At 30.8% G+C, this 44,586-nt stretch carries 49 protein-coding genes, 1 pseudogene and 1 riboswitch; of the genes and pseudogenes, 15 read left to right on the top strand and 35 right to left on the bottom strand.

Annotation, left to right across the window (positions count from 1 at the left end; translation table 11 throughout):
* Positions 1-32 precede the first annotated feature (32 nt).
* Complete coding sequence (locus tag B3J26_RS07940) at positions 33-884, bottom strand: ATP cone domain-containing protein (protein WP_280045369.1); 852 nt, start codon at positions 882-884, stop codon at positions 33-35.
* Between the two features lie 111 nt (positions 885-995).
* Here B3J26_RS07940 and B3J26_RS07945 point away from each other — a divergent pair, with 111 nt between their 5' ends.
* Entirely contained in the window at positions 996-1,580 is a 585-nt protein-coding gene (locus B3J26_RS07945) for a PhnA domain-containing protein (protein ID WP_291063894.1), read from the top strand.
* A 32-nt stretch (positions 1,581-1,612) separates the two neighbouring features.
* Here the strand turns inward: B3J26_RS07945 and B3J26_RS07950 are convergent, their stop codons facing one another.
* From B3J26_RS07950 to B3J26_RS07965, 4 genes are all read right to left on the bottom strand, one after another.
* Positions 1,613-1,918, bottom strand: a complete 306-nt coding sequence (locus B3J26_RS07950) for a hypothetical protein (RefSeq protein ID WP_280045367.1) — start codon at positions 1,916-1,918, stop codon at positions 1,613-1,615.
* 100 nt (positions 1,919-2,018) lie between these two features.
* Positions 2,019-2,207: a hypothetical protein gene (locus B3J26_RS07955; RefSeq protein WP_280045366.1), complete on the bottom strand. Its 189-nt coding sequence runs from the start codon at positions 2,205-2,207 to the stop codon at positions 2,019-2,021.
* 295 nt (positions 2,208-2,502) lie between these two features.
* A complete protein-coding gene (locus B3J26_RS07960; RefSeq protein ID WP_160279576.1) occupies positions 2,503-3,270 on the bottom strand; it encodes a helix-turn-helix domain-containing protein in 768 nt (255 codons plus the stop codon).
* A gap of 137 nt (positions 3,271-3,407) precedes the next feature.
* Positions 3,408-5,039 carry an ABC-F family ATP-binding cassette domain-containing protein gene (locus B3J26_RS07965; protein ID WP_291074071.1) on the bottom strand — a complete coding sequence of 544 codons (1,632 nt, stop codon included), beginning with the start codon at positions 5,037-5,039 and terminating at the stop codon, positions 3,408-3,410.
* 132 nt (positions 5,040-5,171) lie between these two features.
* Here B3J26_RS07965 and B3J26_RS07970 point away from each other — a divergent pair, with 132 nt between their 5' ends.
* On the top strand, positions 5,172-6,146 hold the full coding sequence (locus tag B3J26_RS07970; RefSeq protein WP_291074073.1) for a tetratricopeptide repeat protein: 975 nt from the start codon (positions 5,172-5,174) through the stop codon (positions 6,144-6,146).
* Between the two features lie 50 nt (positions 6,147-6,196).
* Here B3J26_RS07970 and B3J26_RS07975 read toward each other — a convergent pair whose 3' ends face one another.
* Together B3J26_RS07975 and menA are read right to left on the bottom strand one after the other, a co-directional pair.
* A complete protein-coding gene (locus tag B3J26_RS07975) occupies positions 6,197-6,877 on the bottom strand; it encodes a metal-dependent hydrolase (protein ID WP_291074075.1) in 681 nt (226 codons plus the stop codon).
* Between the two features lie 17 nt (positions 6,878-6,894).
* Positions 6,895-7,821, bottom strand: a complete 927-nt coding sequence (menA, locus tag B3J26_RS07980; RefSeq protein ID WP_291074076.1) for a 1,4-dihydroxy-2-naphthoate octaprenyltransferase — start codon at positions 7,819-7,821, stop codon at positions 6,895-6,897.
* Between the two features lie 88 nt (positions 7,822-7,909).
* On the opposite strand from menA, the gene B3J26_RS07985 reads away from it, so the two are divergent.
* Positions 7,910-8,755: a glycoside hydrolase family 25 protein gene (locus B3J26_RS07985; protein ID WP_291074078.1), complete on the top strand. Its 846-nt coding sequence runs from the start codon at positions 7,910-7,912 to the stop codon at positions 8,753-8,755.
* Here the strand turns inward: B3J26_RS07985 and B3J26_RS07990 are convergent.
* The 4 genes from B3J26_RS07990 to ribB form a co-directional block, all read right to left on the bottom strand.
* Positions 8,752-9,432, bottom strand: coding sequence for a hypothetical protein (locus B3J26_RS07990; RefSeq protein WP_291074080.1), 681 nt, complete (start codon positions 9,430-9,432; stop codon positions 8,752-8,754). The two genes, B3J26_RS07985 and B3J26_RS07990, sit on opposite strands and share 4 nt — an antisense overlap.
* A 55-nt stretch (positions 9,433-9,487) precedes the next feature.
* Entirely contained in the window at positions 9,488-10,261 is a 774-nt protein-coding gene (locus B3J26_RS07995; RefSeq protein ID WP_291058864.1) for a hypothetical protein, read from the bottom strand.
* Between the two features lie 78 nt (positions 10,262-10,339).
* On the bottom strand, positions 10,340-11,593 hold the full coding sequence (locus tag B3J26_RS08000; protein WP_291058866.1) for an MFS transporter: 1,254 nt from the start codon (positions 11,591-11,593) through the stop codon (positions 10,340-10,342).
* Between the two features lie 153 nt (positions 11,594-11,746).
* A complete protein-coding gene (ribB, locus tag B3J26_RS08005; protein ID WP_114999705.1) occupies positions 11,747-12,409 on the bottom strand; it encodes a 3,4-dihydroxy-2-butanone-4-phosphate synthase in 663 nt (220 codons plus the stop codon).
* Positions 12,410-12,540: 131 nt separating this feature from the next.
* Positions 12,541-12,668, bottom strand: a riboswitch (FMN riboswitch).
* Positions 12,669-12,816: 148 nt separating this feature from the next.
* Between ribB and B3J26_RS08010 the strand changes: the two genes are divergently transcribed.
* On the top strand, positions 12,817-13,020 hold the full coding sequence (locus B3J26_RS08010) for a hypothetical protein (protein ID WP_291074082.1): 204 nt from the start codon (positions 12,817-12,819) through the stop codon (positions 13,018-13,020).
* 3 nt (positions 13,021-13,023) lie between these two features.
* On the opposite strand, the gene B3J26_RS08015 is transcribed toward B3J26_RS08010, so the two are convergent.
* The 11 genes from B3J26_RS08015 to B3J26_RS08065 all read right to left on the bottom strand — a co-directional run bounded on the left by B3J26_RS08015 (position 13,024) and on the right by B3J26_RS08065 (position 21,607).
* The gene (locus B3J26_RS08015; protein ID WP_291074084.1) at positions 13,024-13,644 is read right to left on the bottom strand and encodes an SGNH/GDSL hydrolase family protein; all 621 of its coding nucleotides are present in this window, start codon (positions 13,642-13,644) and stop codon (positions 13,024-13,026) included.
* A 6-nt stretch (positions 13,645-13,650) separates the two neighbouring features.
* Positions 13,651-15,060, bottom strand: coding sequence for a radical SAM protein (locus tag B3J26_RS08020; protein ID WP_291074085.1), 1,410 nt, complete (start codon positions 15,058-15,060; stop codon positions 13,651-13,653).
* Positions 15,061-15,078: 18 nt separating this feature from the next.
* A complete protein-coding gene (locus tag B3J26_RS08025; protein ID WP_221854865.1) occupies positions 15,079-15,309 on the bottom strand; it encodes a hypothetical protein in 231 nt (76 codons plus the stop codon).
* Positions 15,310-15,319: 10 nt separating this feature from the next.
* A complete protein-coding gene (locus B3J26_RS08030) occupies positions 15,320-15,553 on the bottom strand; it encodes a hypothetical protein (RefSeq protein ID WP_225539258.1) in 234 nt (77 codons plus the stop codon).
* Positions 15,550-16,305: a prolipoprotein diacylglyceryl transferase gene (locus B3J26_RS08035; protein WP_312149366.1), complete on the bottom strand. Its 756-nt coding sequence runs from the start codon at positions 16,303-16,305 to the stop codon at positions 15,550-15,552. The genes B3J26_RS08030 and B3J26_RS08035 overlap by 4 nt, the downstream gene beginning before the upstream one ends.
* Before the next feature lie 94 nt (positions 16,306-16,399).
* Entirely contained in the window at positions 16,400-17,233 is an 834-nt protein-coding gene (locus B3J26_RS08040; RefSeq protein WP_114999699.1) for a 1,4-dihydroxy-2-naphthoyl-CoA synthase, read from the bottom strand.
* Between the two features lie 94 nt (positions 17,234-17,327).
* Positions 17,328-18,350 carry an isochorismate synthase gene (locus B3J26_RS08045; RefSeq protein ID WP_291074088.1) on the bottom strand — a complete coding sequence of 341 codons (1,023 nt, stop codon included), beginning with the start codon at positions 18,348-18,350 and terminating at the stop codon, positions 17,328-17,330.
* Positions 18,343-18,765, bottom strand: coding sequence for a PaaI family thioesterase (locus B3J26_RS08050; protein ID WP_125350361.1), 423 nt, complete (start codon positions 18,763-18,765; stop codon positions 18,343-18,345). The genes B3J26_RS08045 and B3J26_RS08050 overlap by 8 nt, the downstream gene beginning before the upstream one ends.
* A gap of 3 nt (positions 18,766-18,768) precedes the next feature.
* On the bottom strand, positions 18,769-19,329 hold the full coding sequence (locus B3J26_RS08055; RefSeq protein ID WP_280049834.1) for a 1-acyl-sn-glycerol-3-phosphate acyltransferase: 561 nt from the start codon (positions 19,327-19,329) through the stop codon (positions 18,769-18,771).
* Between the two features lie 147 nt (positions 19,330-19,476).
* On the bottom strand, positions 19,477-21,273 hold the full coding sequence (locus tag B3J26_RS08060; protein WP_291074091.1) for a PspC domain-containing protein: 1,797 nt from the start codon (positions 21,271-21,273) through the stop codon (positions 19,477-19,479).
* The gene (locus tag B3J26_RS08065; protein ID WP_125350363.1) at positions 21,266-21,607 is read right to left on the bottom strand and encodes a PadR family transcriptional regulator; all 342 of its coding nucleotides are present in this window, start codon (positions 21,605-21,607) and stop codon (positions 21,266-21,268) included. The genes B3J26_RS08060 and B3J26_RS08065 overlap by 8 nt, the downstream gene beginning before the upstream one ends.
* 236 nt (positions 21,608-21,843) lie before the next feature.
* Between B3J26_RS08065 and B3J26_RS08070 the strand changes: the two genes are divergently transcribed.
* The 5 genes from B3J26_RS08070 to B3J26_RS08090 all read left to right on the top strand — a co-directional run bounded on the left by B3J26_RS08070 (position 21,844) and on the right by B3J26_RS08090 (position 26,943).
* Positions 21,844-22,500, top strand: coding sequence for a hypothetical protein (locus tag B3J26_RS08070; RefSeq protein WP_291074093.1), 657 nt, complete (start codon positions 21,844-21,846; stop codon positions 22,498-22,500).
* A gap of 65 nt (positions 22,501-22,565) precedes the next feature.
* A complete protein-coding gene (locus B3J26_RS08075) occupies positions 22,566-23,357 on the top strand; it encodes a S1/P1 nuclease (RefSeq protein WP_125350365.1) in 792 nt (263 codons plus the stop codon).
* A gap of 197 nt (positions 23,358-23,554) precedes the next feature.
* A complete protein-coding gene (locus B3J26_RS08080; protein WP_257468096.1) occupies positions 23,555-23,980 on the top strand; it encodes an Hsp20/alpha crystallin family protein in 426 nt (141 codons plus the stop codon).
* Positions 23,981-24,901: 921 nt separating this feature from the next.
* Positions 24,902-25,252 carry a hypothetical protein gene (locus tag B3J26_RS08085; RefSeq protein WP_291074096.1) on the top strand — a complete coding sequence of 117 codons (351 nt, stop codon included), beginning with the start codon at positions 24,902-24,904 and terminating at the stop codon, positions 25,250-25,252.
* 128 nt (positions 25,253-25,380) lie between these two features.
* The gene (locus tag B3J26_RS08090; protein WP_291074097.1) at positions 25,381-26,943 is read left to right on the top strand and encodes a M20/M25/M40 family metallo-hydrolase; all 1,563 of its coding nucleotides are present in this window, start codon (positions 25,381-25,383) and stop codon (positions 26,941-26,943) included.
* A gap of 211 nt (positions 26,944-27,154) precedes the next feature.
* On the opposite strand, the gene rplS is transcribed toward B3J26_RS08090, so the two are convergent.
* From rplS to ppk2 (B3J26_RS08110), 4 genes are all read right to left on the bottom strand, one after another.
* Positions 27,155-27,505 (bottom strand): 50S ribosomal protein L19, encoded by a 351-nt coding sequence (rplS, locus tag B3J26_RS08095; RefSeq protein ID WP_019975296.1) that lies wholly within the window; start codon positions 27,503-27,505, stop codon positions 27,155-27,157.
* 115 nt (positions 27,506-27,620) lie between these two features.
* Complete coding sequence (ppk2, locus tag B3J26_RS08100; protein ID WP_291074099.1) at positions 27,621-28,424, bottom strand: polyphosphate kinase 2; 804 nt, start codon at positions 28,422-28,424, stop codon at positions 27,621-27,623.
* Between the two features lie 17 nt (positions 28,425-28,441).
* The gene (ppk2, locus tag B3J26_RS08105) at positions 28,442-29,260 is read right to left on the bottom strand and encodes a polyphosphate kinase 2 (protein WP_125348818.1); all 819 of its coding nucleotides are present in this window, start codon (positions 29,258-29,260) and stop codon (positions 28,442-28,444) included.
* 17 nt (positions 29,261-29,277) lie between these two features.
* The gene (gene ppk2, locus B3J26_RS08110) at positions 29,278-30,084 is read right to left on the bottom strand and encodes a polyphosphate kinase 2 (protein WP_312150877.1); all 807 of its coding nucleotides are present in this window, start codon (positions 30,082-30,084) and stop codon (positions 29,278-29,280) included.
* Positions 30,085-30,338: 254 nt separating this feature from the next.
* On the opposite strand from ppk2 (B3J26_RS08110), the gene B3J26_RS08115 reads away from it, so the two are divergent.
* The 5 genes and pseudogenes from B3J26_RS08115 to B3J26_RS08135 form a co-directional block, all read left to right on the top strand.
* Positions 30,339-30,644, top strand: coding sequence for a hypothetical protein (locus B3J26_RS08115; protein WP_125348816.1), 306 nt, complete (start codon positions 30,339-30,341; stop codon positions 30,642-30,644).
* A 68-nt stretch (positions 30,645-30,712) separates the two neighbouring features.
* Positions 30,713-31,009, top strand: a complete 297-nt coding sequence (locus B3J26_RS08120; RefSeq protein ID WP_038332307.1) for a YHS domain-containing protein — start codon at positions 30,713-30,715, stop codon at positions 31,007-31,009.
* A complete protein-coding gene (locus B3J26_RS08125) occupies positions 31,002-31,658 on the top strand; it encodes an SCO family protein (protein WP_291074101.1) in 657 nt (218 codons plus the stop codon). Before B3J26_RS08120 ends, B3J26_RS08125 begins: the two co-directional genes overlap by 8 nt.
* 90 nt (positions 31,659-31,748) lie before the next feature.
* Positions 31,749-31,883: a hypothetical protein gene (locus tag B3J26_RS08130; RefSeq protein WP_257468223.1), complete on the top strand. Its 135-nt coding sequence runs from the start codon at positions 31,749-31,751 to the stop codon at positions 31,881-31,883.
* A gap of 15 nt (positions 31,884-31,898) precedes the next feature.
* Positions 31,899-32,432 (top strand): annotated as a pseudogene (locus B3J26_RS08135) (LysR family transcriptional regulator); the annotation flags it as partial.
* Here B3J26_RS08135 and B3J26_RS08140 read toward each other — a convergent pair.
* The 3 genes from B3J26_RS08140 to B3J26_RS08150 form a co-directional block, all read right to left on the bottom strand.
* Positions 32,429-33,094, bottom strand: a complete 666-nt coding sequence (locus B3J26_RS08140; RefSeq protein ID WP_219035053.1) for a response regulator — start codon at positions 33,092-33,094, stop codon at positions 32,429-32,431. The pseudogene B3J26_RS08135 and the gene B3J26_RS08140 overlap by 4 nt on opposite strands.
* 14 nt (positions 33,095-33,108) lie before the next feature.
* Positions 33,109-34,809, bottom strand: a complete 1,701-nt coding sequence (locus B3J26_RS08145) for a tetratricopeptide repeat-containing sensor histidine kinase (protein WP_280051456.1) — start codon at positions 34,807-34,809, stop codon at positions 33,109-33,111.
* A gap of 63 nt (positions 34,810-34,872) precedes the next feature.
* Positions 34,873-35,028, bottom strand: a complete 156-nt coding sequence (locus B3J26_RS08150; RefSeq protein WP_291046670.1) for a hypothetical protein — start codon at positions 35,026-35,028, stop codon at positions 34,873-34,875.
* Between the two features lie 589 nt (positions 35,029-35,617).
* Here B3J26_RS08150 and B3J26_RS08155 point away from each other — a divergent pair.
* Positions 35,618-36,142 carry a hypothetical protein gene (locus tag B3J26_RS08155; RefSeq protein WP_291074103.1) on the top strand — a complete coding sequence of 175 codons (525 nt, stop codon included), beginning with the start codon at positions 35,618-35,620 and terminating at the stop codon, positions 36,140-36,142.
* Positions 36,143-36,226: 84 nt separating this feature from the next.
* Here the strand turns inward: B3J26_RS08155 and B3J26_RS08160 are convergent, their stop codons facing one another.
* The 6 genes from B3J26_RS08160 to cysD all read right to left on the bottom strand — a co-directional run bounded on the left by B3J26_RS08160 (position 36,227) and on the right by cysD (position 44,224).
* On the bottom strand, positions 36,227-37,669 hold the full coding sequence (locus B3J26_RS08160) for a TSUP family transporter (protein WP_291074105.1): 1,443 nt from the start codon (positions 37,667-37,669) through the stop codon (positions 36,227-36,229).
* A gap of 19 nt (positions 37,670-37,688) precedes the next feature.
* Positions 37,689-39,341 carry an NADPH-dependent assimilatory sulfite reductase hemoprotein subunit gene (locus B3J26_RS08165; protein WP_291074107.1) on the bottom strand — a complete coding sequence of 551 codons (1,653 nt, stop codon included), beginning with the start codon at positions 39,339-39,341 and terminating at the stop codon, positions 37,689-37,691.
* Positions 39,342-39,358: 17 nt separating this feature from the next.
* On the bottom strand, positions 39,359-41,017 hold the full coding sequence (locus tag B3J26_RS08170) for a diflavin oxidoreductase (RefSeq protein ID WP_291074109.1): 1,659 nt from the start codon (positions 41,015-41,017) through the stop codon (positions 39,359-39,361).
* Positions 41,007-41,819 (bottom strand): uroporphyrinogen-III C-methyltransferase, encoded by an 813-nt coding sequence (cobA, locus tag B3J26_RS08175; RefSeq protein ID WP_038332326.1) that lies wholly within the window; start codon positions 41,817-41,819, stop codon positions 41,007-41,009. Before cobA ends, B3J26_RS08170 begins: the two co-directional genes overlap by 11 nt.
* A 209-nt stretch (positions 41,820-42,028) precedes the next feature.
* Positions 42,029-43,264, bottom strand: coding sequence for a sulfate adenylyltransferase subunit 1 (locus tag B3J26_RS08180; RefSeq protein ID WP_291074112.1), 1,236 nt, complete (start codon positions 43,262-43,264; stop codon positions 42,029-42,031).
* A 51-nt stretch (positions 43,265-43,315) separates the two neighbouring features.
* Positions 43,316-44,224 (bottom strand): sulfate adenylyltransferase subunit CysD, encoded by a 909-nt coding sequence (gene cysD, locus B3J26_RS08185; protein WP_291074114.1) that lies wholly within the window; start codon positions 44,222-44,224, stop codon positions 43,316-43,318.
* Positions 44,225-44,586: the final 362 nt, after the last annotated feature.

Below are 44,586 nucleotides of genomic sequence, written 5' to 3' on the forward strand. Positions count from 1 at the left end.
ACAGTTTTTGGGATACTGCCTTTTATTTCAATTTAAGCAATCTCGCAGGTGAAATTCTCGATTTCTAATAATTCATTCGTTTCTTCCAAAACTTCGTTTCGTTGTTCATTGGATAAGTTTAATGAATCTAAAAACTTATTATTTTGTTGTAAATCTTTCACCAAAATACATTCTTTCGACAAAAGAACTTTTTCTTGCTCTGGTGTCAAAGTCGTTAAACATGTAATTGGATACAAAGCCGCATTATCAACCAAATATTTGATACTATTTGTTTCAGGATAATCCCAAGAAATCAATCCAATTCCATAATAATTTGCAAAATCTATACTATCCGTCGTTAAATACGCATTCGTTACCAAGAAACCTTTTGTTGGTTTCATATCTCGTCCAAAAAAATGATACGTATGGCTTTCTACATCTTTCATTCGTGATAAAAAATACATAGGCGTTGTCACCGAAATTTTGGCATCTTCGTCATTTCTAAATTTACATTCACAGAAAAGCAATTGATCTCCTTTAGAAGCCACCACATCAATTTCGTGCGTCACCGCATTTCCTTGTACAATTTCCGAATGCAACGATTGATATCCTGCTGCTTGCATCACTCTTCCAATCCATTTTTCGAAATAATATCCTTCTGGTCCCAAATCTCTCAAAGCTCGTTTTAGGCTATAACGCGCCGCATACGAATTTCTATAATTTTTAAGATGAGCAAAAGCTATACGATACAATTCTCTGGTCGGAATTCCGTCGTAAAGATCTTTCGAAACTAATTCGAAAACTTCTTCAACTTCCTCTTTTTTTGCACCAGATTTCGTTAACGAACGTTTTAAAGCTTTTGGATCATATGGGATTAACTCGCCCGAGTTTTTCTTTACTAACATATTTTAAGGTTGAATTTTATTCTTAACGAATTTAAATAATTCTGATTAAAATACCTTAAAAGTTTAAATTCTAAATAAAGGTTATCTTTGCAAAAGTTTTAAAATCAATACATGAAATTAGATACATTTTTACAAGAAAGAAGTGGTAACCAATGCGAATTGACGGGAGTTACAGAAAATTTGGCTATTTATGAAGTGAATCCTGATGCGAGTAGTAATCCTGATCGAAATGTCTACATTACACAAAAATGTATTAACCAAATTGAAAAGAAAGAGGAATTAGATGTTTCATTTTGGGAATCATTTTTACTTTCTTCTATGTGGAGCGAAGTTCCTGCCGTACAAGTGCTTTCTTGGCGAATGCTAAATCGTTTTAGAAACGAATCTTGGGCTGCTGATGCTTTGGATATGATGTATTTGGATGACGAAAACATGGAGTGGGCAAAAGCTTCTGGAGATCATGAAGGTGACGGAAGTGTGGATTTGCACAAGGATAGCAACGGAAATATTTTGGTGAATGGAGATACCGTAACATTGATTAAAGATTTGGATGTAAAAGGTTCTTCTATCAATGCAAAAATTGGAACTGCTGTACGAAATATTCGTTTGGTTCATGATAATACCGAACAAATTGAAGGAAAAGTAGACGGACAATTAATCGTTATTTTAACGAAGTTCGTGAAAAAACAAGCATAAAAAATCCACTCAGTTGAGTGGATTTTTTATTTTTATCTAATTCTTTTATAGGTTTCAACTCCTTTAGCAGTCTCTATTTTCAATACATTATTATGGATATTAAACTTTCCTTTAAGAATAATTTCAGGGTTTTTGTTTCCTTCTTGAATTACTTTTAAATAAATTGAATCTTTTTCAAAATCATACATTCCTGAATTAATTGGTTTAAATGTAGAATTATTCACTTTTTGAAATGTATTAGCAGATTCAAAATAAATTCTTTCATTATTTTCTACATTTTCCCAAGCTCCAAAAAATTGATTTTGACTTAAAAATTTATCTTTTAACGTTATAATCAAAACAAAGAATCCTATGAAAACAAGAGGTATATAAATAAATTTCAGTTTACTTATTTTATTGATTTTAGCAGTTCTTTGCTCCTCAAATAAAGGAGGCGTTTTAAGAATAATATTTAATTAATTCTTTATAATCAGAGAAAAAAACGAATATTGCCAATATGGTTAAAACTACAGCCATTCCTTTTGCTCCATCAATATCATAAGCAAAATCCATCAGCAAAATATTAACCATAAACGTTAAGAAAATGATGATACCAATTCTTGTTGTTTGTCTAAAAAATAGAAGCAAAGAACTGATAATTTGCGTTGAGGCAAAGATTAAACCATACCAATATGAATAACCATAATAAAACCACTTAAGTTCAAACCCTGAAAGATTTCAATTGGCTTGTCATAAACACATGGTTGCGATATAAATTGAGTTTCAAAAATTTTTGCAAAAGCGTAAGAAATAATCATGGTTGCTAAAAAATAGCGACAAAATGTATAAGTAAAATAGTGAATCTTTTTCCTATTGATCATGTAAAAATAATTTATTGGCTAAAATATTTTAATAAAAAGATTCAAAATTGTAAGAATGTAAACTAATCAAAAAATTTCAAAAGTGTGTCCTTTTCTAAATCAACTTCCTTAAAAAATTGATTTGGTTTTAGTTTTGTGATTGATTTGAAATCTTTGATAAAATGTGATTGATCGTAATAATCATTCGATGACAATTCAGTTAAATTTTTACTTTCTTTTTTATTGAGTAAAGAATTTCTGAATCGATATACTTTTCTATATTCAGAAGGAGATTTCCCTAAATGTTTCTTGAAAATTCGATTCAAATATTGCCTTGAAATTGAATATTTAGTTGAAATATCTTCGATTTTAATTTCATTTTCAACATCTCTAATTATATTTTCCATAAAAGATAAATCAACTTCTATCAACTTTGAAATCAAATATTTTTCTAATCCAATTGCCTTTTCATTCATCGTTAAATCAAATAATTTGGCAGAAAACTCTGTTATATCTTCAAACAAATTATAATCAATTAATGTCTTTTTACTTTCTGAATTAAAATCAGTTACATCAAAATGAAATATTCCTAATGGTTTAAAACAAATCGTGATTTCGTCGAACAAATGTGTATAAAAAATTCTCATCGGCTTCGAATAACTCAAAACCAAAGAACCAATAATTGTATTATCGTTAGATGAACTAAGAAAAATATTCTCTTTTTCCTCTTTCACAATGGTATTTTTATTGATTGTATAAAAGATATTATTATTCGGAAATGTCTCATATTCTACACTTCCAGATTGTTTATCCTCTTGTATAAAATAATACCCATCTACATATTTCTGCAAAATTTTATTTTTCGGCTTGTAATATTCAATATTCATAATAGAAAGTCCGTAATCTCTTTAAATGTAAAGGTAATTTGAAACATTAAAAAAATCCTTAAAACTCATTTAAAGGATTTTTTGTATATCTAAAATTGAATTTATTTTTCTATTTCTTTCAAGTTTTCCATTTTCTTTGTTGCAAGAAAACCTTTGATATCTTCGAAATGTTCTTTGACACGTTTGTTCCCAAATTCGAAAACTTTTTCTGCCAACCCATCTAAGAAATCACGATCGTGGGAAACTAAAATTACCGTTCCTTCAAATTCTTTCAATGCATCTTTTATAATATCTTTTGTTTTCATGTCCAAGTGATTTGTTGGCTCATCTAAAATCAAGACATTATAAGGCTCCAACAGTAATTTTACCATTGCCAAACGTGTTTTTTCTCCACCAGAAAGCACTTTTACTTTCTTATCGATATCATCACCTTTGAACATAAATGCGCCTAAAATACTTTTGATTTGCGTTCTGATATCACCTTCAGCAATTCGGTCTACAGTTTCGAAAATAGTTAAATCTTCATCTAGTAAAGCGGCTTGATTTTGAGCGAAATATCCGATTTGGGCATTATGACCGATTTCTAATTTTCCATCGAAATCAATTTCATTCATAATTGCTTTAATCATTGTTGATTTTCCTTCACCATTTTTTCCAACCAACGCTACTTTTTGTCCTCGCTCGATGACCATATTCGCATCTTTAAACACAATATGATCGCCATATGATTTATCTAAATTTTCGACTACAACAGGATATTGTCCAGAACGTGCTGCTGCTGGAAACTTCAATTTCAAAGCTGAAGTATCAACTTCATCAACTTCGATAATATCTAACTTTTCTAACATTCGAACGCGCGATTGAACTTGTTCAGTTTTAGAGAAAGTTCCACGAAAACGTTCGATAAATAATTTATTTTCAGCAATGAATTTTTGTTGCTCATCATAAGCTTTTTGCTGATGAATTCTACGATCTTGACGCAACACTAAATAATCAGAATATTTTGCTTTGTAATCATAAATTCGTCCCATTGTCACTTCAATAGTGCGATTTGTAATATTATCGACAAACGTGCGGTCGTGCGAAATCACCATAACAGCTTTGGCTTGATTTTTCAAGAAATCCTCTAACCATTGAATTGATTCGATATCCAAGTGGTTTGTAGGCTCATCTAATAAAATCAAATCTGGTTTACGCAAAAGAATTTTAGCCAATTCGATTCGCATACGCCAACCTCCCGAAAACTCAGAAGTTGATCGATCCAAATCTTCTTGCGCAAATCCCATTCCTTTCAAAACCTTTTCCACTTCGGCTTCGTAATTTACTTCTTCTATCGAATAAAATTTTTCACTGACTTCCGAAACGCGCTCGATTAGCTTCATATAATCATCACTTTCGTAATCAGTTCGTACAGTTAATTGCTCATTTAATTTATCAATTTCATTCTTCATTGATAAATATTCGGCAAAAGCTTTTGACGTTTCTTCGCGAACAGAACAATTATCTTCGGTTAACAAATGTTGTGGCAAATATGCAATTACCGCATCTTTTGGTGCTGAAATATTTCCCAAAGAAGGTTTATTGATTCCTGCAACAATCTTAAGTAAAGTAGATTTTCCTGCACCATTTTTACCCATTAAGGCAATTTTGTCATTTTCGTTTATCACAAAACTAACTCCACTAAACAACGTTGAAGAACCGAATTGAACGGCAATATCATTAACTGTAATCATATATTTTATCGAATAATTGCAGCAAAGATAATCGAATGAGAAAGATTAATTATTATCAATAGGATTTAGAATCGTATTATTTTACCACTGAATCGATTAAATTGTATATTTATCTAAACATTAATACTCATTATGAATAAATTTTACATTTTAATTATAAGTTTAATCTCTGCAAGCAATGCTATTGCACAAGAAAAAAAATCGGATTTTGATAAATTTAAAGCAAATGCTGTTAAAAATAGTTGTGAATGTTTTCATAAAATAGAACAAAATCAATTATATAATCGAAAAGAGCTTTATGACAAAATCAAATCTTGTATTGATGAAGAAGTGCTGGCTTTTCAGATGATTGATAAATTAAGTGCTATTTCAATTGAAACAAACGGTAAAAAGAAAAAGGATAAAAAAGATATCAAAATTAATATTGATACAAACGAAAAAAGTGGAGAATATCTAAAATATTACAGAGCAATCGAGTCAGATTTATTCGATAATTGCGATAATTTTAGAGATATTATCGCTTCAAGTGAAATTGGATTAGAAAATGAAATTCCTTCTGAAAATAGAAAAGCTTTGGATTATTATTCTGAAGGTTTGAAAGCTGTAAAGGAAAGTAATTGGAAATCTGCAGCAGAATTTTTTGCAAATGCGGTTAAAGAAGATCCGAAGTTTTATTATGCGTGGGATAATCTTGGGGTAAATTTGAGAAGATTGGAACGATATGATGAGGCAATAGAAGCTTATCAAAAATCTTTGCAAATCAATCCTTATGGCGCTATGCCATTACAAAATATTGCAGTGGCTTATATACATCAAAAAAATTATACTGCGGCAATAGAAGCCTATGAAAAGTTTGCAGATATTTATCCAAACAATCCTGAAACTTTTTACGGTTTAGGTCATTTGTATATCGTTGATCTTAAAGAATATGAAAAAGGTTTAGATTACATGTGCAAAGCCTATAATAAATACATTGAAAATAATTCGCCATACAGATCGGATGCAGAAACGGTAATTTCGGTTGCATATCAAGCAATGAAAAAGAATAATCAAGAAGAAAAATTTATGGAAATTTTGAAAAAAAATAATATTCACATTGGAGAATAATAAAAAAAGCTCGAGATAATCTCGAGCTTTAATATGTTGTAAAGAATTTCTTAAACTGTTAAATCTTCACCAATTTCTAATAAAATCAATTGAATATGGCGCGAAAAGAAAATAGATTTTGCTTCTGCTTTATCAATTTTAATTGGTGGAAATGTATCGTAATGATAACCCAAAACCTTAGTTGCTTGTACATATTCTGCCGCAATAGAAGCACTTTTTGCACCCATCGTAAAGTTATCTCCGATTGGTAAAATTGCTAAATCAAGTTGTCCAATTGTATCTGGAATCAACTTCATTTCGTACGTCAAAGCTGTATCACCAGCGATGTAAACACGCTTTCCTTCACTTTCGATAATGTAGCCATTTGGATCTCCTCCATACGTTCCATCAGCAAATGAACTCGAATGAAATGCAATCGTCGATTGAATCGAACCAAAGTCAAAACTAAATTTACCGCCCGTATTCATTCCGTGTGCTTTCAAACCTCTTTCCGAATAATAAGAAGCAATTTCTGCATTCGAAATAATCAAAGCGCCTGTTCGTTTTGCCAATTCTTCCACATCATACACATGATCTTGATGCGCATGCGTAATGACAATATAATCCGCTTTTAAACTTTTGAAATCGATGTTTTTTGCTAATTCATTTGGTGTAATAAATGGATCAACAACAATGTGTTTGCCGTTTGCTTCAATCGCAAGCGAGGCATGTCCTAAGTATTGAATTTTCATTATATATTTTTTTGTGATTAACGAATTAAAGTATCAATAAAATCGAAACCGATTAAGCTATATCCTAATAATACAGCGAAAAATAAAGCTAACATTGCTACTTGTTTCAAGAATGGATCGAAATCTTTTGGGTCTTTTACTGCGAAAATTTGACGACGAATGGCGTTCGCAAAAAAGATTAAAATTAAAAATACAAAACCAGATAATTTACCTTGTTTAAGTGGTGACATCGTTACATATAATGCGCTTAATGCAAAAGGAATCGTCATTAAAGCCATTTGGTAATATTTACTTTTTTGAAAACCTAATTTTGATGCAACGGTAATTTTATTGTTTTTGACATCATTTTTCACATCTCGCATATTGTTCAAATTTAGCACTGCCACACTCCAACATCCCATCGAAGCTGCAGGTAATAAAATTTGCCATTGAAAAACTTTAGAATATAAAAATTCTCCACCAGCAACTGCTAAAATTCCAAAGAATAAGAACACAAAAACATCACCTAAACCAATATATCCGTATGGTTTTTTTCCCATTGTATAAGCCATTGCTGCAAAAATAGATGCAACGCCCAAACCAAGAAAAATGTAAATATATTTCATATCATTTGGATAAAAAGATACATACAACAATGCTGCAACGCAAAGTAAAGAAATCGCAATCATAATTCCGATAGCAACTTTCATTTGGTTTTGTGTAATCAGTCCAGATGCTACAGCACGCTGTTCTCCTACTCTATTTGCATCTGTTCCTTTTACCGCATCGCCATAATCGTTCGCGAAATTTGATAAAATTTGGAAAGCCAAAGTTGTTAAAAGTGATAAGAAAAATATATCATTTCGAAAGATTCCTTCTGATTTTGCAATAAATCCAGCCAATAATAATCCACTCAAAGAAAGTGGTAATGTGCGAAGCCTTGCGGCTAATATCCATTTTTTCATACTGAACAAAGATAATGAAGATTTTACTTTTTTTATCATCGAAAATTGAAGTAATATTGCATAGAATTTATCTATTTCAACTACTAAAATGCCTCGTAAAAAGAAAACACAACAATCTATTTTTAATACATTAAAAAAAATCAAACTTTCGACTTATGTGATTAGTTTGCTGATTTTGTGCGTTGTTTATTTTGCATATCGTTATCGCCATGGTATTCATTACTATTTCTCGGTTGTAGAAAAATCGCTGAAAGGTGAAAAATTGGTTGATCATAAAGTTACAAAATTTGATATCCGAAATATTGAGGTGATGGATAAATATTATCTCAAAACTTTTGGTGTTGATGTTTCGCATTATCAAGGAAAAATTGATTGGACGAAAATGCATACGATTTACAATTTGTATCCGATAAATTTTGCTTTTATCCGTTCTACAATGGGAACTTCGTCTATCGATGAGACTTTTGAAGATAATTGGGAAGGTGCAAAAGAAAATAATATTTTGCGTGGTGCTTATCATTTTTATCGTCCAGACGAAAATTCGACTTTACAAGCACAAAATTTTATCGCAAAAGTAAAATTAGAAAATGGTGATTTGCCTCCAGTTTTGGATATTGAAACCTTACCGAAAACACAATCCATGGATCGTTTGGTGGAAGGAATCAAGAATTGGTGCAAAATTGTTGAGGAGCATTACGATATCAAACCGATTATTTATACGTCGGATAAATATTTCGAAGATTATTTACAAGATCATTTTGATGGTTACATTATTTGGATCGCCAATTACAATTTTTGGGTGCAAGAAATGAAAGGTCATTGGGATTTTTGGCAATTTACCGAAAAAGCAACCATAGATGGCGTAAAACGCTATAAAGTTGATGTGAACATCTACAACGGAACCATTGATGATTTGGAAGGATTGACGCTTTAGTTTTCTGGATAAAATTTCTTATAATCCTCGTGATAAGCACTATCCCAATTTATTTTAGAAAAATCTTCGGAAGTATTATTGAATTTCGCATCGGCTACCAAACGTTCGCGCGTTGAAAGCGGACGATATTGATATCCGAAATCTGTGTTAACTAAATATTCTCTTAATTTTTGAAGTTCTTTATTTTTAATTGAATCTTTATTTACGCCTAAAACAATTGTTACTCTTTTATCAGATTTTACAATATCATTTTCTAAATTCTTTACCAAATCTAATATTGATTTATCATTTAATTTTACCAAATCTTTCTTAGGCACTTTAAATAACTCCGTTATTTTTTTATCATTAGAATCCTGTAACGCTTCAGTTCCACAGATTTTATCGTAAGGAAACTTATTATAATAAAAATATGTAACTGAATCGTTGTAAAAAATAAATTGATAATCAGAAAAAGGGATAAAGATCAACTCAGGTTTTACAGAATCATCTTCAAATTTTTTTTCTAAATCTTTCTCGTACTTTCTATAAGAAAACGAAGAATCTGCATTCATTCCCATTGCTAAAATCTTTTGATTAATCGAATCTTGATGCAATTTATCGCGTTCTTCTCGAGATAATTCTCGCTTACAACTCAACAAACCAAATCCTAAAAGTAAAAAGTAAACAATACATTTCATTGATAATTATTTTCTTAAAGATAACAAAAAAGCGAATCAATTGATTCGCTTTGTGTTATTTCGTTAAGTCAACTTTTCCATTCTTATTATACTTGAAATTGCTGTCATATTCGATGGAACTTAATTCATTATCATCTTTATCAAAAACTTTTATTATTTTCTTCGTATAATTATTAAACGATAAATGTCTATAATTTATATCATCAAAAATTCCTAATCGAATAAATGGATTTTGGTAATCATCATAATCAAATTTTGTTACAGTTTTTATCAAATTGTCATCGTCAATTATATCAGTTCTTACAATACCATCCAAATTTGTTACATGTGGATATTTATTATTTCTGTCCCATGTATAAGTTTCATTAGCAACTAATCTATTATCTTTAAATTCTTGAACCGAAGTCAAAACTGTATCACCATCAATTGGTTGATAATCATATTTCGTTACAATGCCATTTTTTTCAGATGTAAGTTTTTGAATAATTTTATGCTTAAAAAATGATTTTAATTGATATGTTCCACTTTCTATTAATTGACCATTCTCTGTAATTTCATACTCAGAATCATTAATATAATTTACTTTTTGATCACTTAGCAAATAATAAGATTTAACTTTTTTCTCTATTGGACGATCTTGCTCATCATAAATAATTTGAATACTATCACTATAATAAATAGAATATAAATCATCTACAAAATAGCGATTAGAGAAATAACCAGTTGGAAACAAATTTTCATTCGATTCAATTAAATCTTCTTCAAAAGTATCTGTCGAACAAGAAATTATGAATAAGCTACAAAAAGCAATTAATAAATATTTAAACATTTTCTGAACAGTTTATTGCAAAAATAGACTTTAAAAATTAACAAAAGCCTTATTGTCTATTTTTTTAAGTAAAATATTTTATTCTAAGGTTACTTTTCGAATAGGTTTGATGAAAAATGCAATTAAAATTACGGTTAAAATTGTCATCGTTCCTCCAAAAATAATTCCAGGAACTAATCCTAAAAATGTTGCGGCAATTCCACTTTCTAAAGCTCCTAATTCGTTAGAAGAGCTCACAAATATTGAATTGACAGATGAAACACGACCTTTCAAATTTTCGGGCGTTTTGATTTGTAAAATACTTTGACGAATTACCATCGAAATTGCATCAAAAGCACCTCCAAACATCAAAATAACAAAACATAAATACAGATTTTGACTAAATCCGAAAGAGATAATACAAACACCAAACATTGCGACTGCTCCCAATAATTTTGGCCCAACATTTCCTTTCAATAAACTTGGAATCATTGACAAGAAAAACATCATGATAATCGATCCAATTCCATGTGCTGAACGTAATAAACCAAAAGCTTCAGAACCTTGATTCAATACTTTTTCAACGAAAGCTGGCAACAACGATTCTGCTCCACCAAAGAAAACCGCGAACATATCCAAACTCAAAACAGCTAAGATAATCGGTGTTCCCCATATAAATCTCAACCCTTCTTTGATACGTATCATTGGCGATTCTGTCGATTCTGATTCTGATATTTCTGCTGGTTTTTTAGAAATTAATAATATCATCACCATCGAAATACACATAATTGTAAAAGCGGTTATCAAAGCGGCTTCAATACCAAATTTTGCTAAAATAACTCCTCCTGCCAAAGGTCCTAAAACTGATCCAATCATAAATGCAGAAGACGAAAGCGGAATTGCTTTTGTGTAGTTTTCTTTACGGACAACTAAGGCTAAAAGTGCAAATAAAGCTGGTCCGCTAAAGGATCTTGTCAATCCTAAAATGAAAAATGCAAAATAACAGATTCCCAAATAAACAGGAATTCCGATTGCTTGGCGAACTGACGGAAAGTTAACAATCATCAAGACAAAAGAAGCGGTCATAAAACAACCAATACTTCGTACCAAGATCATCTGTTTATCCAATTTATCGACCAATTGTCCCGCATAAAAAGCAGTTAAAAGAATTGGTAAAAACTCGGCTAAACCAATTAATCCAAGAAAAATTTCTTTCTGAGTGACTTTAAAAATTTCGTACGCAACAGACGTACTCTGAATGAATAAAGCAAAGATTAAGGAAAACCTTAAAAATATGAATGGAATAAATTCTTTATTTTTCCAAACGGACGGAACTTTCTCCTCTGATGTCATTTTGTAATTTGAATTTTAAGTTTTTAAATGTACATTGATTTTATTCAAAACTACCTTGATTTTGGATAATAAATTTGTATAAAATCAAAAAAAATCTTCGTGTATTTCTACCCGAAGATTTTTGAAAGTTTATGATATATTTTATTGTTTAATTTAAGCGAATTCTAATTGTTTTTTCTCCTCTAATTGAAGACGATATTCGTAAATATCCTCAATTGTCAAAACAGTCATTTCATGTTTTTCGGCAAAATCTATAATTTGCGGAACTTTCGCCATTGTACCATCAACATTTGTCAATTCGCACAAAACTGCTTCATTTCCTAAACCTGCTAATTTCACAATATCAATACTTCCTTCTGTATGTCCTCGACGTTCCATAACGCCTTTTGGACGAGCAATTAAAGGAAAAACATGTCCAGGTCGATTAAGGTCAGTCGGTTTTGCAATTGGATTAATTGCTGTTTTTATCGTTTGTATACGATCGGCTGCAGAAACACCAGTTGTTACACCTTCTTTTGCTTCAATAGTTACTGTAAATGCAGTATGAAAACGTGAGTTATTGTTTTCGACCATAGGATTTAGCTCCAATTCATCTGCTTTTTCTTGTGTAAGACACAGACAAACAATACCGCTACATTCACGAATCAATAAAGCCATATCAGGCGCAGTAATTGTGGAAGCAGGAAAAATGATATCACCCTCGTTTTCACGATTTTCATCATCAATTAATAAAATTCCTTTTCCGTTTTGTAGATCTTTTATTGCATTTGCAATTCTTTCATTGGCTGTTGAGCCAAATTGTGTGATTGTTTTCATTTGATTTTTGTTTTATCATGAAACATCACTTCAGGGCGAAACACATTATTAAGTAATAAGCTCAAAGTTGTGCGTCATGAGTTTTTTACTCAGAACTTAACACTTATCACTCATGACTTTCAATTGTGTTCAATTTTCTTCTCTCATCCAGACTATACTGTCGGTTTTGGAGTTTCACCAAATCAGTCCCATAACAAAGTTAAAGGAGTCGCGGACTATAACCGCCGGTAAGGAATTTCGCCTTGCCCCGAAGAAAATTTCGTTTGTTAATACTAATTTTTTATTTGAAAAATTACCATAAACTTTCGTGGACAAAGTTACAAAACCAAAATGAGTTATTTATAATGAATAAAGATTATTTTGTTTACTATCAATAAAAACCATATCTTAATTAAAACACTAATAAAATGAAAAACAAAGCATTAAAAATAATTCTGAAAATTGGTTATTACGCTTTATGCGGATATTTAGTTGGATTATTAATTTCTTATATCTCACCAACTGGAACAAGCCAAAACGCTCCATTTACATGTATAGCTGGATCAATGACTTTTTTATTTTTTAAAGATTATATCATTCCTTATTACAGAAGTCAAATTCAACAAAAATAGATTTTACAAATATTTCTCAACAATCGGTTTTATTTGATTTGCGATAAATTGATATCCTTTTTCATTTGGATGAATACCATCTTTTGAAAGAAATTCTTCTTTAGTTGAATTAAAACGTGAGAAAATATCAATAAATTCTATTTGATTTTGAAGTGCTAATTCTTTTAGCTTTTGATTGTATAATTCAATTTTTTGAGTCGTACGAAATTTACGATCTGGAATTTTTATTCCATCTACTTTTTTAGAAATTGGTAAAATACTTATCACATAAATTTCTGTAGCAAATCGTTTTGCCTGAGAGATAACTTGACTCAAATTTTGCTCAAAATCTGTCAACGAAACAATTTCTTTTCCTTCAGATAAAGCCAAATCATTTGCGCCATAAAAAAAGAAAATTAGATTTTCGTCAGGAGAAAAGCGCGCTTTTGTCTCAATTTCAAATCGTTTCATTAAACCTTCTGTTGTCTCTCCTCCTATTCCGAGATTAAAACAATTGACTTCGTTTACATTGTTATTATAAAACTCAGCATGGCAATAACGTTTCAAAATTTCTACATAACCTCCCAAAACCCCGTCATATTCGCCGTAGGTAATACTATCTCCAAAAAATAAGCAATTTGTCATCATCATCTAAAACAACACTTTATCCTCTTTTCTCAATTCTTCTAAATAAGCAGCTTTTTCGTCACGATAAAATAAATTCATTGTTTCGAATGGAATTAATTTCAAATCTTTGTTGACGATATGTACGCAAGACTTTTTAACAGCACGAACATCAAAATCATGTGCATCCATAAAATTCATAATGATTATTCGGAACAAATTATCGTAATCTAAATCCAATTCGGGCGCACAAACTTCTGGTAAACAACAAAGTAATTGATTCACTTTTGGTTGCACTTTATCAACCGAAATTCCTGTACTAAAAATGTCTAATAATTGTACTTTCAATTGTTCATCTTGTTCGTAAACAATTGTATTTTTCGATTCGTTATTCAACAAATCCGCTGGAATTATATAACGTGTAAGCGGAATTATCTCATCATTCAATTTCAGCATATAACCCATCGCCAAAGCAACTGGATTACAAGGAACTGGAATAATATCATCTGAATTAAAAAGTGGATATTGATCAATAATTTCTTGACGAACTTCTGTCAATGTAATTTTTTCGTGAGCCGAATCATCTCTATTTCTTCCCGCAATTTCGACAGGTTGAAACGTCACGCCACGCACACATTTTTGTTTGAGCGCAAATTCTATAATCTTCCCAATTTCATCAATATTTTTATCTTTTTGAAGAACAACAACCAAAGTTGTAGAAAGATTTAATTCATTCAATTTTTCTAAAGCTTTCATTCGAACATCAGTCAAATCTTTTCCTCGAAAATCTTCTAAAACTTCTTTTTTGAATGAATCAAATTGCAGATAAATTTCAAAATCTGGTGCATAAGTCGCTAATTTTTCGGCAAAACCAGGATCATTTGCAATTCTAATTCCGTTTGTATTCAACATCAAATGTTTAATCGGTTTTGACTTGGCTATTTCCATAATCTCGAAAAACTGCGGATGAATCGTCGGTTCGCCACCACTAATTTGCACCACATCTGGTTCGCCTTCATTTTTTACAATTGTGTCAAACATCGCTTCAATCTGCTCCAAACTACGATGAGAACCATAATGTGGAGACGACATGGCATAACAAGTTGGACATGTCAAATTGCATCGATCCGTAACTTCAACAATTGATAAACACGAATGCTGCTCGTGATCTACACACAAACCGCAATCGTACGGACAACCATATTCGACATCCGTCCCAAAATGCAAAGGCATTTCCGAAGCTTTGTTATAATTTCTGATGTTTTTGTAATAATCGACATCAGTTGCAATTTTAGTTTTGAAGAAACCATGATCTGGACAACGTTTTGTCATAAAAACATTTTCGTCTTCAATGATAATTTTTGCACCAACTCGTTTCAAACATTCTGGACAAAGTGAAATTGTATAATCGTAATACGTATAATTTCTAACTGGCATAGTATGAGTTTTAAGTACTTAATATCCATCAAAAATAAGATAGATTAAAACTATAAATAATAAAAACAATCCTATAAGTGATCCAAAAAATAATATCACTAATCGTTGTATATTTATTTTTTTCTGAATTGATTGATAAATTAAACTAATAAGAGAAATAAGACCTGCACCAATAAATGCTACAAGTAATAAAAACAGAACAATATCATCTGTATGAATAAATTGTTGCACAAAAATAACTGCTAACATTGGCTAGGTTTTACATTCCACCACAAACCATTCCCGAAATAACTAGCGTAATCAACGCACATACTCCAAAAACCATGAGATAGTGTTTTGATTCTTTTTTATGTCCAGAAATTGAGTTAATAATTAGTGAAATTAATGTACCAACAGCACCACAAATAATTGCTATCACTAACAAAATCGCAATGATAATATAAATAAAATCACTTCCAAGACCGCCTTCTGCAAAAATAACTGCGTAGATCATTTTATGTATTTAGGTTGAGTTTGTAATAACTTAAAGATATAATAAAAAATAACACCAACACAAGTAATTTGAATAGAACTTAAACCTAAAAAAATTGGATGAATTGGCTTGATAAAATCTAAACAAAGACGAAATAAAAAATAAACCAGCATAAAGACTTGAAAGAGATAACCAGATGGATAAATATATTTTTTCTGAATAATCTTCAAAACTATCCAAAGCAAAAGAAGGTAAACAATTTCGTACAACGCAACGGGATGACGCAACAATCCATCGCCCAAATCCATTCCGAAAATAGATGTTGTTTCTATTCCATATGTTTGTTCATAAATGCCTGTTAAAAAGCAACCAATTCGTCCAATTATCATCGCTAAAATCAAAGGAAAAGTAATCAAATCTCCTGTACTTTCTTTGTGACCAATTATCTTTTTTGTGAGTTCTACACCAATTAAACCAAAGGTTAAACCACCTATGATTGTGTTACTTGTCCAGAAAAAGAGAAAAGGATTTTTTGCATCCAAAAGAGCTTGCGGATTTTCTAATGTTCCAATTATTTTAGATCCCAAAAGTGCACCAATTAAAGCGCCTATAATTATACTAAACGATTGTATTGTCGATAAACTTGATTTATTTCGTTTTCGTAGAAATTCATAATAACGCATCGCAATAAAAATTCCGACCGATTCGAGAATAGGATGAACTAAGACTGAGTGTCCAAAAATTTCAATGGATATAGGAAAATCTATTATCACAAATTAATTAGGTTTTGAGTAAAAGTAATTGATTTTATAGAAATAAAAAAAGCGATGTTAAACATCGCTTTTCGTTTATATTTTGAAAATTTTCTTATCTAAATTTTGAAAAATCTCTTGGACGTTTTTCTAAGAATGCATTACGACCTTCTACAGCCTCTTCTGTACCATATGCAAAACGTGTTGTTTCACCAGCAAAAATTTGTTGTCCAACTAAGCCATCATCTACCAAATTGAATGCATATTTCAACATTTTAATTGCTGTTGGCGATTTTGTTAAAATCTCTTGTGCCCAATCAAAAGCAACTTGTTCTAACTCGTCATGCGGAACAACTAAATTCACCATTCCCATGTCGTAAGCCTCTTGTGCAGAATAATTCAATCCTAAGAAAAAGATTTCACGCGCACGTTTTTGACCAACTTGTTTCGCCAAATAAGCCGAACCATAACCACCATCAAATGAAGCTACATCAGCATCTGTTTGTTTGAAAATTGCGTGCTCTTTAGAAGCCAATGTCATATCACAAACCACGTGCAAAGAATGTCCTCCACCTACTGCCCAACCGTTTACTACAGCCACAACAACTTTAGTCGAAAAACGAATCAAACGCTGAACTTCTAAAATATTCAAACGTCCAACACCATCTTGTCCTTCATAACCTTTTGCACCACGAACACGTTGATCTCCTCCAGAACAGAAAGCCCAACCACCGTCTTTTGCAGATGGTCCTTCTCCTGTCAATAAAATTACACCAACTTCACGGTCTTCTTCTGCTAATTGAAAAGCATCTAATAATTCGAAAACAGTTTTTGGACGAAATGCATTACGAACTTCAGGACGATTAAACGCAATACGCATTACACCATCACATTTCTTGAACGTGATATCTTCGTACTCCTTTACCGTTTGCCAATTGATTGTTGCCATTATATATTTTGTTTTTTGATTAAAAATTTAACTTTTCGAAATTAAGGCTTTTCTATTAATTAAGAATAAAGTTAATAAAACTATAAGTTATTTTTTAATTTGATTTCACCAACAATTCACCTATTGTTTTTGATTTCAGTTCTGTTTCTCGCCATTCATATTCAGGAATAGAATCGGGCATAATACCTCCTCCTACATACAAATTTACTTTATTAGAATAGATTTTTGCACATCTAAGATTAACAAAATACTCCGATTCTGTTTTATTTTGAAAGCCCATAAAACCTGCATAAAAAGTACGATTATAGCCTTCGTTTTCGAGAATAAAATCTTTTGACAGATCCTTTGGCATTCCTCCTACAGCAGGCGTTGGATGCAAAGCTTTCAACAAGTCATACAGCTGAGATTTGTCTTTTAATTGAGCTGAAATAAATGATTTCAAATGTTCAAAAAATCCTGCATTTACCGAAAATGGTCCGTCTACATCAATGTAAGAAGTATAAGGTTCTAAAGTTGACGAAATATAATCAGTTACTACTTGTTGTTCGTGATATTCTTTCTCCGTCCATTCATCTTCTTTTGCTTTTGTTCCAGCCAAAGAAACAGTTTGTATAAATTGATTATTTTCTTTTAATAAAAGCTCTGGCGAAGCTCCAATCCAACAACCTTCTTCTGTATCAAATCGCAAATACACATAGGCATTTGGATAATGTTGATGTAAATTTTTGAAAGTTTCAACTAAATTAATATTCGTTTCTGGAAGTGAATTGATTCGACTAATTACAATTTTTTTAGTTGGTGAATCACTTTGTAATTCTTCAACTGTTTTTTGAATTAAATCAATATAATTTTCATACGAAATTGCTTCATTTTGATCTGATTCTGGTAAAGAAAGTTCAAAATTTGGTAATTCATTTATTCCAATATCTATAACCTCATCATCATTAAATTCAACCAATTTTGTATTATCGAAACTATTACAAATAAACTTGTTATCCGATTCGAAATTTTTATTTTCCCACAACTCCACTTGTGTAGAATTTGGTTTTCTAAAAAGAAGAAAAGGTTCTTGATTCTGAATTAATCTTTCAAGTTTATCTTGAAATTTTTTAAACATGTTTTTTAGAAATAATAGCGTTTGTTAAATGTGTATAACAGATTAATTTATCGTTTTCATCTTTGATTTCAATCTTAATCAAATGCGAAGTACGACCTTGTTTTACGACTGTTGCATGCCCAAAAATTGTTCCTTCCTTTTTTGGACGAAGATGGTTTGCGTCAACATGTTGACCAACCGCCACAAAATCATCCGAATGTAAAATAATATTTGACAATGTACTTCCCAACGTTTCTGCCAAAACGATAGAAGCACCTCCATGCAATAACCCAAATGGTTGATGAACTTTAGGCGTAATAGGCATTTTTCCTGATAAAAAATCTTCTCCAACTGCCGTAAATTCTATATCTAAAGTTTCAAGTAATGTATTTTTCGACATTTCGTTGAACTTCTGTAAAATATCTTGTTCGTTCATGATTTAATGTATTTTTGGGTTATAAAGTGCTGGATGTTTTGCCGTAACATTTTTGTAAAAATCTTGAATTTCATCCATCACATCTTCTAAAGTTCTGTTTTCTGTTTCAACAATTTTTGAAATTCCAGCTCTTTTTTTCTTGAAATCACAATAAGCCAAAACAATCGGAACATCTGCTTTTTGAGCGATATAGAAAAATCCATTTTTCCATTTTTCTGCACGAGAACGTGTTCCTTCTGGTGTATTGATTAAATATAATTTATCTGATTTTTTTAAAATATCTGAAGCAAAATCAACCATATTATGTCGTTGAGAACGATCAATTCCGATTCCGCCCATTTTCTTGATAAAATATCCATACCAAGGCTTTGTCCAAGCATCTTTGATAAACATTTTCATTGGAATTCCCATTTGCCAAAAAGCCAAAATAGTGTAGTAAAAATCCCAATTGGAAGTGTGCGGAGCGCAAACCAAAACGCATTTATCTACTTTTGATAAATCGAGATGATTATCTAATTTCCAACCTCCTAATGAGTACAAAAGTTTACCTAAAAAATTTTTCATAAAATGATGCTTTATGCATTTGCAAACATACAAAACTCGAAACGGATATTAGTCAATGTAACCAAAAATAAAAAGAGACATTCCGAAATGAAATGTCTCTTTTTGAATATTATTAATTAAAATACTTCCTAAGTCTATGCAAAGAAATCAACGATTATTTGAATGATTTCTGTAGTTAATGTTAATAGAATCTGTATCATCTTTATAGTGTATTTCTTGGTTTGATTTTTCTTTTTTGTTTTCAGTTCTTGGTAAATTTAGTCCTACTGAACCGTCTTTACTTTCGACACGAATACCATTTTTATCAATTCTAACTCTCGCCGAATCGTTTCCGTCATTCAAATTTATGTTTACATCCTCTGAATCAAGATTAATATCGTCCTCAGAATCTGAATCTTTTTGACAATTCAAACATACGAATTTTTTTCCATTATATCCAATAAATTTATTCTTCAAATCGTATAAATAATCACGATCATTATCATTATTAATAATTGTTATTCGATCAGTGTTATTCGTGTGAATTAATTTGTTCTTAGGAACATACAATTTGATATCAACCGTTTGATTTCTAAATTTACCATCTTTAGGAATTTTAATAAACTCATCTAAATAAAGTTTATTTCCATTTAATTCGTAATTATATCTAATTGCTTCTAAATTGCGTTTTGCTTCTTCTTTGCTTCCTCCTTTAGAAGAATAAGTTACTTGAACATGAAGTTTATCGTCTGTACTTTCTTCAATCTCAAAAATATCATCAATTGGAATGATTAAGTTTCCATCAGCATCAATTAATTGATCTAAATCGTTAAAAGTTTTGAACTTTAAATTGCCTTCATTATTTTCTCTAAAATAAACTTGTAACGTATCAGAAGGAATAACATAACTTTTTTCTTGAGTCATTTCAACTGAGTTTCTAAATTTACTTGCTGTACTTACCGAAATTCCGATGATTGCAAATAATGCAACAAACCAAAGAGCGATTGATCCAAAGATAACTGCTTTGCTTACTTTAACTTTACTCCAGAAACATTTTACACCTAAAATTGTCAATAAAACACCTGGAATTACCATTAATATTCCTCCAAATATTTTGGCTGCCATACTCATCCATTCCTCTTCTACAAGATAACCGAATAATTCTGTTGGCATTTCTGTCCAAGTTGTAAAGAAGAAAAAGAATCCTCCAATGATTAATCCAATTCCTGAACTTAGAATGATAAATCCGATGAACCAAAGTAAAATTCGACCAAAAACCCCAAAGGCTCCGCCTAATTTATTACTTAATTCTTTGCTTCCACTTACAACAGCTTCACTAGCTTGTTCTACATTTTTTTTTAATGTATCAATGTTTGCTGGTTGTCCGTACATCTGTAACTTTTCTGATGTTGTTTTTGCTTTTGGAACAAAAATTAACAAGATAAAATAACAGAACACCACTAAGAAAAATGATACACCTGCTGTGAAAATTCCTAAAACTCCTAGAACTAACCAAATAGAACGTACAAACCAAGGATCAACGCCCATATAATGCGCCAAACCAGCAGATAATCCTGTTACAATTGTATCATCTGGATCGCGGTACAAACGTTTCGCACTTGTTTGTTGTCCTCCATACGATTGATTATTTGACGAATAATTGTATGATGAATTTGTAGACGTTCTTTCGTTCTCTTCATCTTCTTCAACTTTGTATTGATCTGGATGTCCCATCGTAGCAATTACAAAATTGATATCATCTTCGTTTACGACTTCTCTAAATTTTAATCGTTCACGAAATAATTCAGAAATACGGATTTCTACATCTTCAATAATATCTTCTACACCTTCCGTACCTCTCAAAGAAGTTTTTACATCTTGTAAATAGGTCTTTAATTTATTATAGGCAATTTCGTCTAACACGAAAGAAAATCCTCCTATACTTATTGATACTGTTTTATCCATTTTTCTGCGTTTCTGTGGTTACTTTATTCACGGCTTCAATTAACTGTTCCCAAGTTTCAGCTAATTCTTTTAAAAAATTTTCACCTAACTCTGTAAGTGCATAATATTTGCGAGGTGGTCCTGACGTTGATTCTTCCCAGCGATACTGTAAAAGGTCATCATTTTTAAGTCTTGTCAAAAGCGGATATAATGTTCCTTCAACAACAATCATCTCTGCTTTTTTCAATTCGTCTATGATATCAGATGCATACGCATCTCCTTTTTTGATAATGCTGAGAATACAATATTCCAGTACACCTTTTCGCATCTGAACTTTTGTTTTCTCTATATTCATAAGAACGGCTTGTTTTATTTTGTTATACAAATATATATAAAAGTTTCAGTATTATGCAAAACAAAGTACTAAATTATTTTTAGTATTATAAATAAAAACATACCAATCTGTCTGTTTATCGAGGTTTATTAAATTAATATTTTTTTAAAGTTTTTTTTAAAAAATTTCAAAATCTATAAAAAATGAACATTTTAAAGATGATTTTCATTAAATTTAGAGAATAATTAAAGCTAATTATGGATCAATTCTCTTGGATAAAAGATTATAAAAACAACGAAAATATAGAATCGTTAACCGATATTATTCCAGATTTATTTAAACATTATTATATGATTCATTGGAAAATTGGAATTATAAATAATTTTCCTTTCGAAAAATATCCTTTAAATAACTCGACCATAGAAGATATTAATCAAAGAATAAAAATTGAAAGAGAATTTGAATTATTTCTTAATCCTCAAAAAAGTAATCTTTACAGAGAAATAAATCTTGATGAACTTTCTCAAAAACTTAAACTTGAAAAAAATATAAATATTTTAGACAATTTTAAAGATAATCCAGCAATTGAATTTCTAGATAATCAAACAATTGATTGTATAGATAAAGGATTAAATAAAATAATAAATTCTCAAACCTTACATTTATATATCAGCAATATCGAGGAATTTTATTGGGAAGAAAATTATAAGCAAAGGAATAGTAATGTTTTAATTTCAGAATATCTTGATTTTCAGAAAAACTCAGATTTCGATTCTAATTCCTTTCTTTTTCCCGATGATTTAAGTTGGTGCTTGATTACTTACGAAGATTTACCACTTACTTTTTGTACAAATACTATTAATCCTTTTGATTTAGAATTATTTCCTTTAATATATAATCAAACTTTTTTTTAATAGCATTAATCATAATTCATCAATAATTAACTTTCCTTACCTTTGTCAAAAATCGAGCTCACACAATGAAAAAAATTATAGGAAGTGCAATGCTTTTAGGTGCATTTTTAGCTTCAGAAAGTGCTTTAGCTTGGGGATTAACAGGTCACCGAGTGGTTTCTCAGATTGCAGAACAACACATTAGCAAGAAAACTCGTAAAGAAATTACAAAAATTATTGGTCCTCAAAAGTTAGCTTATTGGGCAAACTGGCCAGATTTTATCAAGTCTGATGATTCTTGGAAACATGCAGATTCTTATCACTATGTTAACATACCTGGAGATTTAAATCGTCAACAATTTGATGCTGCTTTAGAGCAAACTTCAGATGAAAACATGTACAAAAAAGGTTTGTTTTTAATGAATGAATTAAAAAACAATAAAAACCTTACAATCGAGCAAAAACAACACGATTTATATTTCTTGATTCACATTCTTGGTGATGCACATCAACCACTTCACGTTGGTCGTCCAGATGATTTGGGAGGAAATCGTATCAAAGTTGAATGGTTCCGTGATAAAGTAAATATCCACACAGTTTGGGATTCTAAATTGGTAGATTACGAAAACTATTCTTACACAGAATATTCTAATTTACTGGATATTGCAACGAAAGAACAACAAAAAACAATGCAAGAAGGAACTTTTGCTGATTGGATTTACGGCTCTTATATTATTGCAAACAGAATTTACGCAGGTGTTAAAATGGACGATAAATTAGGTTACCGTTACCATTTTGACAACAAAAAAACGATCGAAGATCAAATGCTAAAAGGCGGTCTACGTTTAGCAAAAGTTTTAGACGAAATTTATAAATAAATAGAATCTTAACCAAGATGTACAAATCCTGAAAATGACTTTTCAGGATTTTTTTATGTTCAAAATTTAAATTTTCAGCCATTTTGACATTTAAAAACAGTAAAAACAAGTCATTTTGTCTTACAATATCGATTTGCACATAATTTGAATAAAGTGAAAACATGAACAATGAAATCAAAAATTTAAACATACAAGACATGAACACAGCAAGAAAAAATAGAGCAAATTATTTCCCATTTGGATTTGAAAATGCAATGCGTCCAAAGTTTGAAACTTTTGTAAATTCTCAAAATCAATTTCCTGCAGTAAATATCAAAGAAAATGAAGATAGTTTCGAGATTTTATTAGCTGCACCAGGTTTAAACAAAGAAGATTTCTCTATTGAAATTGATGAAAATATTTTGAAAATTTCATCAGAATTTAAACAAAATGAAGAAGTAAAAGAAGAAAAATTTTCGAGAAAAGAATTTAATTTTTCAAGCTTCAGAAGAGCATTTACATTGCCAGAAACCATAAACGAAGATAAAATAGAAGCTTCTTATGTAAACGGAATTTTGCAATTAGTTCTACCTAAGAAAGAAGAAGCTTTACCAAAAGAAAAACGTAGCATACAAATTTCATAGATATAGTTAATTTTAGTTGGTTATTAAATCCTCAATTCTTCGGAGTTGAGGATTTTTTGTTTAAATCAAATTTATAATTTTATCATTTCCTCAAAAACAATGTTAAAAAAAGTGACTATTTTATCGAAAGCGGAATGAAAAAGTTCTTAACAAAAACACTTAATAATTTTTATAAAAAAGTGTTTTTTAGTTAAAATTATTAAAAACTAATCTTTTACATTTACAAAAGACTAAAACTTAACTATGCACAAAAACATTTTATCTACAATAACTTATGTTGTAAAAACACGTTTTTGCACAAGCTCAAAAGAATTTCAAATCACTGAATTTAATTCGGATAATGGATTAAAAAACAGGTTGGATGCTTTTAGTTTTCTTAAAATTACATCGAAATTATTTCAAATGAAGGTTTGCTACAAATTGAAAGCAATTTCATTCAACCAAAAACAATTGATCGAATAAATACTGAAAATCAATTTTCCTAACGGAAATAATTACAAATGCTTAAAACTAATTAATCAAGAAGCTATTTTTATCACTCCAAATGAAACTATTTTTCCTTACGGAATTAGTTTGTCTTTTGTTTTAAATGAAGATTTCGATACTTTAAAAAAAGACAACGAATATGAAATTTATTCTTTAAAAAACTCTGAACAAATTAATTATTCTGAACAACTTAATCATTTAATAATCGAATATAAATTACTGAGATCTCTTGGTTATTCGATTAGAAATTCTATTCAATTGTATAAGCCAGATCTTACTAATTTATCTGTAAATAAAACAAGATTTAGAATTATTGATACGCCTTTTCTTTGGAAAAATAAGACAAGACAATTTTTTGTTAACAATATCTCGAACAACGATTTTTTTTTAGAGTGTCTTTATGACCATCTTTTTCATTATCAAAAATTTGATTATGTGAAGTTTTTAGAAAAGAATTGTCCAAAAGAAATTGAAAAAAATATTTATGCAATGCTGCATGATCAAGGAGGTTTATTATTTGTTGGTTATCATCCAGAAAATTTGACCGAAAGTATAATGAGCGATGTTGAACTGATTAATTATTACAATTTACTTGATGCGAATTTTTCTCAGGACGAATATTTGTATAAAAATATTAATTTACAAATATTTAGTTTCAATGATTTTCCTGTTTTAGCAATTACGGTTTTTCCATTAAATGAAGAATCAAAAAAGAGTCATGCGTATAACCCTGATAAAATATTTGTGCTGCAAAATAATCGATTCATTAAGATGAAAGATAATTAAAAAACAATATTATATTTTCAAAAAAACACAAATACATGAAAGACATCTACGGATGTCTTTTTTTATTTCACAAAATATTCTATTTTAGACCTAATTTGTAAAATTTATCACACGAAATTACTTTAATTATGAAATTGATTAACACATTAACCTACTCTACAATCGTATTATCCTCTATTGCAGTGCATGCGCAAGCACAAGAGAAATTAGATCCAACTGTACAAAGTTTTGTAACCGAAATTCAAAATAATTCGCAGCTGAAGAAAATTTCGCACGAATTATTAGATGGAATCGGACCTCGTTTAGTAGGAACTCCGCAAATGGATCAAGCAGGAGAATGGGCAATTAAAACGTTGAAATCTTGGGGAATTGATGCACGCCGTGAAGATTATGGAACATGGAAAGCATGGGAGCGCGGAATAACGCATGTTGATATGACGTATCCAAGAGCAAAATCTATCGAAGCTACGCAATTAGCATGGTCACCATCAACTAAAAAAGCTGTGAATGCAGATGCTATTGCAATGCCAGTTTTCAAAACAAAAGCCGAATTTGATGCGTGGTTACCTTCTGTAAAAGGAAAAGTTGTTTTGATGTCTCAAAACCAATCATATGGACGTTCTGATTATCAATACAAAGATTTTGGTTTAGAGGATTTGTATAAAAAAGTTACTGAAACAAGAAAAGCTGAAGCCGAAGCTTGGGCAAATTCTATAAAAGTGACAGGTTACAACAACAATACACTTCCAGAAGTTTTTGAGAAAAATGGAGCTGCAGCGGTTGCAATTTCTTATTGGACAGGAATTATGGGAGCAAATAGAATTTTTGGTGCAAAAACGAAAACTATCCCAATGTTAGATATTTCGAATGAAGATTACGGAATGTTATATCGTTTAGCTGAAAATGGAACTGCTCCAAAATTGACTGTTAATGCACAATCTAAACACAATGGAGTTGCGAAAACATTCAATATTATTGGAGAAATTAAAGGAAAAGAAAAACCAAACGAGTACATTATTCTTTCTGCTCACTTCGATTCTTGGGATGGAGCGCAAGGAGCGACAGACAACGGAACTGGAACTATCACAATGATGGAAACAATTCGTACAATCAAAAAATTATACCCAAATAACAAACGTACAATTTTGATTTGTTTATGGGGAAGTGAAGAACAAGGATTGAATGGTTCTCGTGCTTTTGTAGAAGATCATCCAGAAATTATTAAAAACACTCAAGCTGTATTTAACCAAGATAATGGAACAGGACGTGTAGTAAACATCAATGGATCTGGTTTTGAAAAATCATATGAATACATGACGCGCTGGTTACAAGCTGTTCCTAATTTTATTACGAAAGAAATCAAGACAGATTTCCCTGGAATGCCAAGTGGTGGAGGATCGGATCATGCATCTTTTATCGCTGCAGGAGCGCCAGCTTTCGGACTTAGTTCATTAAATTGGGGTTACGGTACGTATACTTGGCACACAAACAAAGATACGTATGATAAAATCGTTTTTGAAGAAGTACAAACGAATGCAATTTTGAGTGCTACTTTAACGATGATGGCAGATCAAGAAAAAGATTTAGTAAGTCGTGAGCGTCGTATTTTACCTAATGGTAGAGACGGAAAACAGCAAGAATGGCCAGAGGTTAAAAGCCCGGCAAGAAATTCTGATACTTATTTAAAATAAGATATTTTCAAATAAAAAGTCCACTTTTCATTGGACTTTTTGATTTTACTCTAAATTTATTCTTTTGTTTTAAACTCAATTTTATATTCTTCTTCTATAAAAGAAGTCATGGATATTATGGAATTAAGAAATAGGCTTTAAATATTATTAAGTATAAAAAAATCCGTTCGATTATCGAACGGATTTTATATTTTTCCTAAAAAAGCAGTTTTTAGTAAGCAGCGTCTTTGATACGAGCTTTTTTACCACGTAATGCTCTGAAGTAGAAGATACGAGCTCTACGAACTTTACCTTTTTTGTTTACTTCAATTTTTTGTAACGCTGGCATGTTAACTGGGAAGATACGCTCTACACCAACATCTCCAGACATTTTACGGATTGTGAAAGTTTCTGTAGTTCCTTGTCCTCTTCTTTGGATAACAACCCCTTTAAAGAACTGAACACGAGTTTTTCCACCCTCTGTAATTTCTTGATAAACTGTAATAGTATCACCTGCTGCGAAAGCTGGGAACTCTTTTTTAGCTACGTATTTCTCTTGTACGTATTTTACTAAATTTTCCATTATTATAATTTCAATTTATTTGAATTGAGCAACTTAAACGTCTTTCGTCAGAGGTTGAACAATGTGGGTGCAAAATTAATCAAAAATCTTGATTATACAAATGATTCTCTTTCTTTTATGAATGAATTTTTATTAAATCATTTTCAAAAGATTGATTTGTTAATTGTGCTACGACTGATTTCATCGCTAAAAGTCGAGCAATTTTTTTATCATCTGTCACAATTTCTAGCCAAGATGAACTTTCTGTTCCTGTTTGCTGAAACATTTTGTCAATGTAATTGGTATAAACATCCCATAACTCTTGTGCCTTTTGATCCAATGTTCCTAATTTCCATTGTTTCATTTCGTCATCTTTCCGATCTTGTAATCGTTCTGCTTGTTCTTCTTTCGAAATCGACAGGAAAATTTTAACCAAAATAATTCCATCATCTTGCAAAAGCTTTTCTACTTCTACTACTTGTTTCATAAACTTTGTATGTTGTTCTTCCGTACAAAATCCGAAAACAGGCTCTACAACAGCACGATTATACCAAGAACGATCAAAGAATACAATTTCACCTGCATTTGGTAATTCTTTAAAATATCGCTGAAAATACCATTGTCCTTGTTCTATTTCAGTCGGCTTTGGTAATGCTTCAACACGATATTTTTTAGGGTTTAGAAATTCTGTTATTCTCGAAATTGTTCCTCCTTTTCCAGCTGCATCACGACCTTCAAAAATAATTAACACACGTTTATTCTCTTGAATAACTTTAGATTGTATTTCTAACAATTTTTCTTGAAGTTCTTTTAATTCTTTCTCATAAGCGAGTTGTTCTTTGAACTTCTTTTCTTTTATAATATCATGTCTAACCAAAAAATCAATGATTTCTTGCTTATTATTTATTTTTTCTAAATCATTTAAATCAAATTCAGCCATAGTTTTAGGTTTGATAATTAATTTTCTTCTTCTAAGTTTTGATGTTTCAAAATACGTTTATTTTTATCATCATAAGGTATTTTAGACAAAATATATTCCATCGCCTCTACTCTAGCCTTGTACTTTTTGTTGGCATCAATGATTTTCCAAGGAGCAAAATCTGTATTTGTTTTCGTAAACATTACATCTTTATAAGCTGAATAAACATCAAACAAATCTTGCGCTTTTTGATCTACAGAGCTATACTTCCATCGTTTGGTTGGTGAATTTACAATATCTGCAAAACGTTTCGCTTGTTGTTCTTTTGTAATCGAAAAATAAATTTTAATCAAATATATTCCCGAATTAATCCACATTTTCTCGACATCATTTACCTCGTTCATAAAAGTTTCATATTCCTCTTGTGTACAAAACCCATTTACAGGCTCTACAACAGCTCTATTGTACCAACTTCTATCAAAAAAAACAATTTCTCCTGCACGTGGTAACTGACGAACATAACGTTGAAAATACCATTGTCCTCGTTCTACTTCATTAGGCTTTGGCAGTGCTATAATTCTATGTTCACGAGGATTTAGATGTTCTACAATTCGACGAATTGCACCTCCTTTCCCAGCTGCATCTCGACCTTCAAAAACAATCACAACTTTTCGTTTATTTTCGGCTACCCAAGTTTGTAATTTTATCAATTCTTCTTGTAATTGCTCTATCCTATTTTCATATTTTACAGTACGCAAGGCTTTCGCAAAATTCAACTTTCCATGATCAGATTGTAAAAGTCCAACAAGACCTTTTTTGGTTTCGATTAATTTTAAATCTTTCGGTTTTAGCTCCATTTTCTTACAATTTAAAATTAATGATTCAATTCTTTTACCATTCGATAATAACGTTCAATCACATTTGGATCTACCATTAAATTTACTTCGGCATCCTCTTTTCCTTTATAATTAAACAAAGAAAGCACATAACGAATAGATTCTAATCTTGCCGTATTTTTATCATTTGCGTTGACAATAATCCAAGGCGAAAAAGAGTTGTGCGTGCGCGTAAACATTTGATTGATATAATGCGAAAATTCATCCCAAAGCTCTTGTCCTTTTGCATCGACTGGACTATATTTCCACTTTTTAAGCGGATTATTTAACCTCGAATCAAAACGTGTTTGCTGCTCCTCTTTAGTCACAGAAAACCACAATTTGACAATATATGTCCCTGATTCGTACAACATATGTTCAAATTCTGAAACTTGCACCATAAATTGCTCATATTGTTGCTCGGTACAAAATCCCATAACTGGCTCTACAACTGCTCTGTTGTACCAACTTCTGTCAAAAAAAACAATTTCACCAGCATTTGGTAACTCTTTGATATAACGATTAAAATACCACTGATTTTGTTCGACTTCTGTAGGTTTATTCAATGCAACAACACGCATAGAACGCGGATTAAGATGCTCGCGAAAACGGCGAATTGTACCTCCTTTTCCTGAAGCATCTCGTCCTTCGAAAATGATTGCAACTTTTTTCTTTTCTGTCGAAATCCAATTTTGAAGATTTACTAACTCTGATTGCAGTTTTAGTAACTCATTTTCATATTCAAACTTCTTTATCACATTTTTATAGAGAGGATTTTCTTCTTGATTTTCGACCAAAAAATGCATTAGTTCTTCGGTTGTTGTAAAATCTAAAATCTTACTTTTTTTCATAAATATTTATAGATTGTAAAATCTTTTTTAAGGTAAAAATTTTACAGAACATAAAAGTGAAGATTATGATAAATCTTTCTTTTAAAATCATAAATTTTATCATATTCAACCTCAATCAATTTGGTTAAATTTGTCAATAAATTAGTTTTTTGCGCATACTATTTTTCATATCACTCATATTTTCTATCGCATTTCGTCCTTTAATGCCGATGATAGATTATGTTTTAAATTATGAAGAAATCGCAAATGAACTTTGTGAAAATCGAGAAAAACCTGAATTACTTTGTAATGGTTTTTGCTATTTGAAAGAAGAAATTTCGAAAAGTGAAAAGAATCAGCCAGAAAATCATTTTGTCAAAAATTCGGTCAAAATTTTAGATGCGATTGTTCCTCAAAAACAAATTATTTCTCCAAAAAAGTATTTTACGCAAAAAAATAAATTATCAACTGATCATTATCAAGATATTAATTCTAACTATATTATTCGTTTAGTTTTTCATCCTCCAATTGTTTAATTTTTCTTTAATAAATCTAAACTATAGAATCAGATAACAATTAATTAAAAACAAATAAACAATTTAAAATGAAAAATTTAAAAAATATATTCTCTTTAATAGTATTAGGGTTTGCATTATTTTCTTGTAATAAAGAGCAAACAAAACAAGAGAATTTTGAAGTAAAGCATGTTTCTCACGAAGAAATGAAAGCTGTAACTAAATTGGATATTGCGGTTGTGAACGAAGTTGATCCAATTTGCGGAATGAAAACTGCAGATCATTTGAGTGACACAGCTAATTACCAAGGAAAAACGTATGGTTTTTGTTCGACAATGTGCAAAGAAGAGTTTCTAAAAAATCCTGAAAAACATATCCATGAATAAACAATTAATAGCCGTTATTGTTATTATTTTAGGCGTTATAGGAACTGTTTTTTGGTTAAAAAATAAGCCTAAAGATGAACTTTACATGGTAATGAAAGTTCCGGAATTTTCGATGACGAATCAAAATAATCAAACGATTACAAATCGTGATATGTTAGGAAAAGTGTACGTTGTAGAATTTTTCTTTACAAGTTGTCCAACGATTTGTCCAGTAATGAGTAACAATTTACGCACAATAGAAGATGAAATAAATGAAGCAAACCTTGGTTTTATTTCGATTACAATTGATCCAAAACGAGATACACCTGCACGATTGTTAGAATATGCAAAACAAATTGGTGTAAAATCACCGAATTGGCATTATTTGACTTCGGATCGAGAAGAAATTGAGCAACTTTCGGATAAATTCAATATTTATGTTGGAAAAGACGAAACAACTGCCGAAGGTCTAAATCACAGCGGAAAACTTGCATTGGTTGATAAACAAGGAAATATCAGAAGTCGATATGATAAAATGGGTGTTCCAATACAGTTTTATTCGGGACTGAATTACAAAGATCCTGAAGGAAAAGAACCTTCTCTAGCTGGAAAATATCATCCTGAAATAGAATTTTTAAAAGAAGATATAAAAAAACTTCTTGCAGAATAAAATTTAAAACCCTCCTAAAAATGGAGGGTTTTGTTTTAATTATAATTTTCTAAATCACAGCAAATTATTGTTTGTCCTTATGGAAAATTGATGGACGGAATGCATCGTGTTGTAAAAGCAAATTTATTGGATTTGAAAACAATAAAAGCGTATCGACTTTCGACCTTACCAAACCCCGATTATATTGATGTAGATCCTGACGATTTACCTTATGATGAAAATTAAAATTTAGAAGTTAAGCAATCAAATCTTGAATGGTTCAGAACATTTAAAGCAATTTATGAAACTGGGACTTTATCTGCTGCTGCGCAACAATTATTTATTTCACAACCTGGTTTTAGCTTACATCTCAATTCGTTAGAAGCCTATACGGGCTACAAATTATTTGATCGATCGGCGCGAAAAATGGTACCGACTGAAAAAGGAAAAATTTTGTATAATTTTATTTTAGAACCGATTCAAAAATTAGCTGCTGCGGAGCAACATTTTTGGAAAGAAAATTTTAAAGAACATCCAGATTTCAAACCAAATTATATTGTCCCAAATATCAGTTCTATTATTCGTTGTTTGAGCGATGGAAATGGCTTTTCTATTGTTCCCGACTTTTTATGTCAAGAAGCACTAAATTCTGGTAAAATAAAATTGGTTTGGCAAGGTGAAAAACCGTTGGAAAATACACTCTATTTTGGTTCACGAAAAAATACGATTTACGAAAAAGAAATTGAGCAATTGCAACAGATTTTTGTAGATAAATGGTGTAAAGATTTGGGTTAAATACTTCCCAAATCTTTGAAAAACGCAACCAATTGATGATTACTTGTAATTTGTAGCGACTCTTTTAATGAGCCCAATCTCTTTTCTACACTACTTAGACTTGCAGGTTTGATATTATTTTGTTTTAAGTGATTTGAAATATCTTTTAGCAAAATTCCATTCGAAAGCAAAGAAACTAACGTAACATCATACGAAGTTATTTCATACGTATTTTTTTGTTTGATACTACGTTTCATGTCCAATTCCAAATGCATTCCGCCCGCAAAAACAGTTTGTATCGCTTTTTTCAACTCTTTCGAATCTTCTCTTCCTTTCGCCACAAACCCATCTATATGGTATTCCTTGAAAAGATTATCCACCATATCCGCTTTCTTTTCTACCGAAAAAACAATCATTTTCAAATTTGGCTGAATTGCTTTTACAGCTTCAATTAAATCTCTTCCTCCTTTCAAGTTTTGCTCGCGGTGATCTTCTTCAAAAGACAAATCAGAAATCAATAAATCATAAGGTTGATTGTCGTGCAATGCTTTTTTCACTTTCAAGAATGCATCATCACAATAAAAAGCATAATCAGGATTTTCTACATGTAAATCTTTTAAAACTTTCTGAATTGAAATATTAAAACTCTCAAAATCTTCTGCAATTAATACTTTTTTAAACATACTTTTTATTTAGGTTATTGAATTGGAAATATGATCTTAATTTTTAGACCATTCACATTTTCAGTTTCAAAAATAACATCTCCGTTTAGATTAGAAATACGTGAAACCGTATTTTGCAAACCATTTTTAGGTTTTAAGTCCGAAATCCCAATTCCATTATCTGAATAATTGATAATAATTTGTTGGTTTTCTTCTTTAAAATTTAGTATAACTCGTGAAGCTTCGCTATGTTTTTTCATGTTCGTCAACAATTCTTGCATCACTAAGAAAACCTCTGTTTTAGCATAATCTTTTACGTTTCTCCAAAGTTCTTTTTCATTTCCAATCAAATATATTTTGACTTGTTCCGAATCATAAGAACTTATCAATTGTGCTAATTTTTCTGCAAAATTTTCTTGTTGATTTTCATCGATTTTGTCATAAGAAATATCGCGCGAAATTTCATAAACAACTTCCAATTTATCTAAAATTTGATCACGATTAAATTCTGATTTATTCTCAATATCAGACATCACATGATAAATTCCGTTCGCCACTTTATCGTGTACTTTTTTAGAATATTTCAATTCTGTTTTTTTGACTTCCAAAACCTTTTCTTGTTGCAACAAAACTTTCTCTTGCTCTAATTTTTGCTTTCTTTTTCTGTATAAAAAATATCCAAAAACAAACAAAACGATCAATAAACCGATTAGAATATAAAGTTTTAAAATATCATTTTTCTTCTTTTCATTCTCTGCTTCAGCTTTCAAAAAATCTGCACGATTTTTCTCCGAATCATAACGCACCAACGCAAATTGATTTTTCGCTCTGTTACGTTCTAACTGAATACTATCGTTTAGCTTTTGATAAGCTTCAAAATATTGTTTTGCATTTGTAGGATTTTCTAATAAAATAAGTTGTTGATAAACTTCTAATTTATCGCCCACACTCTTATTTTCGAAAGCAATTTGTTTTCTTTTATAAGCATAGTCCAAGGCTTTTTTATGATCTAAATTTGAAAAATAATCTGTTAAATGCGCATAACTTGCATTTTGTCCCCACAAATCATTTTCCTTTAATCTAATATTTAACGCTTTATTTAATTCATTTATAACATTGGACTTATTGTCTTTTAACCATTTGGTATATGCTAAATTATCAGTAATTCGCGCATATTCTTTTGGATTTTCAATTGTATTCTTATCTTTTAGTAATTCTTGGTAAATCTTTATCGCTTCATCATACTGCTTATCGTAACGATAACTATTTGCAATGTTATTTTGATTGATAATATAAACATCTTTTTCTTTAGAAAAATCAATTGCTTTTTGATAATAATCTATAGCATCATTAAAATTTCCTAAATCATGAGAAGTTTGCCCTAAAATATTATATGCACTAGAAAGTGTTTCTTTTTCTTCACTTATTTTAGGGTTTAATAATTTTACCGAAGAAATAATTAATTCTTGGCTTCCAAACCAATCTCCTTGATCTTTAGAAATAAAAGCCATATTTATCAAACATTTTGATGCTTGATGTTTGTTATTCAGTTTTATAAATTCTGAATATGCTTTATTAAAATAAACATAAGCACTATCATTCTCTTGTTTTTCATAAAACTTCCATGCTTTATCATAAGCTTTATTATCTAAATTATCCTGCTCAATCTCTTTGTTTTTAGACTGTTGACATGAAATAATAAAAAGTATAAAATAAAAAAATAAAATTTTTCTCAAATCATTGTATTTACTCAATAAAGCTAAATAAAAAACGGATAGATTACTCTATCCGTTGATGATTTATTTTTTCACAGGAACATCCCCTTTTTCTCCATTTGTATCACCGTCTATACTATCTGATGAAGTTTGTACAACTGGATGTTGATCTTGTGAAATTGTGTTTGCATTTTGATTTGGTAAAAAGAATCCCAATAAAGCGAATAATAATTCTAACATAGCTTAAATTTTTAATTTTTTGATATAGGTGCTCTTCCTCACAAAACAGATTGCGAGTAGTGTACACGAGAAAAAAGAAGCGCTTCTTTAGTGGGAAGTTTTTTGTAGTCTTGAGAACAATTCAGGAAAAATGCTTCCCTTCAAATCACCTCAACTATTTTCGAGACTACGTTTTCAGAAATCAAGTTTTTTGTTTTTGTTTTGATTTCTATTGCAAAGTAAATACAGAACATAAAGTCGCTGTTAAACAAACAATAGACAAGTTTTGGACAATTATTGGACAGCTTGTTTTACGGTAAACCGTAATTTATTTTGTCCAAAATTTGTCTACTTTGTAAAAGGATTAAAAATGAAATGTCTACGAAAAAATATCTATTCGAAAAAGTTTTTGAGAAAGCAAAAAATGAATTTGGGAGTTGAAGTAAAAATGGAATGTCTGTGCATTTAGAAAAAGTAATTTCAGATGATTATAATTATCCTATAACAAGCAAATCTTTTTCAAGATATTTTGATGATTTCGTGAAAGAAAATAATTTAAAGAAGGAAATAAGTCCTGATTTATTAAACATTCTTGCTCATTATATCGGTTATGAAAGTTTTGGAGATTTTAATCAAAAAAATCAGCAGACAAAAAAATGAAGAAAAAGAAGTTAATGTAGAAGAAATCGCATCCGTAGAACCAATAATAGATAATAATATTTCTGAAGAAGAATCAATAATTAATCTTCCATCAAAAAAGAATAATTTCTTTCAGAAAATAAAACTTCAACGAAATAAAGTAATTGCTGGAAGTGGTATTGCTATGATTTTGGCTAGCGGAGGATTATTTCTTAATTCAATGAATCAAAATTCGTCTTGTATGGTTTGGAAAGAAAATCATTATGAAGAAATAGAATGCGAAAAAACTTCGCCACAAATGAATGCTGTTCCATATAACGAAATTGTTTTACAATTGAAGAAAATCACAAAACCTGATACTTTAAATTTTGGAAACGCACTCGATAAAGTTTGGTATACAAAGAAAAATAGTGAAGTAGAATTTTATACAAATTACGGTTTACATCCTGAAAATGGCAAAACATTGAAACCTGTCACAAAATATATTTTTAACTAAATATGTCTTAAATAATGAACAATAAAAAAACACTCAACATGCGAGATGAAGAGTGTTTTGATTGTTAGAAATGATATATAAAATTTAGAAAATTTTAAAAAGAATACGAATACTAAATGTGATAACTAAAAAAGCTACAGCCAAAATAGCAACTTTCTGAGGTATTTTGCCTGCTAATTTCGCTGCAATTGGCGCTGCTAAAGCTCCTCCAATTATTAAACCTGCAATGATAAAACCGTGACTTACACCCAAAGCTGCAAAAAAAGTCAACGATGCAGAAAGTGTCACAAAAAACTCGGCTAAACTAACTGTTCCTACTACTAAGTTTGATTTTTTTCCTTTTGCTAATAAAGTTGATGTCACGACAGGTCCCCAACCTCCACCACCAAAAGCATCTAAAAAACCTCCGGCAAATCCTAAAAATCCAACTCGTTTTACTTTTTTGCGTTCGATTTTTTTTCTGAATACTAAAATAATTAATCGAATTCCGATGATTAACGTGTACGAAGCTAAAATTCCGTAAGTAATGGTTTCATATTTATTCCCCAAATAAACCAATAATAATGATCCCGAAACTGCTCCAATAACGCCTGGAATAGCCAATGCCAATAATAATTTTTTGTTTACATTTCCAAATCTATAATGCGAAAAACCACTAATTCCGCTCGAAAACATTTCGGCAGTATGAATACTACCACTTATTGAAGGTAAATTAACGCCAAACAACATCATGCTTGTAGAACAGGTTACACCATATCCCAAACCAACGGCTCCGTCGACCATTTGAGCGAAAAAACCAACCGCCAACATAATGTAAAAAACATTTGGAATGTGAATCACAAAATCTTTCGCTTCCGAAAAACTCACGATTGATGACAAAGCATATCCTAAGAATAATGCAAAAAATATCAATGTAATTTCGGTTACTAAACGTTTGTATTTTTTAGTCGATTTTTTTCCTTCAAAAGAAGAAGTTAAATGATTCAAATCAGTTAGTTTTTGATTAAAATCTCCTTTGTGATTGTTTCTGATTTTATTTAAACTTTCAATGTTTTCATCAATTGAATCTGGAATAACATCAGAAAAATACTCTCTCAAACGTTTTGCCATTATAGGAGATTGTCCATTTGTAGAAATTGCAATTTTAAGATGACCTTTATTCACAATCGAACCTAAATAAAAATCGCACAAATCTGGCTGATCAGCTGCATTAACCAAAATTCCTTTTTCATTTGCTTTTTGCTTCACTTCTTGCGAAGTTTCTTTGTTATCGGTTGCAACAATCACTAAATCTACATCCTCCAAATCACTCGATTCGAACGCATGAGTTTCGTGTTTAATTGTTGAATGTTGAGCAAAAATATCTTTCAATTCTTGTTTAAAATCCTTTGCTACAACTTTCAAATTGATCGAAGGATTTTGTTTGATTAGCGTCGTAACCTTTTCTAATCCTACATTTCCTCCGCCAACAATCAGGAAGCGCAAATGTTCTGTTTTTAAAAATATCGGGAATAAATTATTTTTCATTGTTCTTAAAGGGATTTAACTAATTAACCGAAAAATATTTTCGATAGGTAAAATCTCCGAATGTTTCATTGTCTATTTTTTCATTTGTATAACTTTCGAAAACTTGATCTAGCTCATTCAAAATCTCAGTCTCATTGACTTTTTCTTTATAAATTTTATTCAAACGAACACCATATCGATCTCCACCCAACCTCAAATTATAATGTCCAGCAGAAGTCCCTACAAAACCAATTTCCGAAACATACGAACGACCGCAACCATTTGGACAGCCCGTCATACAAATAGAAATATCATCATTTTGAAGTTGATGTTTTTCTAGCAAAGGCTCTATTTTATTCACCAATTCTGGCAAATAACGTTGCGCTTCTGCCAAAGCCAATGGACAAGTTTGTAAAGCCACGCATGCCATCGAATTTTTTCTAAGTTCACTAATATCTTTGTGAATAGAATACTTTTCTAAAAGCTGTTCAACTATAGCTTTATTTTCAATTGAAATCTCACCTAACAATAAATTTTGATTCGCTATAAAAATAAAATTATTGATATTTAATAAAGCCAATTCATGTAAAAATGCTTTCTGATTAGACTGTACAACTCCATTCTCCACAAATAAAGTGTAATACCACATTCTGTTATTCACTTGTCGCCAATCATAAATATCAGAACGCTCCGTAAATTGATAAGGCTGAGAAGGCTCTAATTTAAAACTAACACGTTTTTCTAATTCAGACTTGAAACCATCAACCGTTAATTTATCAACTGTATACTTTAGTCTCGCTAATTTTCGATCGCCACGATTCCCAAAATCACGCTGAATTGTCAATACTTCATAAGCAACTTTCAACACTTTTTCTTCAGAATCAACAAAACCAATTTCGGTTGATAAACGCGAATATGTATTTGGATTTCCGTGAGTTGTTGACAAACCTCCACCAACAGCGATATTGAAACCTTTCAATTCATTATTTTCGATAATCGCAATCAGTCCCAAATCATTTGCAAAAACATCTACATCATTAGTTGGCGGAATAGCAATTGCAATTTTAAATTTTCGAGGTAAATAGCGGTCTTCATACAAATCATCTTTCTCTGTTTCGCGTTCGTAAATCTTTTCATTATCCACAAAAATCTCATAATAAGCTTGTGTTTTAGGCAACAAATGTTTTGATAATTTATCTGCATATGCATGAATTTGAGCATGAATTGGCGAAAGCAACGGATGAGAACTCGCAATTACATTTCGGTTTACATCGCCACAAGCTGCGATAGAATCTAACGTTGCTTGGTCAAACGATTGTAAAGTTGGACGCAATTGATGTTTCAAAATTCCGTGCAATTGAATGGTTTGACGCGTTGTAATTTTTAAAACGCCTGTTCCATATTGTTCAGAAGTTTCGTGAATTGCCAACCATTTATCAGCGTCAATAATTCCACCCGGAATACGCAAACGAATCATAAACGAATACAATTTGTCTAACTTTTTTTCTGCGCGTTCTTCTCGTCTATCGCGATCATCTTGCACATATATTCCGTGAAATTTCACCAAAGCTTCGTCATCTGCACGCACATTTCCGGTGTGATTATCTAACTCTATACTCTCTTTTAACGTACCGCGAAGTCCGTCACTTTTTATTTTAATTCCTTCTATAGGAGATTGTTTTTCTGTACTCATTTTTAGTTGTTGGTTGATTAGTAAACATCTTTTTGGTAGCGACCTTCTTCTTCTAATTGTTCCAGAAAATTTTTCGCTGAAACCTCATCTTGATTTGATTCTTTTGCAATTAATTCGATCAAAGCACTTTCTACATCTGTACTCATTCCGTCTTTTTGACCGCAGATATACAAATACGCACCATCTTTTAACCAATTGTAAAGCTCTTTTCCTTGTTCTTTCACTCGATCTTGTACATAAATTTTATGTTTTTGATCTCTAGAAAAAGCGGTATCTAATTTGCTCAAAACTCCTGTCGAAAGCCATTCCTGAATTTCAGTTTGATAATAGAAATCCGAAACAAAATGTTGTTCACCAAAAAACAACCAGTTTTTACCTTCTGCACCAATTGCATCACGATGTGTCAAAAAACTACGAAAAGGTGCAATTCCTGTTCCTGGACCAATCATAATTACCGATTGATTTTCATCTGGAAGTTTGAAGTTTTTATTTTTATAAATGTAAAATTCTATGGATTTATCTTGCTCAAAATCTGCTAAAAACTGAGAACATAATCCAGTTATTTGTTGATCAGAAACTGAAAAAGTATTCAGACTTATCGTTAAGTGAATTTCTTTATCATGTGCTTCATTCGATGATGAAATCGAATATAAACGTGGTGCAATTGGATGCAAAAGATTTAAAATATCATCAAATTTTATTGTAGATACTGACGAAAAATATTTTGTCAACAAATCAATTAAATCATTCTTAGTTTCAAGAATTTCTACATTCAAAATTGTTGCAAATTGATCGATTGATTTTTTAGAAAGTGCTCTAATATTTTTTTCTTCAAGTTCTTTTGCGCGATTTTCTTCATTGAAAAATTTTGCAATCGTTAAAATTTCGGTTTGATTATTTTTTGGATAAACACCCAAAGCATCGCCAGGTTCGTAATCTACTTGCTCATCAACTGCAATTTCGATATGATATGTTTCTTTGTTTGAACCTCTATCGTTCAAAACAATTTTATGCTTTACAATTCCTTCGTACGATTTTTTCTGCGTAGAAGAACTTTGTAATTTTTGAGGTTGAACATTTGTTGAACTTCTTTCTGATTGAATAGTTTTTAAAATTTCAGCAAACCAATTTTCGGCAATTTCCTGATAATCTAAATCTACTTTTACCAAATCAAAAACGCGTTGCGCACCAAGTTTTTCGAATAATTCATCAATTTCTTCTCCTGATTTACAAAAAAACGGATAAGACGTATCGCCCAAACCAAAAACAGCAAACTTTGTTTGATTTAATTTTAGGTCAGAATTGCTCAAATTATCATAAAATTTTTGTGCATTTTGAGGTAAATCTCCATCTCCTTGCGTACTAAAAATTAGAATTAAAAATTCTTCTTTTTCTATTTTTTCGAGTGGATATTGAAACGCATCAATCGCTTTGGCTTGAATTTTATTCTTCTTAAAAATTCCAAGCAATTGATTGGCTAATTTCTTCGCATTTCCTGTTTCAGTTCCATAGATTATTGTAGGTTTGATTGAGGTTAAAACCTTTTGTTCTTTCGGTTGATCTTGTGTCTGATTCGCAACTAATCCAGCCAAATAACCATTTGTCCAAATAATTTCGTCACGTGATAATTCTTTGACTAAACTTTTTACTAAGTTTAATTTTTCGTTAGCTAGCATAAGAAATTGTTGTTTTATGGTTATCAAAATATGAGTTGGAAGTTGGCTGTTCATCGAACCAAGCGAATGATTGATGCAAATTGACAACATGACCAACGATAATTAAAGTTGGTACAAAATCGAAGGTTGGTAAATTATTTTCTACAATATTTTCGAAAGTAAACACTTGCGTTTTCTGATCTGGAGTTGTCGCTTGTTGAATAACTGCTAAACCTTTTTCGGTATCAATTCCATTCAAAATTAACTGATCGGCTAAAGTTTGTAAACGTTGTCCACTCATATAAAAAACCAATGTATCAGACGTTTTTGCCCAATCTTTCCATTGTTTATCTTCAATAGATTTCAAATCGCACAACGTCAACATGCGAACTCCTTTCGAATGATTGCGTGCTGTCAACGGAATTCCTGTGTAAGCAGCAGCACCAAAAGCAGCCGAAATTCCTGGAATTATTTCGTACGGAACATGATTTTTTTTCAAGGTTTCTAATTCGTCCAAAATATTAGAAAAAAGTGAAGCGTCACCTCCTTTCAATCGAACCACTAATTTTCCTTGCATTGCAAACTCAATCATCAAATCGTTGATATCTTTTTGGGGCGTATGAATGCCTTTCGAACATTGTTTTCCGACATAAATAACCAACGCATCTTTCGACGCATATTCGTCTATTAACACTGGAGAAACCAAGCGATCTGTCAAAATAACATCTGCTTTTTTGATATAATTTAATGTTTTGAGCGTCACCAATTCTGGATCTCCAGGACCAGCGCCAGCCAAAATTACTTTTCCTATTGTTGTTTGCATGTTTGTAATAAATTAGTTGAATGATAAGATTGAGTTGATGTTTTGAAACTTTTATATTTTAGATAATTTTATCAATGAAACCGTCAATTCGAGTGGAATTATGTAAGAATTTTGTATCGAGAATAAGGTTTTTGAAGATAAAATTCATCTTAGTTCTCGATACAATTTTTATACATTTCATTTCTAAAAATCACTCGAACTGACGAATTTTAATCAATAAACATCAAAGCAGCGACTGTATTTTTCGTTGTTTCGTCAATCAAAATGGCATTTCCTGTATGAATATTTTCTTTGAAAGAATCGAAAAATAAAGGTTGATTTGTTTTTAAAACCACTTGTCCAATATCATTTAACTTGATTTCTTCAGATGGAATAAATTCCCAATTATTAATATCCCATTGTTGATCGATTGTTTTGATTTTTGCACGAACCGAATGAAAACGATGTTGCAATACATACGTTTTTCCTTGTTGCAATGCATTATTGTCTAACCAACATATCCACGCTTTTGGTTCATTTGTCGTTTGTGGTTCTTCGGAAGTTTTTACAATTGTGTCTCCTCTACTGATATCTATATTATTTTCGAGATGAATCACAACATTTTCTCCTGCTTCAGCATGTTGTACTTCTTCCAAATGACGTTCTATTTTAACAATTTTTGATTCGATATTTGATGGATAAACTTTAATATAATCCCCAACTTTGTAGACTCCACTCAAAATTTGTCCCGCATAACCTCTATAATCGTGATGCTCTTCATCTTTTGGACGAATTACCCATTGAACCTGAAAACGAGCTGCTAAACTTTTATCTGTTTCAATTGAAACTGTTTCCAATTGATGCAATAATGTTTCACCATTGTACCAAGGCGTTTTCGCAGATTTTTCGACAATATTATCGCCAACCAAAGCAGAAACTGGAATAAAAGTTACTTCATCATAATTCAATTGATCTTGAATTTGTTGAAAATCATTTTTTATCTTTTCGAAAATATCTTGTGAATAATCAACCAAATCAATTTTGTTAATCGCTATAATTGCTTTTTTAATTCCCATTAAAGAACCAATACTTGCATGACGTTTTGTTTGAGAAGTAATTCCTTTTCGTGCATCAACCAGAATAATAATCAACTCTGAATTTGAAGCACCTGTAATCATATTTCGTGTATACTGCTCATGTCCAGGCGCATCTGCAATAATAAATTTTCGTTTTGCAGTCGAAAAATATTTATATGCAACGTCTATTGTAATTCCTTGTTCGCGCTCGGCACGTAAACCATCTGTAATCAAAGACAAATCAATTACGTCGTCTTCATTTGATTTACGTTTTTCTAAAACACCCAATTGATCGGTGTGAATACTATTCGAATCGTAAAGTAAACGCCCTATTAAAGTACTTTTACCATCGTCTACGTTTCCTGCTGTTATAAATTTTAATGTATTCATTTTACTTAATTTCTATAGATATTATAGAGTTTTGTTTAAAAAAATTTTGACTTAGAAATAACCTTGTTTTTTACGGTCTTCCATCGCTGATTCTGACAATTGATCATCCAAACGAGTTTGTCCTCTTTCGCTAATTCTTGTATTGATAATATCTGTAATAATATCGTCAATCGTAGAAGAATCCGAAGGTACAGCCGCTGTACACGTCATATCACCAACCGTTCTGTAACGTACTTTTTCTACCACAACCTCATCGTCTTCATTTGGCTGAATAAAATCTGAAGTCGCAATTAATTTATCATTGTAAACAATACATTCGCGCTCATGAGTAAAGTATAGATTTGGCAATTCGATTTTATTTTGTTTGATGTAATTCCAAACATCTAACTCTGTCCAATTGCTAATCGGAAAAACCCGTACATTATGTCCTTTTTCAATTCTTCCATTCAAAATATTCCACAATTCTGGGCGTTGAAGTTTCGGATCCCATTGACCAAAATCATCACGAACCGAGAAAATACGTTCTTTTGCACGTGCTTTTTCTTCATCACGACGCGCTCCTCCAATACATGCATCAAATTCATTTTCTTCGATCACATCTAACAACGCATATGTTTGTAAGGCATTACGAGAAGGAAAACGACCAGCAGTTTCTTTCAGATTATACTTTTTTATAGCATCTTCTACAGAGGCAACAATCAACTTTTCGCCGATTTTATCGACCAAATAATCTCTAAATTTTATCGCTTCAGGAAAATTGTGTCCTGTATCTACATGTACCAAAGGAAAAGGAAATTTCCCTGGACGAAAGGCTTTTAAAGCTAAATGAATCAAAACAATCGAATCTTTTCCTCCTGAAAATAACAATGCTGGACGCTCAAATTGAGCAGCTGTTTCTCTCAAAATGTAGATTGCTTCGTCTTCTAGCTGATTTAAATAATTTTTTTCTTGACTTGACATTCTTTCTAACTTTCTAACTTATTTTTTGACAAAAAAAAACTCCTCAAAATTTTGGAGGAGTTCATGAATTATTATTTTCGTAATTAATACATCACAATATATTCCTCCTCTTTTAACGAGTGGCACATATACATTGACATATTAAATACTAAATTTTTCATTTTTTTTGTTTCATTTCTGATTTCAAAATTATATTATTTTTCTAAATAAATATAATTAATAGAATAATTTAAATAACAAACCTATTTTTAGTATTATTTAAAGAAAATTATTCTAAATAAATTTATCAAACAAAATAATAATCTATAAAAACTATAGATTTTATATTGTAAAAGTAAAAATATTGAAGTTGTTTAAACAAA

The sequence above is a fragment of the Empedobacter sp. UBA5987 genome (assembly GCF_002429865.1).
Taxonomy (GTDB): Bacteria; Bacteroidota; Bacteroidia; order Flavobacteriales; family Weeksellaceae; genus Empedobacter; species Empedobacter falsenii_B.

Coding starts and splice junctions, on each gene's coding strand:
- ppk2 (WP_291074099.1), bottom strand. CDS start 28,424: ATGGCTGAATTTGATTTAAATGATTTAGAAAAAATAAATAATAAGCAA.
- ribB (WP_114999705.1), bottom strand. CDS start 12,409: ATGAAAACAATCACACAATTTGGCTCAACAGCCAATGAAAGAATTGCA.
- B3J26_RS08160 (WP_291074105.1), bottom strand. CDS start 37,669: ATGAAAAATAATTTATTCCCGATATTTTTAAAAACAGAACATTTGCGC.
- B3J26_RS08010 (WP_291074082.1), top strand. CDS start 12,817: ATGAAAAACAAAGCATTAAAAATAATTCTGAAAATTGGTTATTACGCT.
- B3J26_RS08130 (WP_257468223.1), top strand. CDS start 31,749: ATGGACGGAATGCATCGTGTTGTAAAAGCAAATTTATTGGATTTGAAA.
- B3J26_RS08055 (WP_280049834.1), bottom strand. CDS start 19,329: ATGAAAAATTTTTTAGGTAAACTTTTGTACTCATTAGGAGGTTGGAAA.
- B3J26_RS08080 (WP_257468096.1), top strand. CDS start 23,555: ATGAACACAGCAAGAAAAAATAGAGCAAATTATTTCCCATTTGGATTT.
- B3J26_RS08060 (WP_291074091.1), bottom strand. CDS start 21,273: ATGGATAAAACAGTATCAATAAGTATAGGAGGATTTTCTTTCGTGTTA.
- B3J26_RS08020 (WP_291074085.1), bottom strand. CDS start 15,060: ATGCCAGTTAGAAATTATACGTATTACGATTATACAATTTCACTTTGT.
- B3J26_RS08045 (WP_291074088.1), bottom strand. CDS start 18,350: ATGTTTAAAAAATTTCAAGATAAACTTGAAAGATTAATTCAGAATCAA.
- B3J26_RS07970 (WP_291074073.1), top strand. CDS start 5,172: ATGAATAAATTTTACATTTTAATTATAAGTTTAATCTCTGCAAGCAAT.
- B3J26_RS08125 (WP_291074101.1), top strand. CDS start 31,002: ATGAATAAACAATTAATAGCCGTTATTGTTATTATTTTAGGCGTTATA.
- B3J26_RS08165 (WP_291074107.1), bottom strand. CDS start 39,341: ATGAGTACAGAAAAACAATCTCCTATAGAAGGAATTAAAATAAAAAGT.
- B3J26_RS07995 (WP_291058864.1), bottom strand. CDS start 10,261: ATGTTTAAATATTTATTAATTGCTTTTTGTAGCTTATTCATAATTTCT.
- B3J26_RS07985 (WP_291074078.1), top strand. CDS start 7,910: ATGCCTCGTAAAAAGAAAACACAACAATCTATTTTTAATACATTAAAA.
- menA (WP_291074076.1), bottom strand. CDS start 7,821: ATGAAAAAATGGATATTAGCCGCAAGGCTTCGCACATTACCACTTTCT.
- B3J26_RS07940 (WP_280045369.1), bottom strand. CDS start 884: ATGTTAGTAAAGAAAAACTCGGGCGAGTTAATCCCATATGATCCAAAA.
- B3J26_RS08065 (WP_125350363.1), bottom strand. CDS start 21,607: ATGAATATAGAGAAAACAAAAGTTCAGATGCGAAAAGGTGTACTGGAA.
- B3J26_RS07945 (WP_291063894.1), top strand. CDS start 996: ATGAAATTAGATACATTTTTACAAGAAAGAAGTGGTAACCAATGCGAA.
- rplS (WP_019975296.1), bottom strand. CDS start 27,505: ATGGAAAATTTAGTAAAATACGTACAAGAGAAATACGTAGCTAAAAAA.
- B3J26_RS08150 (WP_291046670.1), bottom strand. CDS start 35,028: ATGTTAGAATTATTATTCGCTTTATTGGGATTCTTTTTACCAAATCAA.
- B3J26_RS07975 (WP_291074075.1), bottom strand. CDS start 6,877: ATGAAAATTCAATACTTAGGACATGCCTCGCTTGCGATTGAAGCAAAC.
- B3J26_RS08050 (WP_125350361.1), bottom strand. CDS start 18,765: ATGAACGAACAAGATATTTTACAGAAGTTCAACGAAATGTCGAAAAAT.
- ppk2 (WP_125348818.1), bottom strand. CDS start 29,260: ATGGAGCTAAAACCGAAAGATTTAAAATTAATCGAAACCAAAAAAGGT.
- cysD (WP_291074114.1), bottom strand. CDS start 44,224: ATGTCAAGTCAAGAAAAAAATTATTTAAATCAGCTAGAAGACGAAGCA.
- B3J26_RS08140 (WP_219035053.1), bottom strand. CDS start 33,094: ATGTTTAAAAAAGTATTAATTGCAGAAGATTTTGAGAGTTTTAATATT.
- cobA (WP_038332326.1), bottom strand. CDS start 41,819: ATGCAAACAACAATAGGAAAAGTAATTTTGGCTGGCGCTGGTCCTGGA.
- B3J26_RS08000 (WP_291058866.1), bottom strand. CDS start 11,593: ATGACATCAGAGGAGAAAGTTCCGTCCGTTTGGAAAAATAAAGAATTT.
- B3J26_RS08115 (WP_125348816.1), top strand. CDS start 30,339: ATGATAGATTATGTTTTAAATTATGAAGAAATCGCAAATGAACTTTGT.
- B3J26_RS08170 (WP_291074109.1), bottom strand. CDS start 41,017: ATGCTAGCTAACGAAAAATTAAACTTAGTAAAAAGTTTAGTCAAAGAA.
- B3J26_RS08040 (WP_114999699.1), bottom strand. CDS start 17,233: ATGGCAACAATCAATTGGCAAACGGTAAAGGAGTACGAAGATATCACG.
- B3J26_RS07990 (WP_291074080.1), bottom strand. CDS start 9,432: ATGAAATGTATTGTTTACTTTTTACTTTTAGGATTTGGTTTGTTGAGT.
- B3J26_RS08070 (WP_291074093.1), top strand. CDS start 21,844: ATGGATCAATTCTCTTGGATAAAAGATTATAAAAACAACGAAAATATA.
- B3J26_RS08025 (WP_221854865.1), bottom strand. CDS start 15,309: ATGTTAGCAGTTATTTTTGTGCAACAATTTATTCATACAGATGATATT.
- B3J26_RS08030 (WP_225539258.1), bottom strand. CDS start 15,553: ATGATCTACGCAGTTATTTTTGCAGAAGGCGGTCTTGGAAGTGATTTT.
- B3J26_RS08120 (WP_038332307.1), top strand. CDS start 30,713: ATGAAAAATTTAAAAAATATATTCTCTTTAATAGTATTAGGGTTTGCA.
- ppk2 (WP_312150877.1), bottom strand. CDS start 30,084: ATGCATTTTTTGGTCGAAAATCAAGAAGAAAATCCTCTCTATAAAAAT.
- B3J26_RS08015 (WP_291074084.1), bottom strand. CDS start 13,644: ATGACAAATTGCTTATTTTTTGGAGATAGTATTACCTACGGCGAATAT.
- B3J26_RS08155 (WP_291074103.1), top strand. CDS start 35,618: ATGAAAGTTTTGGAGATTTTAATCAAAAAAATCAGCAGACAAAAAAAT.
- B3J26_RS08090 (WP_291074097.1), top strand. CDS start 25,381: ATGAAATTGATTAACACATTAACCTACTCTACAATCGTATTATCCTCT.
- B3J26_RS08075 (WP_125350365.1), top strand. CDS start 22,566: ATGAAAAAAATTATAGGAAGTGCAATGCTTTTAGGTGCATTTTTAGCT.
- B3J26_RS08180 (WP_291074112.1), bottom strand. CDS start 43,264: ATGAATACATTAAAATTTATAACAGCAGGAAACGTAGACGATGGTAAA.
- B3J26_RS07965 (WP_291074071.1), bottom strand. CDS start 5,039: ATGATTACAGTTAATGATATTGCCGTTCAATTCGGTTCTTCAACGTTG.